The 57064-nt window shown below is 66.0% G+C and carries 54 protein-coding genes (2 of these 54 running past the window's edge); 23 read left to right on the forward strand and 31 right to left on the reverse strand.

What is annotated here, in order from left to right; translation table 11 throughout:
- A protein-coding gene (locus tag Q0L25_RS09035) for an ankyrin repeat domain-containing protein (protein ID WP_296613522.1) crosses the window boundary here: on the forward strand, positions 1-891 show its 3' portion. The gene continues 3 nt to the left of window position 1, outside the view; 891 of the gene's 894 nt are visible here — the last part of the coding sequence; its start codon lies off the left edge, out of view; its stop codon occupies positions 889-891.
- A gap of 49 nt (positions 892-940) precedes the next feature.
- Here Q0L25_RS09035 and Q0L25_RS09040 read toward each other — a convergent pair whose 3' ends face one another.
- Both Q0L25_RS09040 and Q0L25_RS09045 read right to left on the reverse strand, forming a co-directional pair.
- On the reverse strand, positions 941-1480 hold the full coding sequence (locus Q0L25_RS09040) for a DUF2585 domain-containing protein (protein ID WP_296615650.1): 540 nt from the start codon (positions 1478-1480) through the stop codon (positions 941-943).
- Between the two features lie 380 nt (positions 1481-1860).
- The gene (locus Q0L25_RS09045) at positions 1861-2400 is read right to left on the reverse strand and encodes a TetR/AcrR family transcriptional regulator (RefSeq protein WP_296613525.1); all 540 of its coding nucleotides are present in this window, start codon (positions 2398-2400) and stop codon (positions 1861-1863) included.
- 139 nt (positions 2401-2539) lie between these two features.
- Here Q0L25_RS09045 and Q0L25_RS09050 point away from each other — a divergent pair, with 139 nt between their 5' ends.
- The 6 genes from Q0L25_RS09050 (at position 2540) to Q0L25_RS09075 (ending at position 8018) form a co-directional block, all read left to right on the forward strand.
- Complete coding sequence (locus Q0L25_RS09050) at positions 2540-3151, forward strand: glutathione binding-like protein (RefSeq protein ID WP_296613526.1); 612 nt, start codon at positions 2540-2542, stop codon at positions 3149-3151.
- 247 nt (positions 3152-3398) lie between these two features.
- Positions 3399-4559 carry a lycopene beta-cyclase CrtY gene (crtY, locus tag Q0L25_RS09055; RefSeq protein ID WP_296613528.1) on the forward strand — a complete coding sequence of 387 codons (1161 nt, stop codon included), beginning with the start codon at positions 3399-3401 and terminating at the stop codon, positions 4557-4559.
- Positions 4556-6043: a phytoene desaturase gene (locus tag Q0L25_RS09060; RefSeq protein ID WP_296613529.1), complete on the forward strand. Its 1488-nt coding sequence runs from the start codon at positions 4556-4558 to the stop codon at positions 6041-6043. The genes crtY and Q0L25_RS09060 overlap by 4 nt, the downstream gene beginning before the upstream one ends.
- Positions 6044-6167: 124 nt before the next feature.
- On the forward strand, positions 6168-6749 hold the full coding sequence (locus tag Q0L25_RS09065) for a TIGR00730 family Rossman fold protein (RefSeq protein ID WP_296613531.1): 582 nt from the start codon (positions 6168-6170) through the stop codon (positions 6747-6749).
- 37 nt (positions 6750-6786) lie between these two features.
- Entirely contained in the window at positions 6787-7743 is a 957-nt protein-coding gene (locus tag Q0L25_RS09070) for a phytoene/squalene synthase family protein (protein ID WP_296613532.1), read from the forward strand.
- Positions 7744-7817: 74 nt separating this feature from the next.
- Entirely contained in the window at positions 7818-8018 is a 201-nt protein-coding gene (locus tag Q0L25_RS09075) for a hypothetical protein (RefSeq protein ID WP_296613533.1), read from the forward strand.
- Here Q0L25_RS09075 and Q0L25_RS09080 read toward each other — a convergent pair.
- Positions 8007-8420, reverse strand: coding sequence for a hypothetical protein (locus Q0L25_RS09080; RefSeq protein ID WP_296613535.1), 414 nt, complete (start codon positions 8418-8420; stop codon positions 8007-8009). The genes Q0L25_RS09075 and Q0L25_RS09080 overlap by 12 nt on opposite strands.
- 58 nt (positions 8421-8478) lie before the next feature.
- Positions 8479-8712 (reverse strand): hypothetical protein, encoded by a 234-nt coding sequence (locus tag Q0L25_RS09085; protein ID WP_296613536.1) that lies wholly within the window; start codon positions 8710-8712, stop codon positions 8479-8481.
- 80 nt (positions 8713-8792) lie between these two features.
- On the opposite strand from Q0L25_RS09085, the gene Q0L25_RS09090 reads away from it, so the two are divergent.
- Both Q0L25_RS09090 and Q0L25_RS09095 read left to right on the forward strand, forming a co-directional pair.
- Complete coding sequence (locus tag Q0L25_RS09090) at positions 8793-10619, forward strand: ABC transporter ATP-binding protein/permease (protein ID WP_296613538.1); 1827 nt, start codon at positions 8793-8795, stop codon at positions 10617-10619.
- A gap of 36 nt (positions 10620-10655) precedes the next feature.
- A complete protein-coding gene (locus Q0L25_RS09095) occupies positions 10656-11522 on the forward strand; it encodes an alpha/beta hydrolase-fold protein (RefSeq protein ID WP_296613540.1) in 867 nt (288 codons plus the stop codon).
- A 405-nt stretch (positions 11523-11927) separates the two neighbouring features.
- On the opposite strand, the gene Q0L25_RS09100 is transcribed toward Q0L25_RS09095, so the two are convergent.
- The 7 genes from Q0L25_RS09100 to Q0L25_RS09130 all read right to left on the reverse strand — a co-directional run bounded on the left by Q0L25_RS09100 (position 11928) and on the right by Q0L25_RS09130 (position 18036).
- Positions 11928-12995 carry a GGDEF domain-containing protein gene (locus Q0L25_RS09100; protein WP_296613541.1) on the reverse strand — a complete coding sequence of 356 codons (1068 nt, stop codon included), beginning with the start codon at positions 12993-12995 and terminating at the stop codon, positions 11928-11930.
- A 369-nt stretch (positions 12996-13364) separates the two neighbouring features.
- A complete protein-coding gene (locus tag Q0L25_RS09105) occupies positions 13365-13916 on the reverse strand; it encodes a peroxiredoxin (protein WP_066827766.1) in 552 nt (183 codons plus the stop codon).
- A gap of 109 nt (positions 13917-14025) precedes the next feature.
- Positions 14026-14823 (reverse strand): hypothetical protein, encoded by a 798-nt coding sequence (locus Q0L25_RS09110; RefSeq protein ID WP_296613545.1) that lies wholly within the window; start codon positions 14821-14823, stop codon positions 14026-14028.
- A gap of 3 nt (positions 14824-14826) precedes the next feature.
- Positions 14827-16629, reverse strand: a complete 1803-nt coding sequence (gene sdhA / locus Q0L25_RS09115; protein ID WP_296613547.1) for a succinate dehydrogenase flavoprotein subunit — start codon at positions 16627-16629, stop codon at positions 14827-14829.
- Complete coding sequence (gene sdhD / locus Q0L25_RS09120; RefSeq protein ID WP_296613548.1) at positions 16629-17009, reverse strand: succinate dehydrogenase, hydrophobic membrane anchor protein; 381 nt, start codon at positions 17007-17009, stop codon at positions 16629-16631. The genes sdhA and sdhD overlap by 1 nt, the downstream gene beginning before the upstream one ends.
- Positions 17009-17437, reverse strand: a complete 429-nt coding sequence (sdhC, locus tag Q0L25_RS09125) for a succinate dehydrogenase, cytochrome b556 subunit (RefSeq protein ID WP_296613550.1) — start codon at positions 17435-17437, stop codon at positions 17009-17011. Before sdhC ends, sdhD begins: the two co-directional genes overlap by 1 nt.
- Before the next feature lie 242 nt (positions 17438-17679).
- Positions 17680-18036, reverse strand: a complete 357-nt coding sequence (locus Q0L25_RS09130; protein WP_296613551.1) for an endonuclease domain-containing protein — start codon at positions 18034-18036, stop codon at positions 17680-17682.
- A gap of 186 nt (positions 18037-18222) precedes the next feature.
- Between Q0L25_RS09130 and Q0L25_RS09135 the strand changes: the two genes are divergently transcribed.
- The 5 genes from Q0L25_RS09135 to Q0L25_RS09155 all read left to right on the forward strand — a co-directional run bounded on the left by Q0L25_RS09135 (position 18223) and on the right by Q0L25_RS09155 (position 23147).
- Complete coding sequence (locus Q0L25_RS09135; RefSeq protein ID WP_296613552.1) at positions 18223-19581, forward strand: methyl-accepting chemotaxis protein; 1359 nt, start codon at positions 18223-18225, stop codon at positions 19579-19581.
- Positions 19582-19598: 17 nt separating this feature from the next.
- Entirely contained in the window at positions 19599-20963 is a 1365-nt protein-coding gene (locus Q0L25_RS09140) for a methyl-accepting chemotaxis protein (RefSeq protein ID WP_296613554.1), read from the forward strand.
- Between the two features lie 211 nt (positions 20964-21174).
- Positions 21175-21873 carry an SDR family NAD(P)-dependent oxidoreductase gene (locus Q0L25_RS09145; RefSeq protein ID WP_296613555.1) on the forward strand — a complete coding sequence of 233 codons (699 nt, stop codon included), beginning with the start codon at positions 21175-21177 and terminating at the stop codon, positions 21871-21873.
- Complete coding sequence (locus tag Q0L25_RS09150; RefSeq protein ID WP_296613557.1) at positions 21863-22816, forward strand: 50S ribosomal protein L11 methyltransferase; 954 nt, start codon at positions 21863-21865, stop codon at positions 22814-22816. Before Q0L25_RS09145 ends, Q0L25_RS09150 begins: the two co-directional genes overlap by 11 nt.
- A gap of 19 nt (positions 22817-22835) precedes the next feature.
- Complete coding sequence (locus Q0L25_RS09155) at positions 22836-23147, forward strand: hypothetical protein (protein ID WP_296613559.1); 312 nt, start codon at positions 22836-22838, stop codon at positions 23145-23147.
- A gap of 51 nt (positions 23148-23198) precedes the next feature.
- Here the strand turns inward: Q0L25_RS09155 and phhA are convergent, their stop codons facing one another.
- Positions 23199-24080 (reverse strand): phenylalanine 4-monooxygenase, encoded by an 882-nt coding sequence (phhA, locus tag Q0L25_RS09160; protein WP_296613560.1) that lies wholly within the window; start codon positions 24078-24080, stop codon positions 23199-23201.
- A gap of 23 nt (positions 24081-24103) precedes the next feature.
- Here phhA and Q0L25_RS09165 point away from each other — a divergent pair, with 23 nt between their 5' ends.
- Both Q0L25_RS09165 and Q0L25_RS09170 read left to right on the forward strand, forming a co-directional pair.
- Positions 24104-24775: a TIGR02117 family protein gene (locus Q0L25_RS09165; protein WP_296613563.1), complete on the forward strand. Its 672-nt coding sequence runs from the start codon at positions 24104-24106 to the stop codon at positions 24773-24775.
- Entirely contained in the window at positions 24736-25458 is a 723-nt protein-coding gene (locus Q0L25_RS09170; protein WP_296613565.1) for an alpha/beta fold hydrolase, read from the forward strand. Before Q0L25_RS09165 ends, Q0L25_RS09170 begins: the two co-directional genes overlap by 40 nt.
- A 43-nt stretch (positions 25459-25501) precedes the next feature.
- On the opposite strand, the gene Q0L25_RS09175 is transcribed toward Q0L25_RS09170, so the two are convergent.
- On the reverse strand, positions 25502-25795 hold the full coding sequence (locus Q0L25_RS09175; RefSeq protein WP_296615651.1) for a hypothetical protein: 294 nt from the start codon (positions 25793-25795) through the stop codon (positions 25502-25504).
- A 16-nt stretch (positions 25796-25811) separates the two neighbouring features.
- Positions 25812-26831, reverse strand: coding sequence for a glycerophosphodiester phosphodiesterase (locus Q0L25_RS09180; RefSeq protein WP_296615653.1), 1020 nt, complete (start codon positions 26829-26831; stop codon positions 25812-25814).
- Between the two features lie 132 nt (positions 26832-26963).
- Here Q0L25_RS09180 and Q0L25_RS09185 point away from each other — a divergent pair, with 132 nt between their 5' ends.
- The 3 genes from Q0L25_RS09185 to Q0L25_RS09195 all read left to right on the forward strand — a co-directional run bounded on the left by Q0L25_RS09185 (position 26964) and on the right by Q0L25_RS09195 (position 30855).
- Positions 26964-29168: a xanthine dehydrogenase family protein molybdopterin-binding subunit gene (locus tag Q0L25_RS09185; protein ID WP_296613567.1), complete on the forward strand. Its 2205-nt coding sequence runs from the start codon at positions 26964-26966 to the stop codon at positions 29166-29168.
- 177 nt (positions 29169-29345) lie between these two features.
- A complete protein-coding gene (locus Q0L25_RS09190) occupies positions 29346-30266 on the forward strand; it encodes an XdhC family protein (protein ID WP_296613569.1) in 921 nt (306 codons plus the stop codon).
- A complete protein-coding gene (locus Q0L25_RS09195) occupies positions 30253-30855 on the forward strand; it encodes a nucleotidyltransferase family protein (RefSeq protein WP_296613571.1) in 603 nt (200 codons plus the stop codon). The genes Q0L25_RS09190 and Q0L25_RS09195 overlap by 14 nt, the downstream gene beginning before the upstream one ends.
- A gap of 137 nt (positions 30856-30992) precedes the next feature.
- On the opposite strand, the gene Q0L25_RS09200 is transcribed toward Q0L25_RS09195, so the two are convergent.
- The 13 genes from Q0L25_RS09200 to Q0L25_RS09260 all read right to left on the reverse strand — a co-directional run bounded on the left by Q0L25_RS09200 (position 30993) and on the right by Q0L25_RS09260 (position 45521).
- Positions 30993-32201 carry an ABC transporter permease gene (locus Q0L25_RS09200; protein ID WP_296613573.1) on the reverse strand — a complete coding sequence of 403 codons (1209 nt, stop codon included), beginning with the start codon at positions 32199-32201 and terminating at the stop codon, positions 30993-30995.
- A gap of 129 nt (positions 32202-32330) precedes the next feature.
- Complete coding sequence (locus Q0L25_RS09205) at positions 32331-33077, reverse strand: ABC transporter ATP-binding protein (RefSeq protein WP_296615655.1); 747 nt, start codon at positions 33075-33077, stop codon at positions 32331-32333.
- Positions 33049-34464: an efflux RND transporter periplasmic adaptor subunit gene (locus Q0L25_RS09210; protein ID WP_296613575.1), complete on the reverse strand. Its 1416-nt coding sequence runs from the start codon at positions 34462-34464 to the stop codon at positions 33049-33051. Before Q0L25_RS09210 ends, Q0L25_RS09205 begins: the two co-directional genes overlap by 29 nt.
- Before the next feature lie 4 nt (positions 34465-34468).
- The gene (locus tag Q0L25_RS09215) at positions 34469-35872 is read right to left on the reverse strand and encodes an efflux transporter outer membrane subunit (RefSeq protein ID WP_296613576.1); all 1404 of its coding nucleotides are present in this window, start codon (positions 35870-35872) and stop codon (positions 34469-34471) included.
- A gap of 102 nt (positions 35873-35974) precedes the next feature.
- Complete coding sequence (locus Q0L25_RS09220; RefSeq protein WP_296613578.1) at positions 35975-38146, reverse strand: acetyl/propionyl/methylcrotonyl-CoA carboxylase subunit alpha; 2172 nt, start codon at positions 38144-38146, stop codon at positions 35975-35977.
- The gene (locus Q0L25_RS09225) at positions 38146-38382 is read right to left on the reverse strand and encodes a hypothetical protein (protein WP_296613579.1); all 237 of its coding nucleotides are present in this window, start codon (positions 38380-38382) and stop codon (positions 38146-38148) included. The genes Q0L25_RS09220 and Q0L25_RS09225 overlap by 1 nt, the downstream gene beginning before the upstream one ends.
- Positions 38379-39371, reverse strand: a complete 993-nt coding sequence (gene bioB / locus Q0L25_RS09230) for a biotin synthase BioB (RefSeq protein WP_296613580.1) — start codon at positions 39369-39371, stop codon at positions 38379-38381. The genes Q0L25_RS09225 and bioB overlap by 4 nt, the downstream gene beginning before the upstream one ends.
- Positions 39368-39715 carry a hypothetical protein gene (locus Q0L25_RS09235; protein WP_296613582.1) on the reverse strand — a complete coding sequence of 116 codons (348 nt, stop codon included), beginning with the start codon at positions 39713-39715 and terminating at the stop codon, positions 39368-39370. Before Q0L25_RS09235 ends, bioB begins: the two co-directional genes overlap by 4 nt.
- Complete coding sequence (gene scpA / locus Q0L25_RS09240) at positions 39712-41997, reverse strand: methylmalonyl-CoA mutase (protein WP_296613583.1); 2286 nt, start codon at positions 41995-41997, stop codon at positions 39712-39714. Before scpA ends, Q0L25_RS09235 begins: the two co-directional genes overlap by 4 nt.
- A gap of 37 nt (positions 41998-42034) precedes the next feature.
- Positions 42035-42829, reverse strand: coding sequence for an enoyl-CoA hydratase-related protein (locus Q0L25_RS09245; protein ID WP_296613585.1), 795 nt, complete (start codon positions 42827-42829; stop codon positions 42035-42037).
- A gap of 205 nt (positions 42830-43034) precedes the next feature.
- Positions 43035-43454, reverse strand: coding sequence for a methylmalonyl-CoA epimerase (mce, locus tag Q0L25_RS09250; protein ID WP_296613586.1), 420 nt, complete (start codon positions 43452-43454; stop codon positions 43035-43037).
- The gene (locus tag Q0L25_RS09255; protein WP_296613588.1) at positions 43451-43978 is read right to left on the reverse strand and encodes a hypothetical protein; all 528 of its coding nucleotides are present in this window, start codon (positions 43976-43978) and stop codon (positions 43451-43453) included. The genes mce and Q0L25_RS09255 overlap by 4 nt, the downstream gene beginning before the upstream one ends.
- Before the next feature lie 16 nt (positions 43979-43994).
- The gene (locus Q0L25_RS09260; RefSeq protein ID WP_296613591.1) at positions 43995-45521 is read right to left on the reverse strand and encodes an acyl-CoA carboxylase subunit beta; all 1527 of its coding nucleotides are present in this window, start codon (positions 45519-45521) and stop codon (positions 43995-43997) included.
- Positions 45522-45625: 104 nt separating this feature from the next.
- Between Q0L25_RS09260 and Q0L25_RS09265 the strand changes: the two genes are divergently transcribed.
- The 4 genes from Q0L25_RS09265 to Q0L25_RS09280 all read left to right on the forward strand — a co-directional run bounded on the left by Q0L25_RS09265 (position 45626) and on the right by Q0L25_RS09280 (position 52048).
- Positions 45626-47032, forward strand: coding sequence for a short-chain fatty acyl-CoA regulator family protein (locus Q0L25_RS09265; RefSeq protein WP_296613593.1), 1407 nt, complete (start codon positions 45626-45628; stop codon positions 47030-47032).
- 312 nt (positions 47033-47344) lie between these two features.
- Positions 47345-47674, forward strand: a complete 330-nt coding sequence (locus Q0L25_RS09270) for a hypothetical protein (protein WP_296613594.1) — start codon at positions 47345-47347, stop codon at positions 47672-47674.
- Positions 47675-47944: 270 nt separating this feature from the next.
- A complete protein-coding gene (locus Q0L25_RS09275; protein ID WP_296613596.1) occupies positions 47945-49855 on the forward strand; it encodes a S9 family peptidase in 1911 nt (636 codons plus the stop codon).
- 222 nt (positions 49856-50077) lie between these two features.
- On the forward strand, positions 50078-52048 hold the full coding sequence (locus Q0L25_RS09280) for an EAL domain-containing protein (protein ID WP_296613598.1): 1971 nt from the start codon (positions 50078-50080) through the stop codon (positions 52046-52048).
- A 34-nt stretch (positions 52049-52082) separates the two neighbouring features.
- On the opposite strand, the gene Q0L25_RS09285 is transcribed toward Q0L25_RS09280, so the two are convergent.
- From Q0L25_RS09285 to Q0L25_RS09300, 4 genes are all read right to left on the reverse strand, one after another.
- Positions 52083-53150, reverse strand: coding sequence for a cell wall hydrolase (locus Q0L25_RS09285; protein ID WP_296613600.1), 1068 nt, complete (start codon positions 53148-53150; stop codon positions 52083-52085).
- 314 nt (positions 53151-53464) lie between these two features.
- Positions 53465-53809, reverse strand: coding sequence for an ATP-dependent Clp protease adapter ClpS (clpS, locus tag Q0L25_RS09290; RefSeq protein WP_296615657.1), 345 nt, complete (start codon positions 53807-53809; stop codon positions 53465-53467).
- Between the two features lie 891 nt (positions 53810-54700).
- A complete protein-coding gene (gene phaP, locus Q0L25_RS09295; protein WP_296613601.1) occupies positions 54701-55432 on the reverse strand; it encodes a phasin family protein in 732 nt (243 codons plus the stop codon).
- Positions 55433-55624: 192 nt separating this feature from the next.
- On the reverse strand, positions 55625-57064 hold the 3' portion of the coding sequence (locus Q0L25_RS09300) for a class I poly(R)-hydroxyalkanoic acid synthase (protein WP_296613603.1). 261 nt of this gene lie beyond the right edge of the window; only the last 1440 of its 1701 coding nucleotides appear in the window; the start codon falls outside the window, past its right edge; it ends in the stop codon at positions 55625-55627.

Raw genomic sequence — 57064 nt, forward strand, 5'->3', positions numbered from 1 at the left:
AAGCGGATGATGGGTTGGGCGCTGGTCGCCGCATTGGCCGGATCGGGGATGGCATCGGGATTGCGGGCCCAGGCGGACCCCTTCGTCACCGCGCAATATGACATCACGATCAAGCACAATGCCGACGCGCTGGCGATCGTCGATAGCGGCCAGTTCGACATCAACATGCAGAGCGAGGAAGGCTATACCCTGCTTCACTCCGCCGCGGACGCCGGCAATCTGGAGATGGTCAATGCATTGCTGGCGCGCGGTGCGAACCCCAATCTGAAGACCGCGGCCGGGCTAAAACCCTATGACGTCGCCACCGGCACGATGGTCAAGGCGGTGCTGGCCAAGGCGATGAAGGCGCCGGCAATGGTGTCGACACGCCCCGCGGACCGGCTGGTGCCGGCGACTGGCGGCGCGAACGGCTCGTGCGCGGCGGTCGTCGCGGAGCGCGCCAATAACGGCCGGTCGGCGGCGATGCGGCCGATCCTGAGGGCGCGCGACGACATCTGGTACAACCATCCCGACGAGCTGGCGTTGTTGCTGGAGGATTGCGTCGGCGCCAACCAGAAGGACGATGTCGGGTCCGGCCTGCTCCACACCGCCGCGTCGCGCGATCGCATCGAGGCGGCCAAGGTGTTGCTGGCGCATGGCGCCAGCCGCTCGCTTCGCGACGCCGCCGGGCGCATCCCGGCGGATTATGCCAGTTCGCCCGAGATGAAGGCCCTGCTCGGCCCGCCCAGCGCAAAGGCGGATACGACATCGGCGGCGATGGCCGGCAAGGGCGACAGGAAGGAATGCGCGCAGAAATACCAGGCCGATGTGGCGCTGTGCTCCGACGGCACCTGCCGCATGCGCGCGATGTCGCACTGGCAGAAATGCCTGAAGACCGGCAGCTATTATTGAGCGGGCCCGATCGGCGGTTGGCGGCTTGCTCCGGCGACTCCGGACGGCTTTAGCCGCCCGCCTGCCACGTCCGGATCGCGTCGACCGGATGGACCAGCATCAGCACGTTGAGCGTGAGATTGTCGCGGATCACCACCAGCGCCAGCAGTTCGAAGAATATCGCCAGCGCTACCGTTCCCCAAACCGGCAACCGTCGCGCGATCGCGAAGCCGATCATCATCATGGCGATGTCGCTCATCGAATTGAGGATCGAATCGCCCGAATAGCCCACCGCGATCGTCGCCGCGCGGTACCGGTCGATGATGATCGGCGAGTTTTCGAGCAATTCCCAGCCGCCTTCGATCATCACCGCCAGCGGCAGCGCCCAGAGGCGCAGCCGTCCGGGCAGCATCGACCATAGCAGGCCATAGAACAGGAAGCCGTGGATGATGTGGCTGAGCGAATACCAGTCGCTCAATTGCTGGCTGTTCTCCGGACTGTTCGGGTCGCCGGCCCATAAGGCGACATGGCCGCACGGGCAGATCGGCGGGCGTCCCCAGGCGATTTCGATCGCGGCGAACAGGGCGACGGCGCCGATCGCGGCCACCAAGGCACGGCGATCGACGGGGAGGGAATGGCGGATCACGTCCCGACGCTAGGGCAAGGATCGACCGCCGTCACCGGGGATCAATTCCCCTCCCGCAAGCGGGAGGACAATCGCATATGGTGCAGGCTGGCTCGTTGCCGCTCTCCGCGGTCCTCGTTCCAGCAGTGTGCCGCCCGAAGTTGAACGCGATTCCGCTTCCCCGCTCGTCATGCCGGGCTCGTCCCGGCAGCCACCGTGGTACTTGACCAACGGCCGCTGGGAGCGCGGCATGGTGGATGCCGGCACAAGGCCGGCATGACGGCTGATACTGATTGAAACTGTTCAGCTCACTCGCAGCGACTCAATGCATATGCGGTTGCCCTCCCATAAGCGGGAGAGGAGACTCACCCGGCCCCGGCGATCAATGCGACGCAATCGGCGGCGAGAGTCTCGAGTTCCTCACGCGTGGCCCCGGCGCGGGCGCGCACGCTGAGCGAGTGGATCACCGATGTCGCCACGCGCGCATGGGCCGCGGCACGCGGGTCGCCGCGCGCGGTCAGCAATTGCTCGATCTTGCCGTCCTCCAGCGCGACAAAGGCCGCCAGCCGCGCACGGATCTCGGCATCGTCCACCGCGCTCGTGGCGGATGTGGACACCATGATGCAACCCGACGGCCCGGTCTCGCCGGTCAGGAATCCGTCGATCACGGCGCGGAACATCACCTTCAGGCTCTGCTCGAGCGGCAGATCGGCCTCGATCAACTGGTCGAGGGCACGCCCGGCGCGGTCGATCGTGCGCTCGAGCGTCGCCAGGTAGAGCGCGCGCTTGTCGCCGAACGCGGCGTAGAGGCTGGGACGCTGCAGGCCGGTCGCATCGACGAGATCGTCGAGCGAGGTGCCGGCATAGCCGCGCGTCCGAAAGCGCTCGGTAGCAGCGCCCAGCACCTCTCCCGCATCAAAGCTCCGGGGCCGCCCGCGGCGCGGCCTGGTTTCTGATTTTTGTACCAACTTGCAAAGAATCCTTGACGTCGGATTTATTTATGCGGATTGGTACAAAAATAAACAAGCCCCCAGGAGGATCGTCATGAAGCTCTATTTCATTCCCTTCGCCTGCAGCCTGGCGACTCGCATCGCGATCAACGAAGCCGAACTGGATGCCGATTTCATTCAGGTCGTACCGGACGGCAGGTTGCCCGACGGCCGCGCCTTCAGCGAGATCAGCCCGATGGGCTATGTCCCGGCGATGGAAGCGGGCAGCGTGACCCTGACCGAGGGGCCGGCGGTGCTGACCTATATCGCCGATCTCGCCGCCGAGGGCGTGCTGGCGCCGCCGCCCTATACGCGCGAGCGCTATGAGCTGACCAAATGGCTCAACTTCATCTCGACCGAGATCCACAAGGGCGTGTTCGCGCCGCTGATGTCGCGGCACTCGACCGAGGGTGCGCGCGACTGGTCGCGGGAACTGGTCGACAAACGTTTCGGGCTGCTCGAAGCGCATCTGGCCGGGCGCAACTATCTGCTCGACACCTTCTCGGTCGCCGACGCCTATCTGCTCGCCGTGCTCAACTGGACCGAATTTGCCGGATTGAGCCTGGAGGGCTGGCCGGCGCTGAAGGCATGGCGCGCCGCGATGCGCGCGCGGCCCTCGGTCGCCGCGGCGATGGCGACCGAAATGCCGCTACGCCAGGCGGCGTGAGAGGTCGTTTGGAAATGCGCCGCGGCGCATTTCGCGGTGCCGGCCCACTCCCCCACCCGACCGCCCAATCAGGATATTCCATGGGAGGTCGGGTGGAGGGGCGGGCCGGCACCGCCTTAAAACTCGCTCTACCGCGAGTTTTCAAAAAACTCTCTAAGCACGATCTGTCCACAGGCGATTCGTTCGCGGGGCTCAAACGCCTCGCGCCATGGGTTGCGCTCCCGACCAAAACGGGTAGCGATTCGTCATGGCAGGCCAAGTTGAGTGTGACCTAGCGATTGTCGGCGGCGGATTGGCGGGCGGATTGATCGCGCTCGCGTTGCGCAGGAAGCGCCCCGACCTCGATCTCAGGCTGATCGAGGCGAGCCCGCAAATCGGCGGCGACCATGTCTGGTCGTTCTTCGAGCGTGACGTCGCCAAAGAGGACCGCTGGCTCGCCGCGCCGCTCGTTTCCTATGGCTGGCGTGGTTACGAAGTCGCCTTTCCGGCGCATGCCCGAACGCTTCAAACAAGCTATTATTCGATCGAGTCCGAACGCTTCGATCGCGTGGTGCGCGCGAACCTCGCCCCCGGCCAGCTGATCGCGCAGAAGGCGCTGGGGGTCGGCACCACCGCGGTCGTGCTGGCGAACGGCGACCGGATCGAGGCTAAGGGCATTATCGACGCACGCGGGCCGGGAGACATGTCGGCGCTCGATCTCGGCTGGCAGAAATTCGTCGGGCGCGAATTGCTGTTGGCAGAGCCGCACGACGTGACGCGACCGACGATCATGGACGCGAGGGTCGAGCAGATCGACGGCTATCGCTTCGTCTATTCGCTGCCCTTCACCGCGACGCGGATGTTCGTCGAGGACACCTATTACAGCGACACGCCGGCGATCGATCGCGATGCCCTGACCGGCCGAATCCACGAATATGCACTGAGCCGCGGCTGGGTGACCGAAGCGGTGTCGCGCGAGGAAACCGGCGCGTTGCCGGTCGCGATCGGCGGCGATTTCGACGCTTTCTGGCGCGCGGGCGGCGCGAAAGTGCCAAAGGCAGGTCTCCGCGCCGGACTGTTCCATCCGACCACCGGCTATTCGCTGCCCGATGCGGTACGGCTGGCGGCGCGGATCGCCAGCGCAAGCGATCTTTCCACCCCGGCTTTGTGCGACTTGACCTATGGCATGGCGAGCGGCGCCTGGGCCGACCGCGCTTTTTACCGTACGCTCGACGCGATGCTGTTCCGCGCCGCCGAACCCGAAGAGCGTTATCGCATCCTTGAACGCTTTTACCGGCTCGGTCCGGGCCTTATAGGACGATTCTATGCGGGACGATCGAGCGTGATGGACAAGGCCCGCATCCTGAGCGGCAAACCCCCGGTGCCGGTCGGCCGCGCCATCGCCGCGATCCGCAGGCAGCACGCATGAAGCGCGCGATCGTCGTCGGCGCCGGCTTCGGCGGGCTCGCACTGGCGATCCGGCTGCAATCGGCCGGAGTCGCGACGACCATCGTCGAGGCGCGCGACAAGCCCGGCGGCCGTGCCTATTTCTGGGAACGGCCAACCGACGCCGGCACCTTCACTTTCGATGCCGGGCCGACCGTCATCACCGATCCGGCGGCGCTCCACGAATTATGGGCACTGACCGGGCAGGACATCGCGCGCGACGTCGAATTGATGCCGGTCATGCCTTTCTATCGGCTCAACTGGCGCGACGGCACCAGCTTCGATTATTCGAACGACGACGCCCAGCTCCATGCCGAGATCGCCCGGCTCAATACCGACGACGTCGCTGGATATCGCCGCTTTCTCGACTATTCGGGCAACGTCTATCGCGAAGGCTATGAGAAGCTCGGCTCGGCCGCGTTCCTCGATTTCGGCCAGATGGTCGCCGCCGCCCCCGCATTGATACGCTATCAGGCGTGGCGATCGGTCTATTCGGTGGTCTCGGGCTTCGTGAAGAACGAGAAGCTGCGCCAGGCGCTGAGTTTCCACACCTTGCTGGTCGGCGGCAATCCGATGACCACCAGCGCCATCTATGCGCTGATCCACAAGCTCGAGCGCGATGGCGGCGTGTGGTTCGCGCGCGGCGGGACCAACAAACTGGTCGCCGGCATGGTCGCCTTGTTCGAGCGGCTGGGCGGCACCTTGCGGCTGGGCGATCCGGTGGCGAGGATCGAGACGCTCGGCGATCGCGCGACCGGCATCACCACCGCGAGCGGCTGGTCGGGCGAGGCCGATGCGGTCGCGACCAATGCCGACGTGATGCATTCCTATCGCGACCTGCTGGCGGGATCGCGCAGCGCGCAACGCCGCGTCGGCCGGCTCGAGAGCAAGCGCTGGTCGCCCTCTCTGTTCGTCGTCCATTTCGGCATCAAGGGCGCTTGGCCGGGCATTCCGCACCACATGATCCTGTTCGGGCCGCGCTATCGCGAATTGCTCGCCGACATCTACGACCATGGCGTGCTGGCCGAGGATTTCTCGCTCTATCTCCATCACCCGACGGTGACCGATCCCAGCCTGGCGCCCGAGGGGCATTCGACCTTTTACGCGCTCGCCCCCGTTCCGCATCTCGGCAAGTTCCCGGTCGACTGGGCGGAGATCGGGCCGATCCTGGAGAAGCGCATCCTCGACGAGATCGGCGCGCGGCTGATCCCCGACATTCACGAGCGGATCGTCACCAAGTTCAGCTACGCGCCGTCGGACTTCGCGCACGACCTCAACGCGCATCTCGGCAGCGCCTTCAGCCTCGAGCCGATCCTGACTCAGTCCGCCTTTTTCCGCGTCCACAATCGCGACGCCAACATACCCAACCTCTATTTCGTCGGCGCCGGCACCCATCCCGGCGCGGGCATTCCCGGCGTGGTGATGAGCGCCAAGGCGACCGCCAAATTGATGCTGGAGCAGAAGTGATGAGTGCAACGCAAGAAGCCCCTCCCCTTCAGGGGAGGGGTCGGGGGTGGGGCAGTGCGGCAAGCGCTTCGCCAGTGGATAGGCCCCACCCCAACCCCTCCCCTGAAGGGGAGGGGCTAAAGTGATGAACCGTCTCGCCGTCTATTGCGGCTCCGCCTCGCCGAGCGATCCGCGCTATGTCGAGAACGCTCGCGAAGTCGGCCGCACATTGGCCGAACGCGGGATCGGCGTGGTCTATGGCGGTGGTCGGCTCGGCCTGATGGGCGCGGTCGCCGATTCGGCATTGGCGGCGGGAGGCGAAGTGATCGGCGTCATTCCTGAAGCCCTGGTCGCCGCCGAGGTCGCGCATAAGGGCCTGACCGAGCTCCATGTCGTCGGCACGATGCACCAGCGCAAACAGGCGTTCACCGATCTGTCCGACGGCTTCGTCACCCTGCCTGGTGGCACGGGCACGATGGACGAATTGTGGGAAGCGCTGAGCTGGGCACAGATCGGCTATCACGCCAAGCCGGTCGGGCTGCTCAATCTCGACGGCTATTATGACGGGCTGATCGAATTCTGGGAAACGATGGCGCGGGTCGGATTCGTGCGGGCGCAGCACCGGGAACTGCTGATCGTGGCCGACACATTGCCCGACTTGCTCGACAAGATGGCCGCGTTCCAGCCCGCCACCACGATCGGGCAGATCGGCGCGAAGGACCTGTGAGCGCCTCGTCCTTCGCCCGACGTGGACGGACGAGGACATGAGCGCGAGCGGCGAGCGTCCCAGCCGCGCGGCGATCGTCGCGACCGCGCGAGAATCGATCGCCCGGGGCTCGAAAAGTTTCGCCGCCGCGTCCCTGCTGTTCGACCGCAAGACGCGCGAGCGTGCCTGGCTGCTTTATGCCTGGTGCCGGCGCTGCGACGACCTCGCCGATGGACAGGAATTCGGCCACGATCTCTCCGTCGTTCCCGACCCCGCCGCGCGGCTGGCGCAGATCCGCGCAATGACCGATGCCGCGCTGGCCGGCGAGATGGTGGGCGATCCCGCGTTCGACGCGCTGCGCATCGTCGCCGCCGAAACGCGGCTGCCGCGCCGGTTCGCGCATGACCTGATCGAGGGATTTCGTCTCGACCTGGAAGACTGGCGGCCGCGCAGCGAAGACGATCTCTATCGCTATTGCTACCATGTCGCCGGCGCGGTCGGTTGCATGATGGCGATCGCGATGGGGGTCTCGCCCGACGACGAGGACACGCTCGACCGCGCCTGCGACCTGGGCATGGCGTTCCAGCTGGCGAATATCGCGCGCGATATCGAGGAAGATGATCGCGGCGGGCGCTGCTATCTGCCCCAGGAGTGGCTGGCGGAGATGGACATACCGCCCGGACAGCACATGAAGCCGCCCTTCCGTCCCCGCCTGACGGTGCTGGCGCGGCGCCTGGTCGATCGCGCGGCGGCGTTCGAAGCGAGCGCGCGTATCGGCACGCGGCGACTCAGCCTGCGATCGGCCTGGGCCGTGCTGGCGGCGGCGGGCATCTATGGCGCGATCGGCCGCGAGGTCGCGGCGCGCGGCGACCATGCCTGGGATCATCGCGCCGGCACCTCGGCGGCCGCCAAGCTCGGCTGGATCGCGCGGGCGCTCGGCCAGGCGGTGCAGCGCAACCGGCTTTATCCCGTCGCGCCGCGCGATGCGGATCTGTGGCGGCGGCCGCGCGGTTAGCCCTGCGTAAACCCTGCTCGGTCAGGACTCGGCAAGCCCGACAGCCTAGCTTACCCATTATGACGAAATTGTCCGTGAAGTTCTCACGTGCCTTGCAGCGCGGCCGTGCCGAACCGGCGCCGCCGCCGACGCGCGCGGGGCTGTTGCTGACCTTGCTCAGGAAGCGCGCCGCCGCGCACAATGTCGGCGCCGAGGATCTCGAGGCGATGCTGCGCGACCAGATCCGCTGGTCGCTACCGATCCGCCGCGGCGCGGACGCCGAATTAGTTGATTAAGGGATCACCCGGCCGAGCGCGGTGAAAATGCCACTCGGCGAGCCACATGCCGGCGAGGGGCAGGATCAGGGTGGCGCCCTGGAGCCACAAGGGTTGCGTCAGCTGGGTCAGGTTCCATACCCCGTCGGCCACCAATATGAGTGCGACAATCCATCCAGCCGGTCGCCATTGACCGATCCGCAGCGCGGCGAAAGCACCCACCAACCCGGCGAGCAGCCAGCCTATCGCGATGATTATCTGACCGGCGAGCGGCATCGCCATGACGAAGCGCGCAAGCATTTCCTGCGCGCTGGCGTCAGGCGCGATCGCGGCGGGGAACCAGCGTTCGGCGAGCTCCCAGGCGCCATCGATCAGCGCGATGGCAATCGCCAGCCCGACGATGGTTCCGACAATCCTGCGCATGACATCCCCTGGCTGTTCCGGGGGCAATCATTATCGGCGCGGCGAGGTTCGCGCCAGTTCAGCTGCGGCGCGCCTGAGCCTTATTGTTGTCGGCCATCGACTGGCCGACCTGGCGGCACGCCGCGGTAACCGTCGGGAAATCGATATCGGTGTTGCGGATCAGCGCCGCGGGCATCGCCGCCCGGCATTGCGCCGCGCTGTAATACCGGACCGGCTCGATCCGCTGCTGCGCGCATTGCGTCTGGCCATCGCCGCAGCCCATGATCGCGATGACGTAGAATACAGAACCCATGTCTTCCTCCGTCGCGTCTATAATCCTTGGGCGACGACGACGGTTCCCTGAACGCCCGCGGCACCCTACATAAAGCGACGATGCCGCCCGCCGAACTTCCGCCGACCAAGGATCGCCCGCTGATCCCGACGCTTCGGCGTTTCCTCCCCTATCTGTGGCCCGCCGATGCCCCCGGTCTGAAGCTGCGCATCGTCGTCGCGATGACCTTCGTCGTCCTGTCGAAGGTGGTGCAGGTCTATGTCACCGCTTATGCGCTTCGCTACGCGGTCAACGCGATGGCCGGGCGCAACGAATGGGGCGTCGCCAACGTCCCGCAATTCGTCATGCTGATGGTGATCGGCTATGCCGCCGGGCGGCTGTCGGGCGTCGTGTTCGACAATCTGCGCAACGTCGTGTTCGAGCGCGTCGGCCAGGAGGCGACCCGCCAGCTCGCCGCCACCGTGTTCCGCCACCTCCACCAATTGTCTCTTCGCTTCCACCTCGAACGGCGCACGGGCGCGGTGACCAAGGTCGTCGAGCGCGGCACCAAGAGCATCGACACGATGCTCTATTTCCTGCTGTTCAACATCGCGCCGACCCTGCTCGAACTCTGCTTCGTCATGCAGATCTTCTGGTCGAATTTCGGCGTGTGGCTCGACGTGGCGACCTTGGTGATGATCGTCGTCTATATCGGCTTCACCCGCGTGGTGACCGACTGGCGCAATGCATTGCGCACGCGGATGAACGACCTCGACACCGGCGCGGTGGCACACGCGGTCGACTCGCTGCTCAACTTCGAGACGGTCAAATATTTCGGTGCCGAGGAGCGCGAGGCGAGGCGCTACGAAGCCGCGGTCGGCGCCTATGCCAATGCCGCGGTCAAGAGCGAGAACAGCCTTGCCTGGCTCAATATCGGCCAGGCCCTGGTCACCAATTTGATGCTCGGCGGCGGGATGGTGTTCATCGCCTGGGGCTGGGCGCATGGTCGTTTCTCGCCCGGCGACGTCGTGTTCGTCTCGACCTTGCTGACCCAGTTGTTCCGGCCGCTCGACCTGCTCGGCATGGTCTATCGCACGATCCGGCAGGGCGTGGTCGACATGGCGGCGATGTTCGACTTGCTCGATACCGGCGCCGAAATCGTCGACGCGCCCGACGCGCAGCCGCTCAAGATCGACCGCGGCCATATCCGGTTCGAGGACGTGCATTTCGGCTATGAGCCGGGGCGCGACATCCTGAAAGGCATCGATCTCGATATCCCGGCAGGCAAGACGTTGGCAGTGGTCGGGCCGTCGGGCGCTGGCAAGTCGACGCTCGCGCGGCTGATGTACCGTTTCTACGATTTGACCGGCGGGCGGATCACGATCGACGACCAGGATATCGGCCACGTCACCCAGGCAAGCTTGCGCGCCGCGATCGGCATCGTCCCGCAGGACACGGTGCTGTTCAACGACACGATCGGCTACAATATCGCTTACGGCCGTGAAGGCGCGAACGAGGAAGACATCGTACGCGCCGCCAAGGGCGCGGCGATCTCAAGCTTCATCGAGCGCCAGCCCGATCAGTACGAAACCCGGGTCGGCGAACGTGGTCTGAAATTGTCGGGCGGCGAGAAGCAGCGCGTGGCGATCGCGCGCACCCTGCTCAAGGACCCGCCGATCCTGATCCTGGACGAAGCGACCAGCGCACTCGACAGCCGCACCGAGGCCGAGATCCTGGGCACGCTCCAGGCTATCGAACGCGGGCGCACGACGATCGTCATCGCCCACCGCCTGTCGACCGTGGTCCATGCCGACCAGATCGTCGTGCTCGAAAACGGCCTGGTCGCCGAGCGCGGCACCCATGCCGAATTGCTGCGCAAGAACGGCCTCTACGCCGATATGTGGGCACGCCAGGCACAGGAACGCCAGGAAGCGCTGGCAGCGGAATAGGTTGACGGGAACGACGGCCAGGCGATCAATGCGCCTATGATCCGCCTGATCCTCGCGTTCGTCCTTGCGCTCGTCGCAAGCCCGGCCCTCGCCGATCCGGCGGACGGACTGCAGCCGCCGATCACCGTCCAGTCGAAATTCGTTCCCGCGCGGACCGTGCAGGTCTGGCTGCCGCCCGGCTACGCCACATCGAAGCGGCGCTATCCGGTGCTCTATCTGCATGACGGACAGAATGTGTACGACACGCCGTCGCCCTTTTCGGGCAAGAGCTGGGAAGTGCATCGCGCGCTCGATCGGTTGATCGCGGCGAACAAGGTGCGGCCGGCGATCCTGGTCGCGGTGTGGAATAATGACAACCGGCTGGGCGAATATATGCCGCAGGCCGCTGTGCCGGCGGCGGGTACGAAGGGCGACCCGGGTTCGGCCGACCTGTTCAAAAAGCTACCGGTCGAGCGCGCCAGGATTGTCGGCGACGCCTATGTCCGGTTCCTCGCCACCGAGCTCAAGCCGTTGATCGACCGCCGCTACCGCACGTTACGCGGCGCCCAAAACGCCATGCTGATGGGATCGAGCATGGGCGGGCTGATCTCGGCTTATGCAGTGGTCCGCTATCCCAGGATCTTCGGCGCGGCGGCGTGCCTGTCGACCTCCTGGCCGATCGGCGACGGCTTTGCCGAACGCTGGTTCGAGGCGCATCTGCCGCCCCGGACCGCGCGGCTCTATTTCGATTATGGCACCGGGACCAATGACGGATCGATCGAGCCGTACCAGCGCAAGCTCGACGCCGCGGCGGGATCGCGTGGCGGTGCCTGGGTCAGCCGGGCGTTTCCGGGTGCCGAGCATAGCGAACGCGCCTGGCAGGCACGGGTCGCAATTCCGCTGACCTTCCTGCTCGGACGCTGAGGCAAAAAGAAGGGGCCGCTTCCCGGCCCCGGCGCGGCCGCCCTATCGCGGCCGCCGGTTGGCGAGCTGGCTTGCCTGACCCCCTCCCGCTCGCCGCGGAGGAGGTGCGTCCCGGTCAGGCGACCGGGACGAACGAGGTGGCGGCGTTGACGAGAACCATGGTGCAAACGAGCGCGCTGAACACCGAAACCGCAACCTGCTGAGCCGAAGCGAAACGTACCGACATGATCTTAACTCCCTATCTTGGATGGCTATCGGACCATCCGACGACCATGCCGACACGATTGCAGGGAGTGTGCCAGTTTTATAAGTTATTGATTATAGGACATTTGAAATTTTCGAAAAGCGATAAGTGGCGCTTTTCACGTATCCGGATCGGCTATTTCTGCCACATGTCGGCAAAAATCACCGATCCGATTGGATACAATTGCGACCGTCTTCCTTGGCGGCGTAGAGCAGGCGATCGGCGCGGCCCATGGCGGAGTTGATCGTGTCATCCGGCTCGACCAGCGTCAGCCCGGCGGAGAAGGTTACGGCCCCGAGTGGAGCGTCGGTTTCGCGCAGGCGGTAGCGTTTGGCGGCGACCGCTGCACGCGCGCCTTCGAGCGTGGATAGCGCGTCGTCAGGGCTCAGCCCAGTGAACATCACGACGAATTCCTCGCCGCCATAGCGCGCGACGAGATGCTCGTCGCAGCCCGTGCGCAACGCCTCGGCGATCGCCTTGAGCACGCGATCGCCGACCGCATGGCCGAACCGGTCATTGACCGACTTGAACTTGTCGACGTCGCAGATCGCGACGCAGACAGGGTCGCTGCTGGTCACGGCCGCGGCATAGGCATCTTCGAACGCGCGACGATTGGGCAGGCCGGTCAGCGGGTCGCGGCGCGCATCGTCGCGCGCCAGTTCGAGCTCGCGGCGGAGCCGGTCGGCCTCGTGCGTCGCTTCCTGCAGCCGGGCCTCGGCCGACGAGACGCGGTCGAGCATCGAGCTCGCCATGCGCACGACCTCGTCGATCGCGCTGGTATCGCGCGAGGCACGGATCGCATCGCGCGAGGCGCGCAAATCCTGGCCGAACCCGCGCGTATCGGCGTGCATCGCGCGCACCGTGTCGCCGAAATCCTCGACCTGCATCTGTGCCCGCGCGACCAGCGACTGCGCCTTGGTATTGTCTGCGACGACGGTGAGTTGCGGCGGCGAGGAGAGGTTGGGGGCCGAATCACCGCCGACACTTGCCGGAGCGCCCATCACCGCCCGGCCGCCAAGCTCTTCGATATCGCGCGAGCTCAGCCGCACGCCGCCGTCGGTGATCCGCGCGACCTCGGCCGCCAGCGGCCCGCGTTGATCGCTCAACACTTTGTGCGCAAATGCATAATGCACCGGGTCGACGCTCAGGCGGTGCCGCGCGAGGAATTCGCCGATCGCGGCATAGAGCCGATCCGACGCCTTGGATGAATTGTCTACGGCGCTCGCCACCGTCCGTTCCCCTTGCCAAAATCGCGCTTGGGCGACGGCATGGAGCTACAGGCGATAGGCTAAGATCGCGTTTTCGAACCTATCAGATAGGTAGTCGCTCGGGTACCGTCCGCTTCGGCGATATTCAGCGCATCCCAGTTTCCTCGAACCCCAGGATCGCATATGCATTGAACCACTGATAGGAGCCGGAACCGCCCAATCAGCATCGTCCGTCATGCCGGCCTTGTGCCGGCATCCACCGTGCCGCGCACCCAGCGGCCGTTGGCCAGGTACCACGGTGGATGCCGGGACGAGCCCCGCATGACGAAGAGGGAGGCGGAATCACCGTCAACTTCGAGCGCGTTTCTTGGGGCGAGCGCGCAGAACGCCCTATTTCAGCGCCTTGACCGCTTCGAGCGTCAGCTTGACGTGGTCGACGTAGGACAGGTCCGAATGGACGAACCGGATCTTGCCGTCGCGGCCGATCACATAGCTGGTGCGGTTGGTGATATCGCGCGCCTTGCCGGTCTTGGGATCGGTGAATTGCTTGCCGAGCGCGACATCATAAGCGCTGACGATGCGCGGCCCCGCGCTCGCCACCGGGAATTTGCCCGCGCATTTCTCGGTCGAGAATTTGACCAGCGTCGGCACGGCGTCGGTCGACATGCCGATCACGGTCGCACCGGCGGCCTTGAACTCGTCGATATGCTCGGAGAATTCGTGCGCCTCGGCATTGCAGCCCGACGTGTAGGCCGCCGGGAAGAAGTACAGCACGACCGGCCCCTTCTTGAGCTGATCGGCAAGATGCAGGCGGAAGACCTTGCCATTGATCGCGCCGCGCGTGGTGAAATCGGGCGCGGCGGCACCGGTCGACAGCGCCGCGACGGCGGGCATGGCGATCGCGGCGAGCGAAAGGGGAAGAAGGCGAAGCGGCAGGCGCATGGACGACTCTCCGAAGGACGTTGCTGGGGGCGGCAAGGCGAGCGTTTTCTAGACCTGTGGGGTGGCGGGCGCCAGCGCGGAGATGGCCGTCCCTCCCCGACAAGCTCCGTCAACGCCCGGCGAGAGTCGAAAGGCCGGTGGACACCAGCCGCCCTTCCCGGCGTGGCGCGAGAAGCGCCGCACGCGTGGCGGCTAACAAGTATGACGCGAGCACGGTCGGCAGGATCCACCCACTGGTCGTCGTGGGCAGACTGGCGATCCCGACCGCCGCCACTGACAGGATGAGCAAGGCGAACACGATCGTGACGAACCATGATCGCACCGGCCGCGTCCTATCCCATTGGTCGAGCGGCACCGGCAGCTTCCCGAACATCAGGGTCAACACGATTCCGGCAACCAGCAGGGCCGGGGTGATAACCAAGGTGGAATAGATCGATAGGGTAACGGGAATGCCCCAGGAATCGGCGCAGGCGGGAAGATACAGACGATAAGCGTCCGTCATGAAGCTGTAGGCGGTGACCACCTCTCCGAGCGCGATCACCGCTAGTCCCAGTACCAGGAATGGCCATCGCGCCGAAGGCGTGCGTAGCCATGGCCGTCCTTCTCCCGCGGTCCTCCGCAACGTCACAGCGAGGATCGCCAGTGCCGCCGCGCCGAGGATCAGGCCAAGACCCGTATCCTTCCAGGGATAATGCTCGGTGAAGAGCGCCTGATAGCGCGCTCCCGCGGCGTCATCGATCCGGGCATCCGCAGTGCACCATTGCGCATGAAGCCTGCCGGCTTCGGCCACGCTTGCCGAATAGATCGGCGTGGACACACCGCGCAGCGCCACACCGGCACCGACGAGCGCGGTCAGACCGCAACCGGCAAGGACCGCTCGAAACGATCGCGTGCCGGTCGCGTCCAATGGTCAGTACACCCGCTTCTTCGGCTTGATGTAGTCGACGTCGTCGGTCAGCGTGTAGTCGTGCACCGGGCGGTAATCGAGCGAGACGCTGCCGCCCTTGCCGCCCCAACCGTCGAACGTGGCGATGGTGTGCTTCATCCAGTTCGCGTCGTCGCGCTCGGGAAAATCCTCGTGCATGTGCGCGCCGCGGCTTTCCTTGCGGTTCGACGCGCCGCGAATCGTGACGACCGCCTGCCCGAGCAGATTGTCGAGCTCGAGCGTCTCGACCAGATCGGTGTTCCAGATCAGCGAGCGGTCGGTGATGCCGACATCGGCCAGCGATTTGTAGACCATATCCATATGCCCGACGCCTTCGTCGAGCAAAGCCGTGTCGCGGAACACCGCGCAATGCTTCTGCATCGTGCGCTGCATGTCGGCGCGGATCTCCGCGGTCGGCCGGGCGCCCTTGGCGTTGCGGAAATGGTCGAGACGCGCGATCGCCTGGTCGTCGGCGGCCTTGACCACGGTGCCGTGCTTCGAATCCTTGCGGATGATCTCGGCGATGCGCTTGCCGGTGGCGCGGCCGAACACGACGAGGTCGATCAGCGAGTTCGACCCCAGGCGGTTGGCGCCATGGACCGAAACGCAGGCCGCCTCGCCCACCGCGAAAAGGCCGGGGACGACCGCATCGGGATCGCCGTCCTTCAGGTGAACGACTTCGCCGTGATAGTTCGTCGGGATGCCGCCCATATTGTAATGCACGGTCGGCGTGACCGGCAGCGGCTGGCGGGTCAGGTCGACGCCGGCGAAGATCTTGCCGGTCTCGGTGATGCCGGGCAGCCGCTCGTGCAGCACCTTGGGATCGATATGATCCAGATGCAGGTAGATATGGTCCTTGTTGGCGCCGACGCCGCGGCCTTCGCGGATCTCGGCGGCCATCGAGCGCGCGACGACGTCACGGCTGGCGAGGTCCTTGGCCGAGGGAGCATAGCGCTCCATGAAGCGCTCGCCTTCGCTATTGGTCAGATAGCCGCCCTCACCGCGCGCGCCCTCGGTGATGAGGACGCCGGCGCCGTAGATGCCGGTCGGGTGGAACTGGACGAACTCCATGTCCTGCAGCGGCAATCCCGCGCGCAGCACCATGCCGCCGCCGTCGCCGGTGCAGGTATGGGCGCTGGTCGCCGACTGATAGACGCGGCCGTATCCGCCGGTCGCCAGCACCGTCGCATGGCTGCGGAAGCGATGGATCGAGCCGTCTTCCATGCAGAGCGCGATCACGCCCTTGCACTCGCCGCCTTCCATGATGAGGTCGAGCGCGAAATATTCGATGTAGAAATCGGCGTCATACTTCAGGCTCTGCTGATAGAGCGCGTGGAGCATGGCGTGGCCGGTGCGGTCGGCCGCGGCGCAGGTGCGCTGCGCGGGCGGGCCCTCGCCCATATTCTGCATCATGCCGCCGAACGGGCGCTGATAGATCTTGCCCGCCTCGGTCCGGCTGAACGGCACGCCGGCATGTTCGAGCTCGTAGACCGCGGCGGGCGCCTCGCGCACCATATATTCGATCGCGTCCTGGTCGCCGAGCCAGTCGGAGCCCTTGACGGTATCGAACATGTGCCAGGTCCAGTGATCCGGACCCATATTGCCCAGGCTGGCGGCGATACCGCCCTGCGCCGCGACGGTGTGGCTGCGCGTCGGGAACACCTTGGTGATGCAGGCGGTCTTGAGCCCGCTTTCGGCGACACCCATGGTCGCGCGCAGCCCGGAGCCGCCCGCGCCCACCACGACGGCGTCATAGGTGTGGTCGATGATCTTGTAGCTGTCGCTCATTACGCCCCCGCCAGCGCCGCGCGCAGGATCGAGAAAATGGCGGTGACCGCGATCACCGCGAGGAAGAATTCGATGAGGACGAGCGCCACGACGCGGCTCTCATTTTCCTGATAATCCTCGATCAGCACCTGCAGGCCGAGCCGCGCGTGCCAGCAGACCGAGATGACCAGCAATATCAGCGGCACCGCGACCCAGGCCGAGCCGATCCAGGCATGGACGCTGTCATAATCGAAGCCGGTCAGACGCGTCAGCGAGATCAGGAACCAGACCAGCAGCAACAGGTTCGATCCCGCGGTGATGCGTTGGCGCCACCAATGATGCGCGCCTTCCTTGGCGCTGCCGAGACCGCGGACGCGGCCGAGTTCGGTGCCCTGGCCCATTATTTGGCGACTCCGAGGATGACGTCCTTGAGCAGCACGCCCCAGAACAGGATGGTGAGCAGGACCGACGCGACGATGGTCAGGATCGATCCCGTCTTGTTGGCCTTGAGCTCGAAATTCGCGCCGGCATCGAGGAAGAAGTGGCGGATGCCGCTCATCATATGCTGGAACAGCGACCAGGTGAGCCCGACGCCCAGCACGTATCCCAGGATGCTCCAATAGCCGCCCGAGAACCAGGACACGAACCAGTCGTAACTTTCCTTGCCGCCGCCAAGCGCCGCCAGCCAGCAGGTGAACAGCAGCGCGCCGACCACGGCGAGACCGTCGCCGGTGGCGCGGTGCAGGATCGACACCAGCATGTGCGGGCCCCACCGATAATGCGACAGGTGGGGCGAAATCGGGCGGTCGGGTTTGGACGGCGTGGCCAAGTAAAGTCCCCTGCGAAAGCGCTGCGCCCTCTTAGCCCCGGAGCGTGGGGATGCAAGGGTTGGGCTAACACCTAAATCTTCGATCGGGTCGATGAGAAAGAAGAAGAAAGAAGACCCTCACCCAACCCTCTCCCGTAAACGGGAGAGGGCTAGTAGGACTCGTTGCGACGGAAGCGGACTATTTCCCCTCTCCCGCTTGCGGGAGAGGGAGGGGCCCGCGAAGCGGGAGGGTGAGGGTCTTCTTATTCTTCTCGAGTCCGCCGGACCAGCGCCTCGCGAACGATGTGGATGACGCCGTCCAGGTTGCTCAAGACGTCGTTGTTCCAGAAACGGAGGATCTCGAATCCATTGGATTCCAGGAAGGCGGTGCGTTTGGCGTCGCGGGCTTCGTCATGCTGCCCACCGTCGATCTCGACGATCAGCATCGCATCGAGACAAGCGAAGTCCGCGACGTACGGCAGCAGGCTGTGTTGGAAACGGAGCTTGAACCCGTCGATCTGGCGGTTGCGGACGGCTTGCCAGAATTTCTCCTCCGCATCCGTTCGGTTACGACGGAGTTGCGAGGCGTGGTGACTGATCTGGCGTCGGACTGCCGGCATGCTTTGGATTTTAGAAGGAAGAAGACCCTCACCCAACCCTCTCCCGCGCGCGGGTGAGGGCTATCGGCTCCATTTTGGCGCCAGTTCCCCAGCCCCATCCTAACCCCGCTTTAACCAAGTCGACGCTAGCTCTCGTCGCCAACCGGCCAATCCCCTCCCAGCGGCCGGTAAGGCGGAGAAAAATCGTTGAGCACGCATGACTTGCCCGTCCCCGGCACCATCGCCGCGAAGATCGACCTTCGCGCGCGGTTGAGGGTGTTCGATTTCGACGGCACGCTGGCGTCCGCGAGCCGCGAGGCCTGGGCCGTCCTCGAGCCCGAAATTCACGCCATTTCAGAAGCCTATTGGCAACAATGGCTGCGCTGTTTCGCCGACGAGCGGATCTGGGCGACGCACGAGACGCAGAAGATGATCGACATCGGCTGCGACTTCCTCCGCAACCGCTTCCTCGACACGTCGGGCCGCGCCTGGATCGAATCGATCGAGCGCTCGGTCGCCGCGGCCTTTTCCGCCGACGTGTCCCCGATGGCGTTGCTGTCGATGATCTCCGCCAGCGACCGCGCCGCTCTGGGCGTGATGGTGGCCCGAGTCGATCGCGACGATCCCCGGCTGCCGATGCTGCTCGACACCTTGATGCGTCTGTCGGCGCTCGAAGGCGAGATCACCGTCGACATCTACAATTCCTATCGCGAACATCAGGCGCAGATCGCGCGCGACCGGCTGTCGGCCGAATTCCGCGACGGCATCGCCGCGATGGTCGAACGCGCCACCAGCGAGGGCGTGACCCTGCGCGACCAGGCGGCACGCAGTTCGGGATCAGCGCGCGGCATGATCGACAAGACCGCCGAAGTGGCGGCGGCGGCCGAGCAATCGGCGGTGGCGATGCGCGAGGCGGCACAGACCGCGGCTGGGCTGATCCGCGCGATCGAGGACGCCCGGACCGAGGTCGAGGCGGCCGCCGAGATTGCCACCCGTGCCAGTTCGCAGGCAGGCCAGGCGGTCGAGACCAGCGGCGCGCTCAGCGATCACGCCAAGTCGATCGAATCGATCCTGGGGCTGATCCGCGACATTGCCGGGCAGACCAACCTGCTCGCGCTCAACGCGACGATCGAGGCGGCGCGCGCCGGCGATGCCGGCCGCGGCTTCGCGGTGGTGGCGCAGGAAGTGAAGAGCCTGGCCAACCAGACCGCGCGCGCGACCGACGACATCGCCGCGAAGATCGCCGCGATCCAGTCCGCGACCCGATCGACCGTCGAAACCAATGCGTCGATCAAGACTACGGTCGCCGAAGTGCAGGAAAGCGCCAACCGCATCCGCTTCGCGATGGAAGCGCAGGCGCAGACGGTGACCGCGATCACGGCCGCGGTCGACGAAACCGCGCTTGCCGCCGATTCGATGTCGAACACCATCGCCACGATCCGCGAGGACACCGAAGCCGTCGCCAACGAGATCGACGGCGTCGGCAAGGGATTCGATTCGCTCGACGGTCAGCTCGGGCAGCTCAAAGCCAGCGCCAGCGACTTCGTCGCCAAGGTCGCGGCATGAATCCATGGGAGGAAAACGTGGGAGATACTCCGCCGGTCGTCTGGCCCGACGATTTGAGAGCAGCGCTCAAGCGTGACCTTCCCCCGTTCGACTGGGATGGCCAGGTCGGGCCGATCTGCGCGGAGATCGTGCCGATCATCGAGCCGCATTACGAGAGCATCTGCCGCGTCTTCTGGGATCATTATGTCGCGCATCCCGCGACCGCGCATGTCCGCGCCTATTACACGCCGGAGAAGTTCGCCGCGCAGGTCGCGGGCAGCGCCGCCTATATGCGCGCCAAGTTCGAGCATCCGCTCGGCCGCGAATGGAAGGCAATGGCCTGCGCCCATGCTCGCGACGCGGACCAAGCCGGCGTCCCGCTCGCTCCGTTGCTTTCGTCGCTCGCCGCAGCGCACCAGGCAACGTTCCTCGTCGTCGGCGAAGCCTGCGCCCAGGACGGCGCGCGCATGGCGCGTTATGCCGATGTGATGCAGCGCGTGTCGCTGGTCGAAGCGCATCTGCTGACCAGCTATGTCAGCCATCTGGTCAGCACCCGCGCGCAGGAAGCACGGCTGGAAAGCTCGCAGAAATTCCGCGAGTCGATCGCCGCGTCGATCGAAGGCACTGCGCAACTCGGCAACAAGATTCGCGGCCAAGCCGCGCGCACCTCCAATTCGGCGCAGGGCATGCTCGACAAGACCGCGGAAGTGGCGGCGGCGGCCGAGCAATCGGCGGTGGCGATGCGCGAGGCCGCGCAGACCGCGGCTGGGCTGATCCGCGCGATCGAGGACGCCCGGACCGAGGTCGAGGCGGCCGCCGAGATTGCCACCCGTGCCAGTTCGCAGGCAGGCCAGGCGGTCGAGACCAGCGGCGCGCTCAGCGATCACGCCAAGTCGATCGAATCGATCCTGGGGCTGATCCGCGACATTGCCGGGCAGACCAACCTGCTCGCGCTCAACGCGACGATCGAGGCGGCGCGCGCCGGCGATGCCGGCCGCGGCTTCGCGGTGGTGGCGCAGGAAGTGAAGAGCCTGGCCAACCAGACCGCGCGCGCGACCGACGACATCGCCGCGAAGATCGCCGCGATCCAGTCCGCGACCCGATCGACCGTCGAAACCAATGCGTCGATCAAGACTACGGTCGCCGAAGTGCAGGAAAGCGCCAACCGCATCCGCTTCGCGATGGAAGCGCAGGCGCAGACGGTGACCGCGATCACGGCCGCGGTCGACGAAACCGCGCTTGCCGCCGATTCGATGTCGAACACCATCGCCACGATCCGTGAGGACACCGAAGCCGTCGCCAGCGAAATGGGCGCTCTGGCGAGCGACGTCAGCGATGTCGACGACCGGCTGGGCGGGCTGAAGGACGCGGCCGACCAGTTTTCGACCAGCGTGGCCGCGTAGGACTCTAAATTCCTCCCCACTTTGTGGGGAGGGGGACCACGCGACGCAGTCGCGTGGTGGAGGGGGGGCGCCACTCCGGACTCGCTCGCCGCACTCCCCCTCCACCACCGCCTTCGGCGGCGGTCCCCCTCCCCGTAAACGGGGAGGATCTGAGTCACCCCCCTCTTCCGAGGCATTGCCGGCCTCCCCGACACCCCGTAATCGCGGGCGCATGACCAATATCCTCCTGACCGGCAGCAGCCGGGGCATCGGCGCGGCGATCGCCGACAGGCTCTCCGCCCAAGCCGGCATCCGGCTGGTCGGCCATGGCACCGCCAGCGGCATTGCCGCCGATTTCGCCGACCCGGCCGGTCCGCGCTTATTGTGGGACAAGGCGCTCGCCGAACTCGGCAGTATCGATGTCGTGATCAACAATGCCGGGATATTCGAGGATAACCCGATCGACCGGTCCGACGACGAGTGGGTCGCCGGCTGGGAGCGCACGATGCGGATCAACCTGACCGCCAGCGCCGAATTGTGCCGCTTCGCGGTCCGGCATTGGCAGGAGCGCCAGTCGGGCGGGCGTATCGTCAACGTCGCCAGCCGCGCCGCCTATCGCGGCGACAGCCCCAATCACTGGCATTATGCCGCGTCCAAGGCGGGCATGGTAGCGATGACCAAGTCGATCGCGCGCGGATATGCCGCCCAGGGCATCCTGGCCTTCGCGGTCTGCCCCGGCTTTACCATGACCGGCATGGCCGAGGACTATCTGTCGAGCCGCGGCGGCGACAAATTGCTTGCCGACATCCCGCTCGGCCGCGTCGCCGACCCTGAGGAAGTCGCCAACGCCGCCGCCTATCTCGCGACCTCCGCGCCGTCATCGATGACCGGCGCGGTGATCGACGTGAACGGGGCGAGCTATGTCCGCTGAGGCGGAGCGCAGGATCGACAGCTGGCGGCTGACCCTGCCCTGTACGCGTGCCGAGGCCGAGGCGATCGATGCCGCCGAGATCGCGATCGACGCGGTGCTGATGACTACGGAGGAGGTCGAGGACGATGTCGAGCGCTGGCGGCTCGACGCCTATAGCGAGGCCAAGCCCGACGCGGCGACGATCGCGGCGATCCGCGCTTTGGTGCCGAGCGCGGCCGAGGTCGAGCCGGCAATCGAGCCGCTGTACGACGAGGATTGGGTGACCCTGAGCCAGGCCGGGCTCGAGCCGATCCGCGAGGGGCGCTTCGTCGTCCATACCAGCGCGCACCCGATCGATCCGCCCGCGGGAGGCCGCGCCTTCCTGATCGATGCCGGGCGCGCATTCGGCACCGGGCACCACGCCACGACCTCCGGCTGCCTGGCGATGCTCGACGCAATGGCGGAGCGGCGCTTCACCAATATCATCGATGTCGGCACCGGCACCGGCCTGCTCGCTTTCGCCGCGCGGCATTTGTGGCCCGAGGCGCGAATCCTGGCGACCGATATCGACCCGATGGCGATCGAGGTAACGCGCGAGAATGCCGAGGCCAACGCGGTAACAGGCATTGACCTGATCGTTGCGGACGGCGCGCTCGACGACGCGATCACCGCGGCCGCGCCTTATGATCTGATCATCGCCAATGTGCTCGCCGGGCCGCTCGTCTCGATGGCGCCGGAGCTCGCGGCGATCGCGACGCCGGGTGCGACGATCGTGCTCGCCGGCTTGCTCGAAACGCAGCGCGGCCAGGTGGTCGATGCCTATGCCGCTTGCGGTTGCACTCTGCTACAGACCGAGAGGCGTGGCGACTGGACGATCCTGAAGCTCGAAGCCGGCATGGTGCGCTATGTGCCGACCAAGCCGTTCGACCCAAAGGGCCGTGACGGCTGGGCATTGGACATCTGAGTTCTCGAAAGGGGGATTTATGACGCGTGCCTTCCCGCTGACGCTGGCCATGCTGATCCTTGCCGGATGCAGCGGCGGCGGTCCCGCCGGCAATTCGAGTTCGAGCTTCGACAAGGGATTCGTCGATTCGTTCCGGCCGAAGTTCATCGCCGAGTGCCAGGCGGGTGCGCAGAAGACGTCGGGCACGACCAAGGACTTTTCCGTCGTGTGCGGCTGCGTCGCCGACAAGTTGATCGCCAACAAGAGCGTCGGCGAGTTGATGACCGGCCCGTCGCAGGAAGACACCAAGCGCTATGCCGACCAATGCTTCCGCGAGCATCCGGTCAGTTAGGCTGATCCGCTCAGCTTGACCCTCCCCGACGAAGGCCGGGGAAGCGTTGATTCAACCGACGATCGCCGGACCCTTGCCGCGGGCATAATCCTGCGTGCCGCGAGTGATCACGCGATCCTCCGGCAGGATTTCCGCGATGCGGATATCGGGCTGCGCCTTGAGCGTCTCGTAGAGCGGCGCGAAATCGGTCTCGACCGTCACGCGCAGCAATTCGTCGAAGCTGGGGATAACAAAATAATTCTGCTGGAAATCGTCGATCCGATACTCGGTCGCCATCACCCTCGCCAGGTCGAAGCCGATCCGGTTGGGGCTGGGGTCGTCGAGCGCGAACTGGCTTTCGGCATAGCTCGACACGATGCCCGAACCATAGATGCGCAAGCCCTCGGGCTCGGCGATCAGGCCGAATTCGACCGTGTACCAATAGAGCCGGCCGAGATATTTGAGCGCGTCCAGGCCCAAGGCGCGCTGGCCGCCCTGGCCATAGACGGCAAGATAATCGGCGAACACGGGATCGGCGAGCATCGGCACGTGGCCGAACACGTCGTGGAAGACGTCGGGTTCCTGGAGATAATCGAGCTGGTCGGGGCGGCGGATGAAATTGCCCGCGACGAAGCGGCGATTGGCCATATGGTCGAAGAACACGTCGTCGGGAACGAGACCGGGAACGGCGACGACTTGCCATCCGGTCAGCTTCATCAGCCGCTCGGACAATTCCTCGAAATCGGGAATGCCGGGCTTGCTGAGCTTGAGCACGTCGAGCCCGCGCAGATAGGCTTCGGACGCACGGCCGGGCAGCAATTTCGCCTGGCGCGCGAAGAGCGTATCCCAGGTGGCGTGTTCCTCCGGCGTATAATGCTGCCAGTCCTGGGGAATCGTCCAGTCGGGCGCGGCACCCGGCGGCGGAGAATCGAGGACGTGCGTTTCCGTTTCCATTGAAACCATCTATCACGACGGCCGTGGGGAAAGAAATCCTGTCGCGCGCCGCGAGCGTCCTGGGCTGGGTCGGCCGATCGCTGATCCTCGTCATCCTGGCTTATGTCACGGCGGGGATGGTCGGCGGGTCGATCCCGGCCAATGCCGGCTGGACACCCCCGGCGCGGGGCGTGCGCATCCTGGTCGAGGATAACGGCATTCATACCGGGCTGGTCCTGCCGGTCCGCGCCGCCGGAATCGACTGGAGCCGGGATTTTCCGCCGGGCGACATCGCCGATCCGCGCTATGCCGGGTTTGGTTGGGTCGCGGTCGGCTGGGGCGACCGCGCTTTCTATGTCGAGACGCCGACCTGGAGCGACGTCCATCCGCTCACCGTCTTGCGCGCGGCGATCGGCAGTGCCCGCACCGTATTGCATGTCGAGCATGTCGACGAGCCGCCGCTTGCGCCGGGCACGCGCGCGATCCTGCTGAGCGAGGAGCAATATCGCCGGCTGGCCGGCTATATCCGCGCCTCGCGCGGGCCGGGTGGCAAGGTCGCGGGCGGATATGACGTCAACGACGTCTTTTACGACGCTCGCGGATCGTACGATGCGGTGCGGACATGCAACGAATGGACCGGTCGCGCGCTTAGAGCGGCGGGAGTGAGGATCGGCATATGGACCCCCTTTCCGATCGACGTGATGGCGTGGTTCTGACGCCGCCGAGCAAGGCGCAATGGGCGGCCGAATTGCCGCGCATGGTCGGCACGATCGCGCGCATTCCGGTCGAATGGCCCGAGCTGATGAAGGCGCCGGCGGGCGACGGGCGGCCGGTCATGCTGCTGCCCGGCCTGTTCAACTCGGACCGCTCTAATATCGTGATGAAGCGCTATCTGATCACGCTCGGCTATCGCGTCGAAGGCTGGCGGCTGGGGCGCAATCGCGGCGCCAAGGCGATCGGATCGGAAGGCGAGAAATTGCTCGCGCGGCTTGAGGCCTATCATTCAGACGCGGGCCAGCCGGTGACCTTGATCGGCGTCAGCCTGGGCGGGATCATGGCGCGGTTCCTGGCGCATCGCGCGCCGGACAAAGTACGCGAGGTGATCACCGTCAGCTCGCCCTTTGCCGGCGATCCGCATGCTACCAATGTCTGGCGCGCGTTCGAATGGCTGACCGGCGAAAAGGTCGATTCGCCCGACGTCGTCGCGCGCCGCGAGGAGATCGCGCGGCCGCTGCCGGTCCCGTCCACCGCGATCTGGTCGGCGAGCGACGGGCTGGTCAACGGCGCTTTGTGCCACGACCCGCAATGCCGCGAGGTCGAGATCGTCAGCAGCCATATGGGCGTGCAGATGCACCCGGACACGCTCCGCGCGATTGCGGGGGTATTGGGTGGGGAGTGATCTCCTTAGCCCCTCCCCTGAAAGGGAGGGGCTTAGAGACGACCTAGTCTCGCGCCCCCGGATCGCCCGCGCGGTAACCATCATACTGCCCGCATTGCGACGGGTCCTTCTTGCAGCGCTCCGCCGCTTTCTTGCGTTCGCGGCCTTCGCGCGCTTCCTGCTTGCGCATCTTGCGGCCGTAATTGCGGTCGGCTTCCGACTGGCTGGTCGTCGTCCAGTCGACGGCCTTGCCCGTCGCCTTGACCGGCAGGGTGACGACGTCGACTGCGGTCTTGGCGAGGCATCCGCCGGTCAGGAGCGGCAAGGTGGCTACCGCGGCGATCAGGATTGTACGCATCACTCGTCCCCAGGGGTCATTTGCCCGCGCCGGCCCGATAGGCTGCACGCGCTCTGACGCCAATTAGCGGAAAATCGGTGAAAAAGCCATCGATCCCCGCCGCGAGCTGGCGTCGGATTGCCGTGTCGACATCGCCATGCGCACGCGGGTTCAGGCCTTTCCTGAGCGCGGCGGGCAGGAAGAAATTCTCCGCGCGGAAGGTCCAGACATGGACGCGCAATCCGGCGGCATGGGCATCGGCGACCAGGGTCGACGGCTCGCCTTTGCCCTTGTCGACCATGTCCTTGTTGGGGCCGATCCCCCAGGCATAGGAGGCGACCGCCTTGAGGCCCGCGGGCGTGGTCATCGCGGCATAGCTGGGCGCGGCATTGTCGGCGGGACCTCCGCTTGAATCCATCAGCTGGATCAGGCGGATTTTGGTGATCGAATGGAGCAGCTTGAGATTGTTCACCTCGAAGCTCTGGATGAACACCGGCGCATCGGCCGAATCCCAGCCGGCCTGTTTGAGCTCGGCGACGAGCTGGCGTTCCATCGGCTTGCCGATCGAGGCGAAATAGGTCGGGTGCTTGGTTTCGGGATAGATGCCGATCGTCCGGCCGACCTCTTTCGACCGTTTCTTGGCGAGCGCGATGATCTCGGCGAGCGTCGGAATCTCGAACTTACCGTCATAAGCGGCGTTGGCCGGGCGCAATTGCGGCAGGCGTTCCTTGGCACGCAAGGTCTTCAGTTCGGCGAGAGTGAAATCCTCGGTGAACCAGCCGCTATGCTTCTCGCCATCGATCACCTTGGTCGTCTTGCGGGCGGCGAATTCGGGATGATCGGCGACGTCGGTGGTGCCGGTAATGTCGTTCTCATGCCGCGCGACGAAGACATTGTCCCTGGTCAGGACCAGATCCGGCTCGATGAAATCGGCGCCCTCGTCGATCGCGAGGTCATAACTCGCCAGCGTGTGTTCGGGACGTTCGCCGCTCGCACCGCGATGGCCGATGACGATGGGATCGGAGAGCGGCTTCATCGCCCCACCCTGCCCTGCCATCGCCGAAGATGCCAGTGCGGCGATGCCCAGCACCGTTACGGCGCGAATTCGCTTGAAAACCGTCATGCGCGACCCGATTCCTCTATCTGCAGACGCCCAGCCCTATCGGCGTTTTGTGACCGGGAGGCGACGATGAACGAGCATGCCATGGACGCCCCCTATCGGCCGGCCGCGCTCGACAACGGGCAGCAGGGGCTGATCGGCAAGGGCGTCGACCGCTATGAAGGCCCGCTCAAGGTCAGCGGCGCGGCGCCTTATGCGGTCGAGGGCGCGCCCGACGGCACGCTTTACGCCCATATCGTCGGGGCGGCGATCGGCGCCGGCAAGGTGCTGAGCATCGACACGAGCGCCGCCGAGGCAATGCAGGGCGTGGTCAAGGTGATCGCCGAGCATCCCGATTTCCCGTCGAGCGGCGGCAGCAGCCGCGAGCCGATGAGCGACTGGAGCGATGAAATCGATCATTTCGGCCAGCCGATCGCGTTGGTCGTCGCTGAGAGCCTGGAAGTCGCGCGCGACGCGGCGCTGACGGTGGCGATTACGTATGAAAGGCGCGAAGGCCGGTTCGATCCCGCCGAGCAGCCGGTGGTCGCCGACCATGGGATCGGCTTCCTGCCCAATATCGTGAAGGGCGATGCCGATGCGGCGATCGCCGCCGCGGACATCCGTTTCGACCAGACCTACACCACTCCGCCGCATTTCCCCGCCGCGCTCGAACCGCACGCGACCACGGCCTGGTGGGAAGGCGAGGATCTGGTGGTGCGCGCATCGCTGCAGGTACTGAACGGCGCGCGCGAGACGATCGCCAATCAGCTCGGCATCGACCAGGCGCGTGTCCGGGTGCTCGCGCCCTATGTCGGCGGCGGGTTCGGCGGCAAGACGGGGGTCGGACCGGAAACCATCCTGGCCGCCGTCGCGGCGCGCGAAATCGGCCGCCCGGTCAAGATCGCCCTGCCGCGCCGCCAGACCGCGGCTTTGGTCCATCATCGCGGCGACACGGTGCAGCGCATCCGCATCGGCTGCGATGCCGACGGCCATATCGCGGCTTTCGTGCATGACAGCGTGACGTCGCAAAAGCCCGACAAGACTTTCCTCGAGCCCGTCCATTTCGGCACCATCCCGCTTTATGCCGGGGAGAATCGCCGCCTGACCACAGCGCTCGCCGTGGTCGACTTGCCCTCTTCGGGCGCGGTGCGCGCGCCGGGCGAGGCGGTCGGGACCTTCGCGGTCGAATGCGCGATGGACGAACTGGCCGAGCAACTCGGCCTCGACCCGATCGAACTGCGCCGCCGCAACGAGCCCGAGACCGACCCGACCAGCGGCAAGCCGTTTTCGACCCGGCTGATGCTGCAATGCTATGACGAAGGGGCGCGGCGGTTCGGCTGGGACCAGCGCAACCCGGTGCCGGGCCAGAATCGCGACGGCGAATGGCTGATCGGCCATGGCATGGCGGCGGCGCTCCGCGGCAATTTCACCGTCAACAGCGAAGCGCGCGTGACGCTGACCGCCGAGGGCCGCGCGGTGCTCGAGACCGACATGACCGATATCGGCACCGGCACCTATACCGTGCTGGCGCAGGTCGCGGGCGAGATGCTCGGCCTGCCGGTATCGGCGATCGACGTGCGGCTGGGCGACAGCGACTTGCCGGTCAGCGCCGGATCGGGCGGATCGTTCGGCGCGGGAAGCTCGGGATCGGCGGTGGCGCTGGCCTGCGAGGACATCTTGGCCGAGCTCGCGCGGCGGATGAACGCGGCGCCCGAGGAATTGACGCTGAAGGACAATGTGGTCAGCGCCGGCGGACGGTCCTCGCCAATCGCCGACCTGGTCCGCGGCAAGCCGATCGTCGCCCACGGCAAGACCGGTCCCGGCCAGGTCAGCCGCCGCACCAGCCAGGCAAGCCATGGTGCGCAATTCGCCGAGGTCGCTGTCAACGCGGTCACCGGAGAGATCCGCGTGCGCCGGCTGATCGGCGTGTTCGATGTCGGCCGCGTGCTCAACGAGAAGACCGCGCGCAACCAGATGGTCGGCGGGATGATCTGGGGGATCGGTTACGCGCTGAGCGAGGAGGCGGTGGTCGACACTCGCACCGGCCAGTTCGTGAACCCCGATTTCGGCGAATATCATGTCGCCGTCCATGCCGACGCGCCGGCGGTCGAATGCCATTTCATCGAACAGGTCGACGACCAGGCCAATCCGGTCGGCGCCAAGGCGGTCGGGGAGTTGGGCATTTCCGGCGCGGGCGCGGCGGTGGCGAACGCGGTGTACAACGCGACCGGAGTGAGGGTGCGGGACTTTCCGATCACGCTCGACAAGCTGCTGCCGGGGTTGCCGCCGGTATGAGGGCGGCGAACTCGAATCCTCCCCAAGCTTGCTTGGGGAGGGGGACCGCCGGCGCAGCCGGTGGTGGAGGGGCCGCAGCCGCGCAGCGGCGAGGACGACTGAGTCCAAACGCCCCTCCACCAAGCTTCGCTTGGTCCCCCTCCCCGAGCAAGCTCGGGGAGGAATTGGGGAGTGACCATGGCCGATAACGACGCCGTCATCGCCGCCGCCTTGGCCTGGCGAGGCGCGCCGATGGCGTTGGCCACGGTTGTGTCGACCTGGGGCTCCGCGCCCCGCCCGCGCGGCAGCCATATGATCGTGCGCGACGACGGCCGGTTCGAGGGATCGGTATCGGGCGGCTGCGTCGAGACCGATATCCTGACCGTCGCGGCCGAGGTGATCGCCGGCGCGCCGTTCCAGCTCAAACATTACGGCGTCGCCGACGCCGCGGCGTGGGAAGTGGGGCTTCCCTGCGGCGGCGAGATCGCGGTGATGGTCCAGCCGGTCGCGGCCGACGGCTTCGATCCCGAATTGTTCGACCGCATCGTCGAGGCGCGAGCGACAGGCACGGCGCTCGACGTCGTCACCAATCTCGACACCGGCCAGTCGAGCCTGCGTCCGATCGAGGGCGCGGCGTTCGTCAATCGCTACGAGCCGCCGCGCCGCTTGCTGATCGTCGGCGCGGTGCAGATCGCCCAGGCGCTGACCGGGCTGGCGCGCGAACTCGGCATCGCGACGACGGTGATCGATCCCCGTGCGCGCTTCCTGACCCCGGAGCGCTTTCCCGGCGTGACGCTCGACGACCGCTGGCCCGATGAGGCGGTCGCCGCGCTCAAGCCCGACGCCGCGACCGCGGTCGTCACCTTGTCGCACGACATCAAGATCGACGACCCCGCGCTCGCCGCCGCGCTGGCGGCGCCGACCGGCTATGTCGCCGCTCTGGGATCGCGACGGAGCCATGCCGCGCGGCGGGAGCGTCTGGGCGCGCTGGGCGTTTCAGACTCCGACCTCGACCGCATCGATGCGCCCGCCGGGATCGACATCGGCGCGGTCGGCCCGGCCGAGATCGCCTTGTCGATCGCCGCCGGCCTGGTGGGAGCGCTGCGTGATCGAGCCTGAAACCACCGCATTGATCCTGCTCGCCGCGGGCAAATCGGCGCGGTTCGGCCTGTCCGACAAACTCACCGAGACGTTCCTGGGTCAGCCGCTCGGCATGCATGTCGTTACCGCGTTGGACGCGGTGCCGTTCGCCCGGAGAGTGGTGGTGCGCGACGGCGTCCAGCTCGATTACGCGGCGCGCGGTTATCACGAGGTGCACAATAGCCGCCCCGAACAGGGATTGTCGTTGTCACTGAAGATGGGCGTCGAGGCGGCGCGCGGTCCGGGGATCGAAGCGGTGCTGATCGCGCTCGCCGACATGCCGCGCGTGACCGCGGCGCAGATCCATCGCCTGTTCGAGGCCGCGACCGGACCTGACTCGGTGGTCGCGTCGAGCGACGGCGTGCACCCCAAGCCGCCTGCCTTGTTCGGCGCCAACCGCTTCGACGCGCTCGAAACGCTCGAGGGCGATGCCGGCGCGCGCGACCTGATCCTGGCCGGGCGGCATGTCGTCACGCATCCCGACGAGCTGATCGATGTCGATACCGAGGAAGAGCTCGACAAGCTGATGGCCAAGTTCGGCCAAGTGCGGGGGCGCCTCGAATCCTGATCCGTCACTCTCGCGAAAGCGGGAACCCAGCTCCAACATCATCCGCGCATCACGTCGGTGCGAACTTGCTGCCCGTCCGGGAGATGGGTCCTCGCTGTCGCGGGGATGACGGTATGGGTCGCGTCTGTCGCGCCGCCCTATTCGTGGCGCAAGGCGTCGATCGGGTTGAGCGAGGCGGCGCGGCGCGCCGGGAAGAAGCCGAACACGACGCCGATCGCGCCCGAGATCAGGAAAGCGATGACGTTGATCTGGACGTCGAAGATGAACGGCAATTGGCCGAGCACCGACAGCAATATCACCGCGACCTGCCCCAGCAGCAATCCGATCAGCCCGCCCAGGCACGACAGCACCACCGCCTCGACCAGGAATTGCATCAGCACTTCGTTGGCGACCGCGCCGATCGCCAGGCGGATGCCGATCTCTCGCGTGCGTTCGGTGACCGAGACCAGCATGATGTTCATGATGCCGATACCGCCGACGACCAGGCTGATGCCGGCAACCGCGGTGACGATGTTGGTGAGGAGCGTGGTCGTACTGCTGAGCGTGTCCGAAATCTGCTTGGTGTCGAAGATGTTGAAATCGTCTTCCTTGCCGCCGGTGATGTGGCGGCGTTCGCGCAGCAGGTCGGTGATCGACGCCTGGACCTGCGCGGTCGAATAGGCCTGGTCGACGCCGACCAGGATCAGGCGGACGTCGGTATTGCCCGTCATCCGCCGCTGCACCGCCTTGATCGGCATGATCACGACATCGTCCTGATCGCCGCCGAATCCCGACTGGCCCTTGGTCGTCAGAACACCGATGACGTCGCACGAAATGCCGGCGATCCGCATTCGCGTGCCGAGCGCATCCTTGGTCTTGTAGAGGTTGGTATAGACCGTGCTGCCGATGATGCAGACCGCCTTGCCCGCGCTTTCCTCGGCGGGCGTGAAATAGCGGCCGCTGCTCAGCGGCCAGGGCTGGACCTCGAAATAGCCGTTGGTCGTGCCGTTGACCGTGGTCGACCAATTGGCGCCTTCATAGATCGCGGTGCCGGTCGACTGGGCTTGCGGTGCGACCGCGGTGACGCCGGTGATCTGCTTGCCGATCGCATCGACATCCCGCGGATCGAAATCGGGCGGACGCGGCCCGCCGCCGCCGCGGCCGAACCCCTGGCCGGGACGGATCTGCAGCACGTTGGTGCCGAGACTGGCGATCGATTTCTGGACCTGGAGCGTGGTCGCCTTGCCCAGGGTCACCATCGCCACCACCGCGGCGACGCCGATGACGATGCCGAGCACGGTCAGGAACGAGCGCAGCAAGTGGCGCCGGATCGAGCGGATCGCGAGGATGAAGGTGGTGCCGAGCATCTTAAATACTCCCCTCCCCTTCAGGGGAGGGGTCGGGGGTGGGGCCGTGCGGCGGGCGATATGGCCTGCGGATAGGCCCCACCCCAACCCCTCCCCTGAAGGGGAGGGGCATAAGAGTGATCACGCCTCTCATCCCACCTTCTCCCCTTGCGCATGCCCGGCCTCGATCCGCTCGACCAGGCCGTCCTTGAAATGGACGATGGTCTTGGCGAAGGCGGCCATGTCGGGTTCGTGGGTCACCATCAGCACGGTGATGCCGGCCTGTTTGTTGAGGTCGCTCAGCAATTCCATGATCTCGACCGAGCGTTCGCTGTCGAGATTGCCGGTCGGCTCGTCGGCGAGCAGAACGGCGGGCTTGGTGGCGATCGCCCGGGCGATGGCAACGCGTTGTTGCTGCCCGCCCGACAATTCGCCCGGCGTATGGTCCCACCAGTCCTTCAATCCGACCTGGTCGAGCGCCGCGAGCGCCATCTCTCGCCGCTCGGCCTTGGCATCGCCGCGATAGAGCAGGGGCAGCTCGACATTCTCCAATGCCGAGGTGCGGGCGAGCAGGTTGAACCCCTGGAATACGAAGCCAAAATATTTGCGCCGGAGCAGGGCGCGCTGGTCGCGGTCGAGGCTTTCGACATGATGCCCCATGAAGATGAATTCGCCGGCGCTCGGCACGTCGAGGCAACCGAGGATGTTCATCGTCGTCGACTTGCCCGAGCCCGATGGCCCCATCACCGCGACGAAATCGCCGGTCGCGATGTCGAGGTCGACGCCCTTCAACGCCTGGAACGCGGTCGCGCCGGTGCCATAGGTCTTGGTGACGCCGCGCAGCCGGATCAGCGGGTCGGAGATGCCGTCAGCCACCGCGCTGCCCGCCGCCCCCATTGCCGCCACCGCCAGCGCCGCCCGCGCCCGAGCGCCGCCGGCTACCGCCCGCGCTGTTGCCGCCCGATCCGGCGAGCTGACCGGTCACGACCTGCATTCCCGGCTGCAGATCGCCGCCGGTGATCTCGGTCATCGTGCCGTCGCTGTCGCCCGTCGTGACCGATATCGCCTTCAGGCTGCCGTCGGCCTGTTTGACGTAGACGGTCTGCTTGGAGCCGCGTTCGAGCGGCGCCGCGCTGTCGCCACCGCCGCCACGCCGCCGCATCCGGGGAGTCAGCGCGCCGGCGATTCCGCCGCTCGCCTGCGCCGCGGGCGCGCCCGTCGCCTGCGGCTTGAAGCGCAAGGCGGCATTGGGGACGAGAAGGACGTTCTTCTTTTCCATCGTGACGATATCGGCGGTCGCCGTCATGCCCGGACGCAATTGGAAATCCGCGTTCTGCACCGCCAATTCGGCGGCATAGGACACGACCTGCCCCGCGGAGCTCGATGTCGTCGAGCTGCTGGAGGTGGAGGTTTGCGCCGACAGGTTGGAGCCGACATCGACGCGCGTGATCGTCGCGGGGAAAGTCTTGCCGGGAAAGGCATCGACCGTGAAGGTCGCGCGCTGGCCCTGTTTGACGCTGCCGACATCGGCCTCGTCGATCGCCACTTCCAGCTTCATCTGGCTGAGATCCTCGGCGATGACGAACAGGGTCGGGGTGTTGAAGCTCGCCGCGACGGTCTGGCCCGGCTCGATCTGACGCGCGAGGACGACGCCGTTGACCGGCGAGCGGATGATCGTCTTGGTCAGCTGGGTCTGGTTCGACGACAAGGTGGCCTGGGCGGCGATGACATTGGCTTGCGCCGCCTTGAGGTTGGCGACGGCGCGATCACGGTCGGCGATCGCCTGGTCCATCTCGGTCTTGGCCGGGACGCGGCCGCCCGACAGACGGCTGACTTCCTGGAACCGCGCCAGCGTCGCATTCGCCTGGGCAAGCGTCGCCTTGTTTTGCCCGACCGTCGCCACCGCGGCATCGAGCGCGGCCTTGGACTGGTTGACCGTATCCTGGAAGCGGCTGGGATCGATGATCGCGAGCGGCTGGCCCTGCGCGACGCGGTCGTTGACGTCGACCACGACCTTGGTCACCAGCCCCGACAATTCGGAGCCGACATCGACCTGATTGGTCGGGGCGAGCTTGCCCGTCGCCGACACGGTGACGGTCAGATTGCCCTTTTGCGCCTGTTCAGTGGCATAGCCCGACGTCTCGGCGCCGCCGAACAGCCGCATCAGCAGCAGGATGAGCAGGACGACGCCGATCGCGATCCCCGCCCATATGGCATAGCGCCTGAATTTGGACGGCGGTCGTCCGCCGAGGAATTCGTCGAGTTCGGCCTGGTTCGTCGCCATGTTCTTATCCCTGCGGGAGTTCGGGCGGCTTGGTGGCATCCCACCCGCCGCCGAGCGCGAGGTAGAGCGCGACCATCGCCTGCGCCTGGTCGCCGCGCGCGCCGTTCAAGCCGTTCTGCGCGGACAGCAACGCCGCCTCGCTATTGTTGAGGGTGGTGATGTCGGTCAGCCCGGCGCGATACTGGCTGCGCGCGAGGATCGCCGCGGCGTTCGACGCATCGAGCGCGACCGCGAACTCGCGCTGGCGCTGCTTCGCCGCCTGGAGCGCCTGGAGCGCGTTTTCGACGTCCTCCAGGCTGGTCAGCACGGTCGATTTGTAGGAGGCGAGAGCGCCCTCCGCCGCCGCTTCCTGCGATCGCACCCGGCTGCGCGTGCGGCCGCCGTCGAAGATCAACTGGGTGAGCCCCGCGAACAGGCTGCCGGTGATGACATTGGCGATGCTGCCGAGCGCCGAGGCCGAAGTGCCGATATTGCCGGTAATGTTGAGCGCCGGATAGAGCGCCGCCTTCTCCACGCCGATCTGCGCGGTCGAGGCGGCCAGGGTGCGTTCGGCGGCGCGGACGTCGGGGCGCTGGCGCAAGATGTCGCCGGGGATACCGGTCGGAATGTCGGCCGGGCCCATGGGGATCGGCTGCACCGCCTCCAGCTCGGCCTTGAGCGCGCCCGGCGCCTGGCCGGTCAAGACGCCCAGCCGGTTCACCGCGGCGGCATAATTCTGTTCGATCGTCGGGATCTGCGCGGCGGTCTGGGCGCGTTGCGCGCGGGCCTGTTCCTGGTCGAGGCTCGACACCAAACCCGCCTGGACGCGGAAACCGGCAATCTCCAGATTGTCGTCCTGGATCGCCAGGCTGTCGCGCGCGATCTTGAGCGCGGCCTGATATTGGCGGGCCAGGATATAGTTGCGCGCGGCTTCGGCGGCGATCGAGGTCTGGACGGTGGCGAGATCGTAGCCCGAGGCCTGCTCGGTCGCCTTCGCTGCCTCGATCGAGCGGCGCGTGCCGCCGAAGATGTCGGCCTGGTAGCTGGCGTCGGCGCCGATCGAGAAATTGTCGCGCGGGCCGACCGAATCGAGCAGGCTGCGGCTATAGCCGGCCGATCCGCTGACCGTCGGCAACAGCGACGCGCGCGCCTGAACCAGTCCTTCGCGCGCCTGTTTCAGCCGCGCCACCGCCTGGGCGATGTCGAGATTGCCGCGGCGCGCGCGGTCGATGATGCTGGTCAGCTCGGTGTCGCCGAACGACGTCCACCAGGTCGAGATGTCGGGCAGTGCTCCGGTCGACGCGGGCCCGGAATAGGCGTCGGGCACGCCGAGCGAGGCGCTCGCCGGCGGCTTGTAGTTCGGCCCCACCATGCACGCCTGAAGCGGCAGCGCGACGGCGAGCATCATGGCGATACGCGACCGTTTCATTCCGGAAAGCATGGCGACCGGTAGGACAGAGGTCCATCCCGAATATGTCGTATTTTGTCGCAATCGGGCCGGTTCGGTTCATGTTTCCCGCGACGGGAGGGGCTATTCGAGCTCCAATATGACCTGATCGACCGCCAGACTGTCGCCGGTCTTGGCCTCCACCGACTTGACCGTCGCCGCCTTCTCGGCGCGCAGGATATTCTCCATCTTCATCGCTTCGACGACGGCCAGCGGCTGGCCCGGCTGGACCTGGTCGCCTTGCTTGACGTCGAGCCGCACGAGCAGACCCGGCATCGGCGCGATCAGGAACTTCGACAGATCGGGCGGGATCTTCTCGATCAGGTGCGCGGCATAAGGCGCGACATGCGCGGGCAGAGTGCGCGCGACATGTGAGGCACCGCGCGTCGTGAGCCGGAATCCGGTTCGCGTCCGCGCGATGCGCACGGTCAGCTCCTCGTCGCCAAGCTCGGCCGTCACGATGTGATCGCCCGGCGTATATTCGAGCGCCAGGTCGAGATCGTCGCCATCGACCGTCACGCCGTCGGTCGAGATTTCGACCTGGTGATCGACGCCATCGATCCGCACCGTCCAGCCCGAAGGCGGGCGCAAGCGCTTGCCGAGCTGGCCGTCGATCCGCCGCGCGCGATCGGCCTCGGCCGTGGCGGCAAAGGCGGCGACCGCGGCCAGGGCCTTGAGCAGCCCGGGCGAGGCCGGCGCGCCAGCGAAGCCTTCGGGATATTCCTCGGCAATGAAGCCAGTGGTCAGCGCGCCTTCGCGGAAGCGCGGATGCTGCATCAGCGCCGACAGGAAATCGAGATTGTTGCCGGGCCCCTCGATCACGAATTCGTCGAGCGCCGCGATCTGGCGATCGATCGCTTGCTCGCGCGTCGGCGCCCAGGTGATCAGCTTGGCGATCATCGGGTCGTAGAACATGCTGACCTCGCCGCCCTCGAGGACACCGTCGTCGACGCGGGTCTTGGCTCGCCCCTCCCCTTCAGGAGCATCAGGTAAACCGCGCCCCGCGCGGTTTAGGTCAGGCTGGGAGCCTGACCGACCTGATGCTGGGATGGGGGTGGGGCCTCTCGTCTCGGCCGATCGGTCTGTGGCACCGCCCCACCCCAACCCCTCCCCTGAAGGGGAGGGGCTGATGGGGAACGGCGCCTGATGGGCATCAGCCTCAGGGGGCTCGTACCGCACCAACCGCCCGATCGAGGGCAGGAAGCCGCGATAGGGGTCTTCGGCATAGACGCGGTTCTCGATCGACCAGCCGTCGATCCGCACATCCTCCTGCCCGAACGACAGCTTCTCGCCTGCCGCGACGCGGATCATCTGTTCGACCAGATCGAGCCCGGTGATCTCCTCGGTCACCGGATGCTCGACCTGGAGCCTTGTGTTCATCTCGAGGAAGTAGAAGCTCTCGCCGGTCGTGTCGGCGCCCGACACGATCAGCTCGACGGTGCCGGCCGAATAATAGCCGACCGCGCGCGCCAGCGCGACCGCCTGCTCGCCCATCTTGCGGCGCATCTCGGGGCTGACGAACGGCGACGGCGCTTCCTCGACCACCTTCTGGTGGCGGCGCTGCACCGAGCATTCGCGCTCGTTCAGATAGACGATGTTGCCGTGCTGGTCGCCGAGCACCTGGATTTCGATATGGCGCGGGCTTTCGATGAACTTCTCGATGAACACGCGGTCGTCGCCGAACGAGGCCAGGCCCTCGCGCTTGGTCGCCTCGAAGCCTTCGCGCACGTCCTGCTCGCTCCAGGCCAGCCGCATGCCCTTGCCGCCGCCGCCGGCCGAGGCCTTCATCATCACCGGATAGCCGATGTCGGAGGCGATCTTCACCGCCTCATCGGTGTCGGCGATCTCGCCGAGGAAGCCGGGGACGACATTAACCCCCGCCGCCTTGGCGAGCTTCTTCGATTCGATCTTGTCGCCCATCGCCGCGATCGCGTTGGGAGGCGGGCCGACAAAGGCGATGCCGGCTTCGGCGCACGCCTTGGCGAAGCTTTCGCGCTCCGACAGGAAGCCATAGCCGGGATGGATGCAGTCGGCGCCGGTGATCCTGGCGGCATCGAGGATCAGTTCGGCCTTGAGATAACTCTCCGCCGCCGGCGCGGGCCCGAGCCGAACCGCTTCGTCGGCCATCAGCACGTGCGGGCTGCGCGCGTCGGCATCCGAATAGACCGCGACCGTCGCGATCCCCATCTTCTTCGCCGTGCGGAACACGCGGCAGGCGATCTCGCCGCGATTGGCGACCAGGATTTTCTTGAACATTATTGCTTGCCCCAGTTCCGGAAAGTCAGCCATGCGAGCACCGCCCAGGCGGCGATTGCGGCGAAGATTTGGATCGTTACCCGGCGATGGGCACTTTCCTCGCAGGCCGGCGAGCTGACGAGATCGGCGCAGTCGAAGCTCGCCATCGACCAGACGTACCAATTCGCGAAGAGCCACCAGACGAGCAGCAAGGTCGCGAGCACGAAGCCGGCGATAGCGATCCGGCGCCTGCTCACTCCGCAGCTTCCATCACGCTGCGTTGTTCCGCCGCCATCGGCGCCAGGCCCAGCTTCGCGAACAGCGCCGCATCCTTGTCCTCGCCGGCATTGCCGGTGGTCAGCAGCTTCTCGCCGGTAAAGATCGAATTGGCACCCGCCAGAAAGCACAACGCCTGCGCCGCTTCCGACATGCTCTCGCGCCCGGCGGACAACCGCACCATGCTGCCGGGCATCGTGATCCGCGCGACCGCGACGGTCCGGACGAATTCGATATCGTCGATCTTGGCGAGCGGCGTGTCGGCCAGCATGTCGCCGAGCACGGTGCCCTTGACCGGCACCAACGCATTGATCGGCACGCTCTCGGGATGGACCGGCAGGCTGGCCAGCGCATGGATGAAGCCGACGCGGTCGGCACGCGTCTCGCCCATGCCGACGATGCCGCCGCAGCAGACGTTGATCCCGGCGCTCCGCACATTCTCCAGCGTCTCGATCCGGTCCTCGAAGCTGCGCGTCGAGATGACGTTGGCGTAATTCTCCGGCGAGGTGTCGATATTGTGGTTGTAATAATCGAGCCCGGCCTCGCCCAGCGCGCGCGCCTGGTCGGGCGTCAGCATGCCGAGCGTCATGCAGGTCTCCATCCCCATGTCGCGCACGCCCTTCACCATCTGGACCAGCGCGGGGATGTCCTTGTCCTTGGGATTGCGCCACGCCGCGCCCATGCAGAAGCGCGACGAGCCATTGTCCTTGGCCTGCGCAGCGGCCTGCAGCACCGCGCGGACGTCCATCAGCTTGGTCGCCTTGAGGCCGGTCTCGTGGCTCGAGGATTGCGAGCAATAGCCGCAATCTTCCGGGCATCCGCCGGTCTTGATCGACAGCAGCGTCGACAGCTGCACCTCGTTCGCCGCGTGATGCGCGCGATGCACCTCGGCCGCGCGGAACACGAGCTCGGTGAAGGGAAGGTCGAAGAGCGCGGCGATCTCGTCGCGCGTCCAGTCGGAACGGGTCATGCCTGAAGGGTCCGGGAAAAGAGGTAGATGAACATGCCGACCCCGACCGAAAGCAGGATGGGGGCAGCGATACGGCAGAAGTCGATGCTCTTGCCGAGGGGCTGGCGGCGGTAGCGCGTGCGGACGATCTCGCCCGCGCCGGTAAAGGACAACAGGGCCGCGCTGCCCAGGACGACGAGCACGGCGATGATCGCCGCGCGGGGCAGATCCTTGGCATTCTGCACCAGCGCCAGCACGCCGCCGAGCGACACGATGCACAGCGAGGTGAGGTGCTTGAAATAGTCGTAGAGCAGGGTTTCGGCGTCTTGCGCCGCCTCGACCAGTTCCTCCTCGATCTCGGTCATTCCGCCGCCTCCGCCTCGGGGGGCATGTTATGGCCGAGCAGGCGGAGGACATCCTCCGCCGCCTTTATCAGATTGGTGCCGGGACCGAAGATCGCCTGGACGCCTGCGTCGCGCAGGAACTCATAGTCCTGTGCGGGGATCACCCCGCCGGCGATCACCTTGATGTCGGCGCGGCCGGCGTCGCGCAAATGGCCGATCAGTTCAGGGATCAGCGTCTTGTGCCCGGCGGCGAGGCTCGACGCGCCGACCACGTCGACGTCGCTCTCCAGCGCCAGCATCGCCGCTTCCTTCGGCGTCTGGAACAAGGGGCCGGGCACCACCTCGAAGCCGAGATCGCCGAACATCGAGCTGACCAGATTGGCGCCGCGATCATGCCCGTCCTGGCCCATCTTGGCGACCAGCATGCGTGGTTTGCGGCCGAGGCGTCGCTCGGTCGCCGCGACGCCCGCGAGCAGATTGTCCCAGCGCGCGTCGTGATCATAGGCGCCGCCATAGATGCCCTTCACCGGCGTCGGCTTGGTGCCGTAGCGGCCGAACACGTCCTCCATCGCCGAGGAGATCTCGCCCAAGGTCGCGCGCTGGCGGGCGCACTCGACGGCAAGGGCGAGCAGATTGTTCTCAAATCCTCCCCGAGCTTGCTCGGGGAGGGGGACCGCCGGCGTAGCCGGGGGTGGAGGGGAACTTAGCCCGCCGACTGCGTCGGCGACCCCTCCACCAGCCTCCGGCTGGTCCCCCTCCCCGAGCGGAGCTCGGGGAGGATTTGCGTATTTGCAGCCCTCTCGCAACGCGTCGAGCGCGGCCTGGCACTTGGTTTCGTCGCGGCCCGCCTTGACCCGCTTGATCCGGGCGATCTGCGCCTCGCGCACCGCGTGGTTGTCGACGTCGAGGATGTCGAGATCGTCTTCCTCGGCAAGCCGGTATTTGTTGACCCCGACGATCACGTCCTCGCCGCGATCGACTCGTGCCTGGCGCGCCGCCGAGGCTTCTTCGATCATCGCCTTGGGCCAGCCGGCGGCGACGGCATTGGCCATGCCGCCCTCGCCCTCGACGCGCTCGATGATCTCCCAGGCGCGGTCGTACAATTCCTGAGTCAGCGCCTCGACATAATAGGACCCGCCGAGCGGATCGACGACATGGGTGATCCCGGTCTCTTCCTGCAGCACGATCTGGGTGTTGCGCGCGATGCGGGCGGAGAAATCGGTGGGGAGCGCGATCGCCTCGTCGAGCGCATTGGTGTGGAGGCTCTGCGTGCCGCCGAGCGCCGCCGCCATCGCCTCGACCGTGGTGCGGATGACGTTGTTGTACGGATCCTGCTCCTGCAGCGACACGCCACTGGTCTGGCAATGCGTGCGCAGCATCTTGGAGCGCTCGTCCCTGGCGCCGAGGTCGCTCATCACGCGGTGCCACAGCTTGCGCGCGGCGCGCAGCTTGGCGACTTCCATGAAGAAGTTCATCCCGATCGCGAAGAAGAATGACAGGCGGCCGGCGAACTTGTCGATGTCGAGCCCCGCCGCCATCGCCGCCTTGGCATATTCGCGGCCGTCGGCGATGGTGAAGGCGAGTTCCTGGACCTGCGTCGCGCCGGCTTCCTGCATGTGATAGCCGGAGATCGAGATCGAATTGAATTTCGGCATGTTGGCCGAGGTATAGGCGATGATGTCCGCGATGATCCGCATGCTCGGCGCCGGCGGATAGATGTACGTGTTGCGGACCATGAACTCCTTGAGGATGTCGTTCTGGATGGTGCCGTCGAGCTGCGCCTGCGGCACGCCCTGTTCCTCGCCCGCGACGATGAAGAAGGCGAGGATCGGGATCACCGCGCCGTTCATCGTCATGCTGACCGACATCTCGCCCAAGGGAATGCCGTCGAACAGGATCTTCATGTCGTCGATCGTGTCGATCGCGACGCCGGCCTTGCCGACATCGCCGACCACGCGCGGATGGTCGCTGTCGTAGCCGCGATGCGTGGCGAGATCGAACGCGACCGACAGGCCCTTCTGGCCGGCGGCGAGGTTGCGGCGGTAGAAAGCGTTCGATTCCTCGGCGGTTGAGAAGCCGGCATATTGCCGGATCGTCCAGGGCCGGCCGGCATACATCGACGCGCGCACGCCGCGGGTGAAGGGCGCGAAGCCGGGCAAGCCGGGATCGACGCCGGCGACGTCCTCGGCGGTGTAGAGCGGCTTGACCTCGATCCCCTCCGGCGTGTGCCAGGTGAGGTCCTTGCCCTTCACTTCCTTGTCGGCGAGCGCTTTCCAGTCGTCGCGGGTCGGGTTGGTGGTCATGATCGTATCCGGCCCCCGAAAGGGCGCTCCTTCCGTCTCAGGCGCCCTTGAACGCGGGCTTGCGCTTCTGGAGGAAGGCCATGCCGCCCTCCATCGAATCGTGGGTGGCGCGCGCGGCGCGCTGGTTGTCCGCCTCGCGCTGCATCGCCGCGGCGTAATCGCCTTCGAGCGCGTCGTGCAGCTGGCGGCGCATCAGGCCGAGCGCAACGGTCGGCCCGGCGGCGAGCCGCTCGGTCAGCGCCAGCGCCTCGGCATCGAGCGCATCGTCGGCGACCGCTTTGTAGATCATGCCCCAATCGACCGCCTTGGCGGCGGGAACGCGTTCGCCGAGCATCATCATCTCGGTCGCGCGCGGCCGGCCGATCAGCCGCGTCAGCATCCAGCTTGCCCCGCCATCGGGCACCAGGCCGATATTGACGAAGGCCTGGAGGAAATAGGCGGTGTCCGAGGCGACGCAGAAATCGGCGGCGAGCGCGAGGCTGCAGCCGATCCCGGCGGCGGGGCCGCGCACCGCGCTCACTACCGGCACCGACAGATCGGCGATCGCGGCGAGCGTCGGATTGTAGCTGCCGGTCAGCGCGTCATAGGTCGCCTGGCCCGGATCGAGCCCGCGATCGGCCGCGGTCAGCGCGCCGCCGCCGACATCGGCACCCGAACAGAACGCCCTCCCCGCCCCGGTGATCAGCACCGCGCGCGCGCCGCCGAGATCGGCCAGCGCCTCGCGGATCTCGACGAACATCGCCGGCGGCGCGGCATTGAGGCGGTCGGGACGGTTGAGCGTGACGACCAGCACGTCGCCTTTGCGTTCGGTCAGGATGTGTTCGTAGGCCATTCGGTTCCCCTCAACCCACCCTCTCCCCTTGCGGGAGAGGGATACGGAGACTTGGCCACGCGGTGGCCTAGTCGCAGTTGGGAGAGGGTGCGAAGCTGAAAGCTTCGCGCGGTCGCTGGGCGACCGCTCACCCTCTCCAAGTTCCGCTAGCGAGCAAGCTCGCAAGCTCCACTATCCTCTCCCGTCGAGGGAGAGGATGTCGGTATCAATGCCCCTCCTTGGGCGTCTCCATGATCTCGGTCAGCACCCCGCCCATATCCCTGGGATGGACGAAGAAGATCGGCGTGCCATGCGCGCCGATCCGCGGCTCGCCGAGCACCCGCGCGCCTTTCGCCTCGAACCAGGCCTTGGCCTCGTGGATATCGGGCACTTCGTAGCAGAGATGATGCTGGCCGCCGGCCGGGTTCTTGTCGAGAAAGGCGCGGATCGGCGAGGTGTCGCCCAGCGGCTCGATCAGTTCGATCTGGGTGTTGGGCGTATCGACGAAACACACTTTCACGCCCTGCGCCGGCAGATCGAACGGGTCGTGGATCACGGTCGCCCCCATCACGTCGCGCCAATAGGGAATGGCGTCGGCGATCGAGGAGGTCGCGACCCCGACATGGTTGAGGCGGCCGAGCTTCACTGATCCGCCTTCTTGTCGTCCTTGGGCTCGGGCGCGCGAACCGGCGGCTGACCGAGCGTATAGCCGCACGCCGCCAGCACCGCGGTGATCGGCTGCGCGCTGGCAGGTCCGGTGAAAGTCGCGTCGACCGGCTCGCCGGTCGTCGTCGTGGTATGGACCTTGATCGTCTTGGCCGCGGCCAAGGCGGTGGTCAGCGTGGTCACCGCGACGTCATCGCGCTGAAAAGCGCCCTGGGGCACGAATTCCCAATTGTCGATCATCGGCGTGTTGGCGTCGAAGGTCAGCGACACCGGACGCGCCGGCGGCCCGCCGAGCGGCGTGCGGCTGAACAGCTGGACCGACACGACCTTGGCCTTGCCGGAATCGCAGCGCACGACGAGCTTGGCATTGCCGTCGGCCGAGGACGCGCCGGTCACCGTCGTGGTGATACTGGGGTCGCTGCTCGGGCGCGGGGTCACCGTCCACGGCGCGGGCGCCGCCGGAGCCGGAGCGGCCTGGAGCAGGAGGGCGAGGATGGAGATCATGAGGGGCGGCCTTTCGTCAAAGCGGAATGTTGTCGTGCTTCTTCCACGGATTCTCGAGGCTCTTGTTGCGCAATTTGCGCAAGCCCAAAGCGATGCGCCGACGCGTCGAGTGCGGCTGGATCACTTCGTCGATGAACCCCTTGGCCGCCGCGACGAACGGGTTGGCGAAGCGCGCCTCATATTCGGCGGTGCGCTCGGCGATCTCCTCCGGCGTCTTGCCGCGGAAGATGATCTCGACCGCGCCCTTGGCGCCCATCACCGCGATCTCCGCGGTCGGCCAGGCGTAATTGAGGTCGCCGCGCAGATGCTTCGACGCCATGACGTCATAGGCGCCGCCATAGGCCTTGCGCGTGATGACGGTGATCTTGGGCACGGTCGCCTCGGCATAAGCGAACAGCAATTTGGCGCCGTGCTTGATGATGCCGTTATGCTCCTGCGCGGTGCCGGGCAGGAAGCCCGGCACGTCGACGAAAGTGATGATCGGAATCTCGAACGCGTCGCAGAAACGGACGAAGCGCGCCGCCTTTTTCGATGAATTGATGTCGAGCACGCCGGCCAGCACCATCGGCTGGTTGGCGACGATCCCCACCGTCCGCCCCTCGATCCGGCCGAAGCCGCAGATGATGTTGGCGGCATGCTTGGGCTGGATCTCGAAGAAATCGCCTTCGTCGACGGTCTTCCGGATCAGCTCGTGCATGTCGTAGGGCTGGTTGGCCGAGGCCGGGATCAAGCTGTCGAGACTGTCCTCGATGCGATCCCACGGGTCCGAGGACGGGCGTTCCGGCACCGGCTCGCGGTTCGATGCCGGGAGGAAATCGATGAAATCGCGCGCCGCCAGCAGCGCCTCGATATCATCCTCGAACGCGACGTCGGCGACCGAGGTCTTGGTGGTGTGGGTGATGGCGCCGCCGAGCGCTTCCTGCGTCACCACTTCGTTGGTCACCGTTTTCACCACGTCGGGGCCGGTGACGAACATGTAGGAGGAATCCTTCACCATGAAGATGAAGTCGGTCATCGCCGGCGAATAGACCGCGCCGCCCGCGCAGGGGCCCATGATCAGGCTGAGCTGCGGCACCACGCCCGAGGCGAGCACATTGCGCTGGAACACCTCGGCATAACCGCCGAGCGAGGCGACGCCCTCCTGGATGCGGGCGCCGCCCGAATCGTTGAGGCCGATCACCGGCGCGCCGACCTTCATCGCCATGTCCATGATCTTGCAGATCTTTTGCGCGTGGCGCTCCGACAGCGAGCCACCGAACACGGTGAAGTCCTGGCTGAACACGAACACCAGCCGGCCGTTGATCGTGCCCGATCCGGTGACCACGCCGTCGCCGGGGATGATCTGGTCCTGCATGCCGAAATCGACGCAATTATGCTCGACATACATGTCGAGCTCCTCGAACGAGCCTTCGTCGAGCAGCACGTCGAGCCGTTCGCGCGCGGTCAGCTTGCCCTTGGCGTGCTGTGCGGCGATGCGCTTCTCTCCGCCACCCAATCGGGCCGCGGCGCGCTTCTTCTCGAGTTCGGCGATGGTCGACGACATGGAGACTCCTGATACGGACCGGGCTTCTTTCCCCTAGCAGCGCGCCTCCGCAACTGTAATGTTGCAAACTTGCCGATGCCGGGTTTGCAAACTATTCCCTCGGCATGTCCGAAGGCATCCGCCGCATCTTTGCCGGACACCGGATCCGCGCGCTGCGCCAGCGGCTGGGGCTGAGCCAGCGCGCGCTGGCCGACCAGCTTGCGGTATCGGTCAGCTATCTGTCGCAGATCGAGAATGGCGACCGCCCGATCACGCCGTTGGTGATGGTCGCATTGGCCCGCGCTTTCCCCGCCGATTGGGAGACGATCGCGGCGGCCGACGAAGGGATGCTGCTGGTCGATGCAATCGAGGCGTCGAGCGATCCCAGCGTGCCCGATGCGCGGATCGACGAGGCGACGTTGCGGCGCGGGGCGCGGCAACAACCGCAACTCGCGCGGCGGATGGTCGCGCTCCACGCCGCGTTCCGCCGCTCGCAGGAGCAATTGCGCGCGTTCGACGACCGGTTCGAGGCGGGCGCGGCCGAAGCGGCGCGCTTTCCGTGGGAGGAAGTGCGCGACTGGTTTCACGCAGAGCGCAATTATGTCGACGCGCTCGACCGCGCGGCCGAGACGATCGCCGAAGAGATGGGCGAGGGCGCTATCGATGGCGCCGCCCTGGAGAACCGGCTCGGCCGGCGCTTTGGCATCACCGTCGCCGCGGATCGCGAGCTGGGCGGCCCGGTGCGCGCCTACGATCCCGGCGCACGCCTGTTGCGGCTCGACCCCGCCTTGCCCGAGGCGAGCCAGCGTTTCGCGCTCGCGCACCAATTGGCGCGGCTGGAATTCGCCGATCTGATCCGCGACATCGCCCGCGAGGGGATCGCCTCCGATGCCGGCCGCGCCTTGCTCGCCGCCGGACTGACCAATTACGCCGCGGGCGCTTTGGTCATGCCCTATGTCCGGTTTCGCGCCATCGCACGCGAGCTGCGCCACGATATCGACCGGTTGAGCCTGCGCTTCGGGGTCAGTTTCGAACAGACCTGCCATCGCCTGTCGACCTTGCAGCGTCCGGGCGCGGCGGGCATTCCGTTCTTCTTCTGCCGGGTCGACATGGCGGGCAACATCACCAAGCGGCATTCGGCGACGCGCTTCCAGTTCGCGCGGTTCGGCGGCGCCTGTCCGTTATGGGGCGTGCACGAGGCGGTCGCGATCCCCGACCGCATCGCCGTCCAACTCGCGGAAACGCCCGACGGCACGCGCTACGTCTCGATCGCCAAGGGATTGGTCAAGCCCTCGGGCAGTTTCACCCGCAGCCCGCGCCGCTATGCGGTGACGCTCGGCTGCGAGGAAGCGCATGCCGCCGATTTCGTTTATGCCGACGGCATCCGCGCCGACGATGCCGCGACACCGATCGGCGTGTCGTGCCGCATCTGTCCGCGCACCGATTGCGACCAGCGCGCTTTCCCGCCGGCGGCAAGCGAGATCCATATCGACCCCGACGCACGCGGGCCGGTGCCGTATTCGTTCGGGTAGAGCTCCCCTCCCTGCAAGGGAGGGGTTGGGGGTGGGTGCGCGCGTCTGCGCGCCCAAAAAGACTCATTGCCTGGTCGTCAAAACAGCGTCGGACGAGGCATCGAGCCTCGTCCGCGCTCACCCACTCCTAGCCCCTCCCTGCTTGCAGGGAGGGAAGTGGACAATCGACAGCCCCCGTTCACCTACCTGAACGAACCTGACGCGCTCGCGATCATCCGCGACACATTCGGACATTTCCCGGCACAGATCGGCGACAGTTGGGGCCGAAACAGTCTCTCGACCGCTCGATCGGTCACCAAAGGAGTGAGAGACATGAAGAAGCTGACTGTTATGCTGATGGGGCTGGGCTTTGCCACCGCCGCGTTCCCAGCCGTTTCGGTCGCCGCGCCGTTCGCGCCGCTCAATCAGCGCGCGCAGATGATCCAGTCGCGGATCGATCAGGGCATCCGCTCGGGCAATTTGAATCGCCGTGAGGCTTTCCAGCTGCAGGGCCAGCTGCGCGGGATCCAGAAGCTCGAATATCGCTATCGTGTGTCGGGCGGACGGATCGACATGCGCGAACGCGCCGACCTCGAGCGCCGCTACGACGCGCTGAGCGCAAAGGTGCGGTTCGACAAGCATGACGGCCAGCGCCGCTGGTAGTCGCAGTTGCGCGGAGGGGCGCAATGAGAGGGGCCGGGAAACCGGCCCCTTTTTTAGTAAGCCCTCTCCGCGAGCGGGAGAGGGTTAGGTGAGGGTCTTCTTTCTTTTCTTTGAGGCATGAACCACTTGGAAGAAGAAAGAAGACCCTCACCCCCCCACCGCTTGACGGCGGTGGGCCCCTCCCTCTCCCGCGCGCGGAGGGACTCCATAGACCTTGCCTATCGCTAACGACGGCGTATCGCTCGCATCCTTCCTCCCATGGAGTCGCCGATGCGTCTTGCTTTTGCCGCCGTCCTGCTCGCCGCCACATCCGCACCCGCCATCGCGGCGCCGCTTCATTCCTATTCGGGGCTGGCGCTTTCCGCCGCGGGGGACCGGGTCGCCAGCGTCGAGGAAGAGGAAGGCACCTTTGCCAAGCCGGCACACGGCCGGATCGTCGTGCGGTCGGCCAAGGACGGCAAGATCCTGGCGACGATCGATCCCTGCGCGCAATGCAGCTATTCGGGGCTGACCTTCGGACCCGGCGGCGCGCTCGCCTATCTGCAGCGCGATCGCGGGACGGGCATCGTCGCGCTCGCATTGGCCGACGGCAAGACCACGCGCACCATCGCCAATGTGAAGGGCATCGCCCAGACGCCGCGTTTCTCGCCCGACGGCAAGAAGATCGCGTTGCTGGTGACGCTCAACGCCGCCAAGGAATCGGGCGCAACCCAGCCCGGCGTCCGGCAAGTCGGAGAGATCGGCGAGACAAGCGACGAACAGCGGCTGGCGGTGTTCAACCTGGCGGGCGCGCCGGTCACCGACGTCAAGCCGGTCTCTCCCGCCGACCGGTACATCTACGAATATAGCTGGACTCCGGACAGCGCCGGCTTCGTCGCGACGACCGCGCTCGGCAATGGCGACAATAATTGGTGGGTGGCGACGCTCGACGCGATCGATGCGTCGACCGGCGCGGTGCGCAATATCGCCCGGCCCAAGACCCAGATCAACGCGCCGCGCGTCTCGCCCGATGGCCGGAGCGTGGCCTATATCGGCGGGCTGATGAGCGACTTCGGCGCGGTCGGCGGCGACGTCTGGACGGTGCCGTTCGCCGGCGGTGAACCGGTCAACGCGACCAAAAACGACAAGGCGACGGTCACCTCGCTGACCTGGACCAAAGCGGGCATTCGCGACACGCGATTGATGGGCGCCAACGCCCAGGTCGCCGCGCTCGGCGCCAAGGGTAGCAGCATCCTGTGGTCCAAACCCGCGAGCTTCGCCGCCGGCGACGGCCGCGTCGCCTATAGCGCCGACGGGTCGGTGATCGCGACGGTGGTGCAGGATTATGAGCACGCGCCGGCGATCTATGCCGGGCCCGCCATGGCACCGCGCAAGATCACGAGCGACAATGATGCGGTCGCCGCGATCACCAAGGCGACCAGCGTGACCTGGACCAATGACGGATATTCCGTGCAGGGATGGCTGCTCGCACCGCTCACCGCCGAACCCGGACGCAAGGCGGCGATGGTCACGATCGTCCATGGCGGCCCGTCCTCCGCCAACACGCCCTATTTCTTCGGCGACAACGGGCCGGCCGACATGATCAAGGCGGGTTATTACGTCTTCCTGCCCAACCCGCGCGGCAGCTTCGGCCAGGGCGAGGCGTTCACCGCCGCCAACCGACGCGATTTCGGCGGCGGCGACCTGCGCGACATCCTGGCCGGGATCGACGCGGTCGAGAAGATCGCGCCGGTCGACGATGATCGGCTCGGCCTGACCGGCGGCAGCTATGGTGGGTTCATGGCGATGTGGGCGAACACCCAGACCAATCGCTTCAAGGCAATCGTGGCCGGCGCGGGCCTCAGCAACTGGATCAGCTATTACGGCACCAACGGCATCGACCAGTGGATGATCCCGTTCTTCGGCAAGTCGGCCTATGACGACCCCAAGCCCTATGTCGAGGCGTCGGCGATCACCTATATCAAGAAGGCCAGGACCCCGACCTTCATCTATGTCGGCGAACGCGACATCGAGGTGCCCCCCACTCAGTCGATCGAATATTGGCATGCTCTCAAGGAACTCGGCGTGCCGACCACGCTGATGATCTATCCTGACGAGGGCCATGGCATTCGCCAGCCCGAACATGTCGCCGACCTGCGCAAGCGGGTGGCCGCGTGGTGGGAAAAGTATCTGGGAAAGTAGGGGCAGGGATATTCCCGCCGACGTCCCGCCAAGGGCAGGCCGGACGCTTGTCCTGGCTCCGCCGGGAGATTTTCGCCCAGACGCGCCGTCGCCCGTGGCATGACGCCTGTCGTGAGGCGTGGCGCGTCCGTTAAGCTGATATGGATTAGCGCAAAAACCCGATCATCTTAAACGCTCTTCAATACTGCCCCTTGCATAGCGTCCGGTGGAAGGGGGCGTCGCGTGATTGACGATTTGGTGAAATTGACGCGCCGTATGTTGCGGTTTCTGGCGCTGAGCGACGAGCCAGAAGTCATCCTTGCGCAGCATCGGGAAATCACGCGCCAGATTCCGCTGCTTTACTCGTTGGTGATCGTCAACACCGCGGCGGTCGCCTTTACCCATCGAATGGTCGCGCCACCGTTCCTGGCCTATGTCATGCCGGCGGGGCTCTGTGCGCTCTCTTTGTCGCGGATGGTGCAATGGCTCCGGCCGCGCAAGGAGCCGATCGGCGTGCTCGCCGCCCGTAAGCAACTGAAACGGTCGATCTTCTTCGCCGGCGGGTTCGGGCTGACGGCGGTGTTATGGGCGCTGAGCCTGGCCCATTATGGCGGCCCGTACGAGCAGGGCCATGTCGCCCTGTACATCTCGATCACGGTCATTGCCTGCATCTTCTGCCTGATGGCCTTGCCTCAGGCGGCGCTGCTCGGATGCCTGTTGGTGACCGGTCCCTATCTCGCCTATTTTTTCTATCAGGGCAGCACGGTGTGGACGGCGATCGCGCTCAATATCGCGCTCGTCTCGCTCGTCATGATCCGGGTACTGCTCAACAGTTACAAGGGCTTTGTCGACCTCATACGGTCGCAGCGCGACATCGCCGCCAAAAGCGCGGAAGCCGAACGACTTGGCGAAGAGAATGCCAAACTGGCGATGACCGACAGCCTTACCGGGCTACCGAACCGGCGCTTCTTCTTCGCACGGCTCGAGGCGGCCATCGAAACGGCGAAAATGGCGAATACGCGCTTTGCCGTCGGCGTGCTCGATCTCGACCGGTTCAAGCCGGTCAACGATACCTATGGCCATGTCATCGGGGACCGTCTGCTCGGGGAAGTGGGCCGCAGGCTGGCCGCGTTCGCGAGCAGCGACATCGTGGTCGCTCGCCTTGGAGGCGATGAGTTCGGCGTCATCGTGTTCGGCGATTGCGACGCCGCGGAAGCGGTCGGCGAAAGTCTTTGTACCGTCATCAGCCAACCCTATCGCGTCGACGAGACGCGCGTCGCGATCGGATGCTCCGGCGGCTTCGCCATCTTCCCGGACGCCGGACAATCGGCGCACGCCCTGTTCGACCGCAGCGATTACGCGCTTTACCACGTCAAGTCCGAACAGCGCGGACGTTGCGCGCTCTTCTCCGTCGAGCACGAGACCAGGATACGATCCGCGCGGGCGGTCGAGGCCGCGCTGCAGGCAGCGGATCTCGACGTCGAACTCACGATTCACCTGCAGCCGATCGTCGACCTGAGCTCGATGCGGACGCGGACCGCGGAGGTCCTCGCGCGCTGGCACAATCCGGCGCTGGGCAACGTTCCGCCGGATATCTTCATCGCCGCCGCGGAGCGTCTGGGCCTGATCCACAAGGTCACGCTGGCATTATTCCGGCAGGCGCTCGACGCGCTTGCCGACCTGCCGGAGGATCTGCGTATTTCCTTCAACCTGTCGGCGCACGACATCGTGTCGAGCGAGACGATCGCGTTCCTGCTCGGTGAAATCAGGCGCCGCGGCGTTTCTCCCGCGCGCTTGAAGTTCGAGCTCACCGAAACGGCGCTGATGCGCGACTTCGACCTGGCGATCGTCGGCATACGCGCATTGCGCGATCTGGGGTGCAAGATCGTGCTCGACGATTTCGGCACCGGCTATTCGAGCCTGAGCTATCTGCGCAGGCTTCCGGTCGACAAGGTGAAGGTCGACCGCAGCTTCATCGAGGCAAGCGATCGCAGCGACAAGGACGTGCTCGCCGCGATCAAGGGCCTGTGCGACCATCTCCATCTGCATTGCGTCGTCGAGGGAATCGAAAGCCCGAGCCAATTGGAGCTGGTCCGCGAGCTTGGGTATCGCGAGGCTCAAGGCTATCTGCTCGGACGGCCGATGCCGCTGGCGAAATTCCTGACCGAGACCGATTCCCTCTCGATCGCCGTGTCGGACCGGGCGGCGGCATGATCGATGCAGCGCAGGCCTGGCCGGCCCGGCCGACCTATCGCAGCGGCTTGCCCGAATCCTTCCAGCGGTCGAGGATCTGCGACGTGCCGGGCAGAGTGTCGTCGGCCGCCGGCGGCACCGCGCGGGCGACGCTGGTGTCCTGATATTTGGGCTGGATCAGCGCCAGGTTGGTGCTTGGCGCGGGCGGCACCGGCAATCCCGGGACGACCGGCGCCGCGATTCCCGGCGTATAGGCCGCGAACTGGGTCGATGGCAGCGGCGTGAGCGGCGGCGCGATCCTGGCGTGCGGTCCGGGCACCGGTTCGCCGCCGTGATAACGCGCGTTGCTGAACGCGGCCGGCGTGCCCCAATAGCCTTTCCAGCGATGGAAGAAATGCATGCCGATCGCATCGGTCATCACCAGGCTGCGGTTCCAGGCCGGCGTGACTTGATAGGTGTGGTAGTGCGTCGCCAAGCCGACCGCCTTCACGACATAGCCGTTGAGCGCGTCGAGCGCGTAGCGGCGCGCGCGGTCCATCGCCGCGCGCATCGGCACGCGCGCCATCGATCCGTCACAGGCATAGCTGAACTGACAGCCGGTGGTCTTTTCCGACCCCTGATAGACCACGCCGCACACGGTCGAGGGAAAGGCCGGGTGGCGGACGCGGTTGAGTATCACCTGCGCGACCGCGCGCTGCCCCTCTTCGCTTTCGGACGCCGCCTCGTAATAGATCGCGGTCGCCAGGCAATCGAGCGCGCGCGCCTTGTCGAGCGTGCTGGCGCCGGCCATCGAGAAGGGCAAGGCCGGGCGGACGGTGCCGTCGGTATCGGGCGTCAGGTCGGCATTGGCCGGGACCGGCAGATCGGGCAGCGCGGTGGTGCCGGTGGTCCCGGCGCTCGGCGCGGCCTGCTCCTCGGCGACGTAGAATAGCGCCGCGCCGGGGAAATGATCCTCGCTCTCATAGCCGATCGGCGGCAGCGGCGGCGCCTCGGCCCTGGCCTGCGCGGCGTAATAAGCGACCACCGCAGCCTTGGCCGACACGGCGAGCATGGGCACGCCGACCAGTCCCGCGAGCAATGCCACGCGAGTCTGCCGGACGGTCCAGTTACGCCAATCGATCACTTGGGTGCGGTGTCCTTCGCTTGTGCCGGCGCGTCGGCCGGGCGCGAAGCGCCTTACCGCGAAAAGCTTACCGAAGCGCCCCCCGATTCAGCCGTGTCCCGCGACGAAACGATTGATGGTTAATGTAATTTTGCGGGGCGGAGGCGCGGCCACGCCCGCGCCGGTGCGCCTGCGCACCGCCCCGCACGGCCGGCGGACGAGGTGCAACCTCGATCCGGCCGACGGCTTCGCCGGCGGCCCTTGCATGCGGATAAATCTACTTGCTTCGTGCCCTGCTTTCGCAGCCCCGCGAACCGTGGATCAGAGCTCGGAGCTCACGCCTTCTCCAGCGTGCATTGCAGCGGGTGCTGGTTCTGCCGCGCGAAGTCCATCACCTGGCTGACTTTGGTCTCGGCGACTTCGTAGCTGAACACGCCGCACACGCCGACGCCCTTTTGGTGGACGTGGAACATCACCCGAGTCGCTTCCTCGGTCGACATGCGGAAGAAGCGCTGCAGGCAAAGCACGACGAATTCCATCGGCGTGTAATCGTCGTTGAGCATCAGCACGCGATAGGGTGTCGGCTGCTTGGTCTTGGTGCGAGTGCGCGTGGCGAGACCGACGCCGGTGCCCTCATCACCGTCGTTGCCGTTGCCGGCCCCATCGGGGTCGTTGGCCATCATGATATCGGGATCGAACATGTCAGGCCGCAAAATATGGCATTGCGGCACGCCGGGGCAAGAGGGTGCGGCGTACGTTAAGTGCTTTTCGTCGTTGGAGGCGACGCGGAAGGTGGATTGCCCTGCGGGTTTAGGTCTTAACCCGTGAAAAGCGGTTTATCGATGCACGACTCTATTGCGCACGCCCGATGCTGCGCCCATCCTGATTGAATGATGCGTTTAGCGCTCTGCCTTCCGATTGCTCTGGCGAACTGCTCTCCCGCTCAGAACAATCTATCCACTCGGGCGCCCGGTTGGACTACAACTCGCGACAAATATCGCAACGCAGTATTCTACCGCTTCGCCGACACCGCTGACACTCACTTCGGCGGTCTGTGTGATTCACGCCCGATATTTGCTCTCTATGGAGGTGACTACCCGGCATTTTCGAGGCGGTTCACGGTGACTATCGATGGCAAGACGTGGGAGCGGGATGCGTTTCAAGGGGAGCATGGCCGAAGCCTCCCCGTAGATGATCCAAACTTTGTGGATATATTTCGAAACGCGAAGCAACTCATCACATTCCGTGTCGGGAAACACTGGATACGATCATTCAAACCAAGTCCGGTACTGCGGACTTTCATCGACGAATGCCGAGCCATGAGGATCAGAGATCCCGATGCGCGAGGCATATGAAGGAAACGTGATGTTCGCTTATCACCCAAGAACGGCGAAAGGGTGAGGGCGGCACTCTCCCTCCCTGCCCTCACCTTCCCACTCGGCTTTGCCGAGCGGGCCCCTTCCTCTCCCAAGGGGAGAGGAGATTTGGATGGCCCGCGTTCACCCCAAACAAAAAGGGCGGCCGCCGGATGGCGACCGCCCTTTCGATGTCTCTTGCGAGAAAGGGGACGCTTACGCGGCGACCTTGATCTTCTCGGCGGCGAGCGCGACGCGGTTCGAAATCGGCTTGGCGACGTCGCCGGCCAGCTTCAGCATCGCTTCGGTGCTCTTCGAGCTCTCGGCAACGAACGAGTCGAACTGGCCACGGACGAAGTCCGCCTGCAGCTTGAAGAACTCGGTCGGCGACTTGACGGCGGCGAAGCCCTTCAGCGCCGCGGTGGTGCCTTCGAACTGCTTGCGCGCATAATCGGCATAGTCCTGGCCGAGCGTCTCGAAGCCCTTGGCCGCGATCTTGCCCGACTCGACGAGCGCTTCGACATTGCCCTTGCCGAATTCGTTGATGTCTTCGAACGCCTTGGCGCCCTTTTCGGCCGCGGCCTTCGCCTTGGCGCTGAATTCCGCGAAATAGGCCTGGCCCTTTTCGGCGGCGTCCTTGATGGTGTCGTTCATCTTGGTCACTTCCTTCTTGATGGTGGCCGGCGCCTCTTGGGCGACTGCGGCGACGGTTTCTGTCACTGTTTCGATCACGGTCTCGACTGCGGGGGTCTCGACGGGTGCGGTCTCGAGGACGGGCGCCGCCGGCTGCTCTACGGCAGGGGTTTCGGCAACCAGCACGGCGGGAGTCGGCTCGGGCTTCGCCTTGACGGGAACCGAGGCCGGCTTGGTGGATTTGACCGGCGTGCGCTTCACCGGCGCCTTGGCCGCGGGTTTCGCCGCCTTGGTCTCGGGGGTCTTGCTCACCATTACATCCTCCGCCGCATGATTGCTGCATTGCACAAAATAGTGCATGGAAGCCAAAGGTCAAGCGATTTTTGTGCAGTGCAACATAGGCGTAACAACCGCCACAGAACGGTCACTTAGCGTTTGAAAAACTCGCGGTGGAGCGAGTTTTAGGCGGTGCCGGCACCGCAACCGTTTCGGTTTCGCTGAAACGAACTAACGCGCCCGCACATAGTCTCCCGGAGCATCGGCGAGCGCAGGATGCTTCTTGCCCTGGCCGGGCACGCGCGCGCCCTTCACCTTGACCTCTGTCGCGTCCTGGCCGCGCAGCCAGGCGATCCAGTCGGGCCACCAGCTGCCCTTGGTCTCGGTCGCGCCGGCGACGAACTCGGCCAGGGTCGCGGCGGGCTTGTCGTTGGTCCAATATTGATATTTGCCGGCGGCCGGCGGGTTGACCACGCCGGCGATATGGCCGGAGCCCGCCAGCACGAACTTGAGCGGCCCGGCGAACAGATGGGTGATCTTCCACACGCTCTCGGCCGGGGCGATATGATCCTCGCGACCGGCCTGGATGTAGCTCGGCGTTGCCACCTTGGTCAGGTCGATCGGCGTGCCGGCGATGGCCAAGGCGCCCGGCCGCACCAGCAGATTGTCGCGATAGAGATCGGTCAGATACGACAGATGCCATTTCGCCGGCAGGTTGGTGGTGTCGCCATTCCAGTGGAGCAGGTCGAACGGCGCGTAATCCTGGCCCAGCAAGTAATTGTTGGCGACATAATTCCAGATCAGGTCGCGCCCGCGCAGCAGGTTGAACGTCATCGCCATGTAGCGCCCGTCGAGATACCCTTCGGGCGACAATTGCCCGATCATGTCGAGCTGGGCGTCGTCGACGAAATTGAGCAGGTCGCCGGCATCGGCGAAGTCGACTTGCGCGGTGAAGAAGGTCGCGGTCCTGACCTTGTCCGCTTCGCCCTTGGCGGTCAGATAGGCCAAGGTCGCGGCGAGCGTGGTCCCGGCGACGCAATAGCCGATCGCGTGCACCGCCTCGACGTCGAGCTGGTCGCGGATCACGTCGATCGCCTCGATCTGGGCGAGCACGTAATCGTCCCAGCTGATATCGGCCAGGCTGGCATCGGCGGATTTCCACGACACCATGAACACGCTCAGCCCCTGGTCGACCGCCCAGCGGATAAAGCTCTTTTCCGGCGTCAGGTCGAGGATGTAGAAGCGGTTGATCCAGGGCGGGAAGATCACCAGCGGCGTCGCCAGCACGCTCTCGGTCGTCGGCGTGTAGTGGATCAGCTCGAACAGCGGGCCGCGATGGATCACCTTGCCCGGCGTGGTGGCAAGATTGCGCCCGACCTCGAACGCCTGGTCGTCGGTATGCGTCAACTGCCCCTTGCCCAGATCGTTGAGCATGTTGGCCAGGCCCTTGAGCAGGTTCTCGCCGCGCGTCTCGATCGTTTTCTGGATCACGTCCGGATTGGTGAAGGCGAAGTTGGACGGGCTCATCGCGTCGACGAACCCCTGGGTCGCGAAGCGGAGCTGCTCGCGCTGTTTGGGCTCGAGCCCTTCCAGCGCGTCGACCTGTTTGAGCATCTGGTCGGCGATCATCAGATAGGATTGGCGGATCCAGTCGAACACCGGATTCTGCCA

Origin of the sequence: Sphingomonas sp., assembly GCF_024508665.1 — a bacterium.
Classification (GTDB): domain Bacteria; phylum Pseudomonadota; class Alphaproteobacteria; order Sphingomonadales; family Sphingomonadaceae; genus Sphingomonas.

Excerpts from the sequence above, each read along its gene's own strand:
- Q0L25_RS09050 (WP_296613526.1), top strand. The coding sequence starts at position 2,540 with ATGAAGCTCTATTTCATTCCCTTCGCCTGCAGCCTGGCGACTCGCATC.
- crtY (WP_296613528.1), top strand. The coding sequence starts at position 3,399 with ATGGCAGGCCAAGTTGAGTGTGACCTAGCGATTGTCGGCGGCGGATTG.
- Q0L25_RS09060 (WP_296613529.1), top strand. The coding sequence starts at position 4,556 with ATGAAGCGCGCGATCGTCGTCGGCGCCGGCTTCGGCGGGCTCGCACTG.
- Q0L25_RS09065 (WP_296613531.1), top strand. The coding sequence starts at position 6,168 with ATGAACCGTCTCGCCGTCTATTGCGGCTCCGCCTCGCCGAGCGATCCG.
- Q0L25_RS09070 (WP_296613532.1), top strand. The coding sequence starts at position 6,787 with ATGAGCGCGAGCGGCGAGCGTCCCAGCCGCGCGGCGATCGTCGCGACC.
- Q0L25_RS09080 (WP_296613535.1), bottom strand. The coding sequence starts at position 8,420 with ATGCGCAGGATTGTCGGAACCATCGTCGGGCTGGCGATTGCCATCGCG.
- Q0L25_RS09085 (WP_296613536.1), bottom strand. The coding sequence starts at position 8,712 with ATGGGTTCTGTATTCTACGTCATCGCGATCATGGGCTGCGGCGATGGC.
- Q0L25_RS09090 (WP_296613538.1), top strand. The coding sequence starts at position 8,793 with ATGCCGCCCGCCGAACTTCCGCCGACCAAGGATCGCCCGCTGATCCCG.
- Q0L25_RS09095 (WP_296613540.1), top strand. The coding sequence starts at position 10,656 with ATGATCCGCCTGATCCTCGCGTTCGTCCTTGCGCTCGTCGCAAGCCCG.
- Q0L25_RS09105 (WP_066827766.1), bottom strand. The coding sequence starts at position 13,916 with ATGCGCCTGCCGCTTCGCCTTCTTCCCCTTTCGCTCGCCGCGATCGCC.
- sdhA (WP_296613547.1), bottom strand. The coding sequence starts at position 16,629 with ATGAGCGACAGCTACAAGATCATCGACCACACCTATGACGCCGTCGTG.
- sdhD (WP_296613548.1), bottom strand. The coding sequence starts at position 17,009 with ATGGGCCAGGGCACCGAACTCGGCCGCGTCCGCGGTCTCGGCAGCGCC.
- Q0L25_RS09130 (WP_296613551.1), bottom strand. The coding sequence starts at position 18,036 with ATGCCGGCAGTCCGACGCCAGATCAGTCACCACGCCTCGCAACTCCGT.
- Q0L25_RS09145 (WP_296613555.1), top strand. The coding sequence starts at position 21,175 with ATGACCAATATCCTCCTGACCGGCAGCAGCCGGGGCATCGGCGCGGCG.
- Q0L25_RS09150 (WP_296613557.1), top strand. The coding sequence starts at position 21,863 with ATGTCCGCTGAGGCGGAGCGCAGGATCGACAGCTGGCGGCTGACCCTG.
- Q0L25_RS09155 (WP_296613559.1), top strand. The coding sequence starts at position 22,836 with ATGACGCGTGCCTTCCCGCTGACGCTGGCCATGCTGATCCTTGCCGGA.
- phhA (WP_296613560.1), bottom strand. The coding sequence starts at position 24,080 with ATGGAAACGGAAACGCACGTCCTCGATTCTCCGCCGCCGGGTGCCGCG.
- Q0L25_RS09170 (WP_296613565.1), top strand. The coding sequence starts at position 24,736 with ATGGACCCCCTTTCCGATCGACGTGATGGCGTGGTTCTGACGCCGCCG.
- Q0L25_RS09175 (WP_296615651.1), bottom strand. The coding sequence starts at position 25,795 with ATGCGTACAATCCTGATCGCCGCGGTAGCCACCTTGCCGCTCCTGACC.
- Q0L25_RS09180 (WP_296615653.1), bottom strand. The coding sequence starts at position 26,831 with ATGGCAGGGCAGGGTGGGGCGATGAAGCCGCTCTCCGATCCCATCGTC.
- Q0L25_RS09185 (WP_296613567.1), top strand. The coding sequence starts at position 26,964 with ATGAACGAGCATGCCATGGACGCCCCCTATCGGCCGGCCGCGCTCGAC.
- Q0L25_RS09190 (WP_296613569.1), top strand. The coding sequence starts at position 29,346 with ATGGCCGATAACGACGCCGTCATCGCCGCCGCCTTGGCCTGGCGAGGC.
- Q0L25_RS09200 (WP_296613573.1), bottom strand. The coding sequence starts at position 32,201 with ATGCTCGGCACCACCTTCATCCTCGCGATCCGCTCGATCCGGCGCCAC.
- Q0L25_RS09205 (WP_296615655.1), bottom strand. The coding sequence starts at position 33,077 with ATGGGGGCGGCGGGCAGCGCGGTGGCTGACGGCATCTCCGACCCGCTG.
- Q0L25_RS09210 (WP_296613575.1), bottom strand. The coding sequence starts at position 34,464 with ATGGCGACGAACCAGGCCGAACTCGACGAATTCCTCGGCGGACGACCG.
- Q0L25_RS09215 (WP_296613576.1), bottom strand. The coding sequence starts at position 35,872 with ATGAAACGGTCGCGTATCGCCATGATGCTCGCCGTCGCGCTGCCGCTT.
- Q0L25_RS09220 (WP_296613578.1), bottom strand. The coding sequence starts at position 38,146 with ATGTTCAAGAAAATCCTGGTCGCCAATCGCGGCGAGATCGCCTGCCGC.
- bioB (WP_296613580.1), bottom strand. The coding sequence starts at position 39,371 with ATGACCCGTTCCGACTGGACGCGCGACGAGATCGCCGCGCTCTTCGAC.
- Q0L25_RS09235 (WP_296613582.1), bottom strand. The coding sequence starts at position 39,715 with ATGACCGAGATCGAGGAGGAACTGGTCGAGGCGGCGCAAGACGCCGAA.
- scpA (WP_296613583.1), bottom strand. The coding sequence starts at position 41,997 with ATGACCACCAACCCGACCCGCGACGACTGGAAAGCGCTCGCCGACAAG.
- Q0L25_RS09245 (WP_296613585.1), bottom strand. The coding sequence starts at position 42,829 with ATGGCCTACGAACACATCCTGACCGAACGCAAAGGCGACGTGCTGGTC.
- Q0L25_RS09255 (WP_296613588.1), bottom strand. The coding sequence starts at position 43,978 with ATGATCTCCATCCTCGCCCTCCTGCTCCAGGCCGCTCCGGCTCCGGCG.
- Q0L25_RS09260 (WP_296613591.1), bottom strand. The coding sequence starts at position 45,521 with ATGTCGTCGACCATCGCCGAACTCGAGAAGAAGCGCGCCGCGGCCCGA.
- Q0L25_RS09265 (WP_296613593.1), top strand. The coding sequence starts at position 45,626 with ATGTCCGAAGGCATCCGCCGCATCTTTGCCGGACACCGGATCCGCGCG.
- Q0L25_RS09270 (WP_296613594.1), top strand. The coding sequence starts at position 47,345 with ATGAAGAAGCTGACTGTTATGCTGATGGGGCTGGGCTTTGCCACCGCC.
- Q0L25_RS09275 (WP_296613596.1), top strand. The coding sequence starts at position 47,945 with ATGCGTCTTGCTTTTGCCGCCGTCCTGCTCGCCGCCACATCCGCACCC.
- clpS (WP_296615657.1), bottom strand. The coding sequence starts at position 53,809 with ATGGCCAACGACCCCGATGGGGCCGGCAACGGCAACGACGGTGATGAG.
- phaP (WP_296613601.1), bottom strand. The coding sequence starts at position 55,432 with ATGGTGAGCAAGACCCCCGAGACCAAGGCGGCGAAACCCGCGGCCAAG.